General features: G+C 64.0%; 63 protein-coding genes, 1 tRNA gene and 1 pseudogene. 26 read left to right on the top strand and 39 right to left on the bottom strand.

Annotated elements, in window-relative coordinates; translation table 11 throughout:
• Positions 1-12: 12 nt before the first annotated feature.
• The 3 genes from RBT42_RS07895 to RBT42_RS07885 all read left to right on the top strand — a co-directional run bounded on the left by RBT42_RS07895 (position 13) and on the right by RBT42_RS07885 (position 1537).
• A complete protein-coding gene (locus RBT42_RS07895) occupies positions 13-501 on the top strand; it encodes a rod shape-determining protein MreB (protein ID WP_320363841.1) in 489 nt (162 codons plus the stop codon).
• A 12-nt stretch (positions 502-513) separates the two neighbouring features.
• Positions 514-954, top strand: coding sequence for a GNAT family N-acetyltransferase (locus RBT42_RS07890; RefSeq protein ID WP_320363839.1), 441 nt, complete (start codon positions 514-516; stop codon positions 952-954).
• 64 nt (positions 955-1018) lie between these two features.
• Complete coding sequence (locus tag RBT42_RS07885) at positions 1019-1537, top strand: N-acetyltransferase (protein ID WP_320363837.1); 519 nt, start codon at positions 1019-1021, stop codon at positions 1535-1537.
• 11 nt (positions 1538-1548) lie between these two features.
• Here RBT42_RS07885 and RBT42_RS07880 read toward each other — a convergent pair whose 3' ends face one another.
• Positions 1549-2223: a DsbA family oxidoreductase gene (locus tag RBT42_RS07880; protein ID WP_320363834.1), complete on the bottom strand. Its 675-nt coding sequence runs from the start codon at positions 2221-2223 to the stop codon at positions 1549-1551.
• Between RBT42_RS07880 and RBT42_RS16495 the strand changes: the two are divergent.
• The 4 genes and pseudogenes from RBT42_RS16495 to RBT42_RS07865 all read left to right on the top strand — a co-directional run.
• A pseudogene (locus tag RBT42_RS16495) lies at positions 2129-2467 on the top strand (hypothetical protein); the annotation flags it as partial. The gene RBT42_RS07880 and the pseudogene RBT42_RS16495 sit on opposite strands and share 95 nt — an antisense overlap.
• Positions 2468-2566: 99 nt before the next feature.
• Positions 2567-2935: a DUF805 domain-containing protein gene (locus RBT42_RS07875; RefSeq protein ID WP_320363832.1), complete on the top strand. Its 369-nt coding sequence runs from the start codon at positions 2567-2569 to the stop codon at positions 2933-2935.
• Between the two features lie 21 nt (positions 2936-2956).
• Entirely contained in the window at positions 2957-3352 is a 396-nt protein-coding gene (locus tag RBT42_RS07870) for a hypothetical protein (protein WP_320363830.1), read from the top strand.
• A gap of 48 nt (positions 3353-3400) precedes the next feature.
• Positions 3401-3733 carry a YegP family protein gene (locus RBT42_RS07865; protein ID WP_320363828.1) on the top strand — a complete coding sequence of 111 codons (333 nt, stop codon included), beginning with the start codon at positions 3401-3403 and terminating at the stop codon, positions 3731-3733.
• Here the strand turns inward: RBT42_RS07865 and RBT42_RS07860 are convergent.
• Positions 3717-5480, bottom strand: coding sequence for a GGDEF domain-containing protein (locus RBT42_RS07860; protein ID WP_320363826.1), 1764 nt, complete (start codon positions 5478-5480; stop codon positions 3717-3719). The two genes, RBT42_RS07865 and RBT42_RS07860, sit on opposite strands and share 17 nt — an antisense overlap.
• Positions 5477-6523: an extracellular solute-binding protein gene (locus RBT42_RS07855; RefSeq protein ID WP_320363824.1), complete on the bottom strand. Its 1047-nt coding sequence runs from the start codon at positions 6521-6523 to the stop codon at positions 5477-5479. Before RBT42_RS07855 ends, RBT42_RS07860 begins: the two co-directional genes overlap by 4 nt.
• Positions 6524-6744: 221 nt before the next feature.
• Here RBT42_RS07855 and RBT42_RS07850 point away from each other — a divergent pair, with 221 nt between their 5' ends.
• The 4 genes from RBT42_RS07850 (at position 6745) to RBT42_RS07835 (ending at position 11214) form a co-directional block, all read left to right on the top strand.
• Positions 6745-8076 (top strand): ferric reductase-like transmembrane domain-containing protein, encoded by a 1332-nt coding sequence (locus tag RBT42_RS07850; RefSeq protein WP_320363822.1) that lies wholly within the window; start codon positions 6745-6747, stop codon positions 8074-8076.
• 15 nt (positions 8077-8091) lie between these two features.
• Complete coding sequence (locus RBT42_RS07845) at positions 8092-8451, top strand: CidA/LrgA family protein (RefSeq protein WP_320363820.1); 360 nt, start codon at positions 8092-8094, stop codon at positions 8449-8451.
• Positions 8444-9175: an LrgB family protein gene (locus tag RBT42_RS07840; protein ID WP_320363818.1), complete on the top strand. Its 732-nt coding sequence runs from the start codon at positions 8444-8446 to the stop codon at positions 9173-9175. Before RBT42_RS07845 ends, RBT42_RS07840 begins: the two co-directional genes overlap by 8 nt.
• Positions 9176-9276: 101 nt before the next feature.
• A complete protein-coding gene (locus tag RBT42_RS07835) occupies positions 9277-11214 on the top strand; it encodes an ATP-binding protein (protein WP_320363816.1) in 1938 nt (645 codons plus the stop codon).
• A gap of 1 nt (position 11215) precedes the next feature.
• Here the strand turns inward: RBT42_RS07835 and RBT42_RS07830 are convergent, their stop codons facing one another.
• Complete coding sequence (locus RBT42_RS07830) at positions 11216-12775, bottom strand: methyl-accepting chemotaxis protein (RefSeq protein WP_320363815.1); 1560 nt, start codon at positions 12773-12775, stop codon at positions 11216-11218.
• A 193-nt stretch (positions 12776-12968) separates the two neighbouring features.
• Here RBT42_RS07830 and RBT42_RS07825 point away from each other — a divergent pair, with 193 nt between their 5' ends.
• The 5 genes from RBT42_RS07825 to RBT42_RS07805 all read left to right on the top strand — a co-directional run bounded on the left by RBT42_RS07825 (position 12969) and on the right by RBT42_RS07805 (position 19919).
• Entirely contained in the window at positions 12969-15581 is a 2613-nt protein-coding gene (locus tag RBT42_RS07825) for a circularly permuted type 2 ATP-grasp protein (protein WP_320363813.1), read from the top strand.
• Positions 15578-16567 carry a transglutaminase family protein gene (locus tag RBT42_RS07820; RefSeq protein ID WP_320363811.1) on the top strand — a complete coding sequence of 330 codons (990 nt, stop codon included), beginning with the start codon at positions 15578-15580 and terminating at the stop codon, positions 16565-16567. The genes RBT42_RS07825 and RBT42_RS07820 overlap by 4 nt, the downstream gene beginning before the upstream one ends.
• Before the next feature lie 98 nt (positions 16568-16665).
• Positions 16666-18099, top strand: coding sequence for a circularly permuted type 2 ATP-grasp protein (locus tag RBT42_RS07815; protein WP_320363809.1), 1434 nt, complete (start codon positions 16666-16668; stop codon positions 18097-18099).
• A gap of 128 nt (positions 18100-18227) precedes the next feature.
• A complete protein-coding gene (locus RBT42_RS07810) occupies positions 18228-19184 on the top strand; it encodes an alpha-E domain-containing protein (protein WP_320363978.1) in 957 nt (318 codons plus the stop codon).
• A gap of 90 nt (positions 19185-19274) precedes the next feature.
• Entirely contained in the window at positions 19275-19919 is a 645-nt protein-coding gene (locus tag RBT42_RS07805) for a hypothetical protein (protein ID WP_320363807.1), read from the top strand.
• Between the two features lie 43 nt (positions 19920-19962).
• On the opposite strand, the gene RBT42_RS07800 is transcribed toward RBT42_RS07805, so the two are convergent.
• The 4 genes from RBT42_RS07800 to RBT42_RS07785 all read right to left on the bottom strand — a co-directional run bounded on the left by RBT42_RS07800 (position 19963) and on the right by RBT42_RS07785 (position 24418).
• Entirely contained in the window at positions 19963-20235 is a 273-nt protein-coding gene (locus tag RBT42_RS07800; RefSeq protein WP_320363806.1) for an oxidative damage protection protein, read from the bottom strand.
• A 29-nt stretch (positions 20236-20264) separates the two neighbouring features.
• The gene (gene argA, locus RBT42_RS07795; RefSeq protein ID WP_320363804.1) at positions 20265-21647 is read right to left on the bottom strand and encodes an amino-acid N-acetyltransferase; all 1383 of its coding nucleotides are present in this window, start codon (positions 21645-21647) and stop codon (positions 20265-20267) included.
• Between the two features lie 44 nt (positions 21648-21691).
• The gene (locus RBT42_RS07790) at positions 21692-22801 is read right to left on the bottom strand and encodes a GGDEF domain-containing protein (RefSeq protein ID WP_320363802.1); all 1110 of its coding nucleotides are present in this window, start codon (positions 22799-22801) and stop codon (positions 21692-21694) included.
• A gap of 129 nt (positions 22802-22930) precedes the next feature.
• Positions 22931-24418, bottom strand: a complete 1488-nt coding sequence (locus RBT42_RS07785) for an amidase (RefSeq protein ID WP_320363799.1) — start codon at positions 24416-24418, stop codon at positions 22931-22933.
• Positions 24419-24427: 9 nt separating this feature from the next.
• On the opposite strand from RBT42_RS07785, the gene hrpA reads away from it, so the two are divergent.
• The gene (hrpA, locus tag RBT42_RS07780; RefSeq protein ID WP_320363797.1) at positions 24428-28459 is read left to right on the top strand and encodes an ATP-dependent RNA helicase HrpA; all 4032 of its coding nucleotides are present in this window, start codon (positions 24428-24430) and stop codon (positions 28457-28459) included.
• Here the strand turns inward: hrpA and RBT42_RS07775 are convergent, their stop codons facing one another.
• From RBT42_RS07775 to RBT42_RS07760, 4 genes are read right to left on the bottom strand one after another with little or no spacing between them, the layout of a single operon-like run.
• Positions 28460-29152: a membrane integrity-associated transporter subunit PqiC gene (locus RBT42_RS07775; RefSeq protein ID WP_320363976.1), complete on the bottom strand. Its 693-nt coding sequence runs from the start codon at positions 29150-29152 to the stop codon at positions 28460-28462.
• Positions 29153-29154: 2 nt separating this feature from the next.
• On the bottom strand, positions 29155-30129 hold the full coding sequence (locus RBT42_RS07770; RefSeq protein ID WP_320363795.1) for an MlaD family protein: 975 nt from the start codon (positions 30127-30129) through the stop codon (positions 29155-29157).
• Positions 30126-30878 carry an ABC transporter ATP-binding protein gene (locus RBT42_RS07765; protein ID WP_320363793.1) on the bottom strand — a complete coding sequence of 251 codons (753 nt, stop codon included), beginning with the start codon at positions 30876-30878 and terminating at the stop codon, positions 30126-30128. The genes RBT42_RS07770 and RBT42_RS07765 overlap by 4 nt, the downstream gene beginning before the upstream one ends.
• Position 30879: 1 nt before the next feature.
• Positions 30880-31635: an ABC transporter permease gene (locus tag RBT42_RS07760; protein WP_320363791.1), complete on the bottom strand. Its 756-nt coding sequence runs from the start codon at positions 31633-31635 to the stop codon at positions 30880-30882.
• Between the two features lie 105 nt (positions 31636-31740).
• Between RBT42_RS07760 and RBT42_RS07755 the strand changes: the two genes are divergently transcribed.
• A tRNA-Pro gene (locus tag RBT42_RS07755) sits at positions 31741-31817 on the top strand.
• Between the two features lie 115 nt (positions 31818-31932).
• Here the strand turns inward: RBT42_RS07755 and RBT42_RS07750 are convergent.
• The 18 genes from RBT42_RS07750 to RBT42_RS07665 all read right to left on the bottom strand — a co-directional run bounded on the left by RBT42_RS07750 (position 31933) and on the right by RBT42_RS07665 (position 40614).
• Positions 31933-33018 carry an integrase gene (locus RBT42_RS07750; RefSeq protein ID WP_320363789.1) on the bottom strand — a complete coding sequence of 362 codons (1086 nt, stop codon included), beginning with the start codon at positions 33016-33018 and terminating at the stop codon, positions 31933-31935.
• Between the two features lie 4 nt (positions 33019-33022).
• Positions 33023-33250, bottom strand: a complete 228-nt coding sequence (locus RBT42_RS07745) for a DUF4224 domain-containing protein (RefSeq protein WP_320363787.1) — start codon at positions 33248-33250, stop codon at positions 33023-33025.
• Positions 33250-33525, bottom strand: a complete 276-nt coding sequence (locus tag RBT42_RS07740) for a hypothetical protein (protein ID WP_320363785.1) — start codon at positions 33523-33525, stop codon at positions 33250-33252. Before RBT42_RS07740 ends, RBT42_RS07745 begins: the two co-directional genes overlap by 1 nt.
• Entirely contained in the window at positions 33525-33869 is a 345-nt protein-coding gene (locus RBT42_RS07735; protein ID WP_320363783.1) for a hypothetical protein, read from the bottom strand. The genes RBT42_RS07740 and RBT42_RS07735 overlap by 1 nt, the downstream gene beginning before the upstream one ends.
• A gap of 3 nt (positions 33870-33872) precedes the next feature.
• Positions 33873-34148, bottom strand: coding sequence for a hypothetical protein (locus RBT42_RS07730; RefSeq protein ID WP_320363781.1), 276 nt, complete (start codon positions 34146-34148; stop codon positions 33873-33875).
• Positions 34145-34780, bottom strand: coding sequence for an HNH endonuclease signature motif containing protein (locus RBT42_RS07725; RefSeq protein WP_320363779.1), 636 nt, complete (start codon positions 34778-34780; stop codon positions 34145-34147). Before RBT42_RS07725 ends, RBT42_RS07730 begins: the two co-directional genes overlap by 4 nt.
• Positions 34777-36141, bottom strand: a complete 1365-nt coding sequence (locus RBT42_RS07720; protein ID WP_320363778.1) for an RNA-directed DNA polymerase — start codon at positions 36139-36141, stop codon at positions 34777-34779. The genes RBT42_RS07725 and RBT42_RS07720 overlap by 4 nt, the downstream gene beginning before the upstream one ends.
• Positions 36116-36490, bottom strand: a complete 375-nt coding sequence (locus RBT42_RS07715; protein WP_320363776.1) for a four helix bundle protein — start codon at positions 36488-36490, stop codon at positions 36116-36118. Before RBT42_RS07715 ends, RBT42_RS07720 begins: the two co-directional genes overlap by 26 nt.
• Before the next feature lie 18 nt (positions 36491-36508).
• Positions 36509-36967: a DUF1566 domain-containing protein gene (locus tag RBT42_RS07710; RefSeq protein WP_320363774.1), complete on the bottom strand. Its 459-nt coding sequence runs from the start codon at positions 36965-36967 to the stop codon at positions 36509-36511.
• 27 nt (positions 36968-36994) lie between these two features.
• The gene (locus tag RBT42_RS07705) at positions 36995-37357 is read right to left on the bottom strand and encodes a DUF1566 domain-containing protein (protein ID WP_320363772.1); all 363 of its coding nucleotides are present in this window, start codon (positions 37355-37357) and stop codon (positions 36995-36997) included.
• 347 nt (positions 37358-37704) lie between these two features.
• Complete coding sequence (locus RBT42_RS07700; RefSeq protein WP_320363770.1) at positions 37705-37920, bottom strand: hypothetical protein; 216 nt, start codon at positions 37918-37920, stop codon at positions 37705-37707.
• A gap of 12 nt (positions 37921-37932) precedes the next feature.
• Positions 37933-38394 carry a hypothetical protein gene (locus tag RBT42_RS07695; RefSeq protein ID WP_320363768.1) on the bottom strand — a complete coding sequence of 154 codons (462 nt, stop codon included), beginning with the start codon at positions 38392-38394 and terminating at the stop codon, positions 37933-37935.
• Complete coding sequence (locus RBT42_RS07690) at positions 38391-38624, bottom strand: hypothetical protein (protein WP_320363766.1); 234 nt, start codon at positions 38622-38624, stop codon at positions 38391-38393. The genes RBT42_RS07695 and RBT42_RS07690 overlap by 4 nt, the downstream gene beginning before the upstream one ends.
• On the bottom strand, positions 38621-38938 hold the full coding sequence (locus RBT42_RS07685; protein WP_320363764.1) for a hypothetical protein: 318 nt from the start codon (positions 38936-38938) through the stop codon (positions 38621-38623). Before RBT42_RS07685 ends, RBT42_RS07690 begins: the two co-directional genes overlap by 4 nt.
• The gene (locus tag RBT42_RS07680; protein WP_320363762.1) at positions 38935-39432 is read right to left on the bottom strand and encodes a hypothetical protein; all 498 of its coding nucleotides are present in this window, start codon (positions 39430-39432) and stop codon (positions 38935-38937) included. The genes RBT42_RS07685 and RBT42_RS07680 overlap by 4 nt, the downstream gene beginning before the upstream one ends.
• Positions 39432-40085 (bottom strand): hypothetical protein, encoded by a 654-nt coding sequence (locus RBT42_RS07675; protein ID WP_320363760.1) that lies wholly within the window; start codon positions 40083-40085, stop codon positions 39432-39434. The genes RBT42_RS07680 and RBT42_RS07675 overlap by 1 nt, the downstream gene beginning before the upstream one ends.
• A gap of 5 nt (positions 40086-40090) precedes the next feature.
• Positions 40091-40426 carry a hypothetical protein gene (locus RBT42_RS07670; protein ID WP_320363758.1) on the bottom strand — a complete coding sequence of 112 codons (336 nt, stop codon included), beginning with the start codon at positions 40424-40426 and terminating at the stop codon, positions 40091-40093.
• Positions 40423-40614 carry a hypothetical protein gene (locus RBT42_RS07665; protein ID WP_320363756.1) on the bottom strand — a complete coding sequence of 64 codons (192 nt, stop codon included), beginning with the start codon at positions 40612-40614 and terminating at the stop codon, positions 40423-40425. Before RBT42_RS07665 ends, RBT42_RS07670 begins: the two co-directional genes overlap by 4 nt.
• Positions 40615-40943: 329 nt before the next feature.
• On the opposite strand from RBT42_RS07665, the gene RBT42_RS07660 reads away from it, so the two are divergent.
• Positions 40944-41435, top strand: a complete 492-nt coding sequence (locus tag RBT42_RS07660; protein ID WP_320363754.1) for a hypothetical protein — start codon at positions 40944-40946, stop codon at positions 41433-41435.
• A 14-nt stretch (positions 41436-41449) separates the two neighbouring features.
• Here RBT42_RS07660 and RBT42_RS07655 read toward each other — a convergent pair whose 3' ends face one another.
• The 7 genes from RBT42_RS07655 to RBT42_RS07625 all read right to left on the bottom strand — a co-directional run bounded on the left by RBT42_RS07655 (position 41450) and on the right by RBT42_RS07625 (position 45816).
• Entirely contained in the window at positions 41450-41764 is a 315-nt protein-coding gene (locus RBT42_RS07655) for a hypothetical protein (protein ID WP_320363752.1), read from the bottom strand.
• 10 nt (positions 41765-41774) lie between these two features.
• On the bottom strand, positions 41775-42167 hold the full coding sequence (locus RBT42_RS07650; RefSeq protein ID WP_320363751.1) for a DUF1566 domain-containing protein: 393 nt from the start codon (positions 42165-42167) through the stop codon (positions 41775-41777).
• A gap of 267 nt (positions 42168-42434) precedes the next feature.
• On the bottom strand, positions 42435-43268 hold the full coding sequence (locus RBT42_RS07645; RefSeq protein WP_320363749.1) for a hypothetical protein: 834 nt from the start codon (positions 43266-43268) through the stop codon (positions 42435-42437).
• A gap of 32 nt (positions 43269-43300) precedes the next feature.
• Entirely contained in the window at positions 43301-43507 is a 207-nt protein-coding gene (locus RBT42_RS07640; RefSeq protein WP_320363747.1) for a hypothetical protein, read from the bottom strand.
• A gap of 99 nt (positions 43508-43606) precedes the next feature.
• Positions 43607-44485 carry a hypothetical protein gene (locus RBT42_RS07635; RefSeq protein WP_320363745.1) on the bottom strand — a complete coding sequence of 293 codons (879 nt, stop codon included), beginning with the start codon at positions 44483-44485 and terminating at the stop codon, positions 43607-43609.
• A gap of 3 nt (positions 44486-44488) precedes the next feature.
• Positions 44489-45358, bottom strand: coding sequence for a hypothetical protein (locus RBT42_RS07630; RefSeq protein ID WP_320363743.1), 870 nt, complete (start codon positions 45356-45358; stop codon positions 44489-44491).
• Positions 45355-45816, bottom strand: coding sequence for a helix-turn-helix transcriptional regulator (locus RBT42_RS07625; protein ID WP_320363741.1), 462 nt, complete (start codon positions 45814-45816; stop codon positions 45355-45357). Before RBT42_RS07625 ends, RBT42_RS07630 begins: the two co-directional genes overlap by 4 nt.
• Positions 45817-45924: 108 nt before the next feature.
• On the opposite strand from RBT42_RS07625, the gene RBT42_RS07620 reads away from it, so the two are divergent.
• Positions 45925-46158, top strand: a complete 234-nt coding sequence (locus RBT42_RS07620; RefSeq protein WP_320363739.1) for a helix-turn-helix domain-containing protein — start codon at positions 45925-45927, stop codon at positions 46156-46158.
• 149 nt (positions 46159-46307) lie between these two features.
• On the opposite strand, the gene RBT42_RS07615 is transcribed toward RBT42_RS07620, so the two are convergent.
• Together RBT42_RS07615 and RBT42_RS07610 are read right to left on the bottom strand one after the other, a co-directional pair.
• A complete protein-coding gene (locus RBT42_RS07615) occupies positions 46308-46532 on the bottom strand; it encodes a hypothetical protein (RefSeq protein ID WP_320363737.1) in 225 nt (74 codons plus the stop codon).
• Positions 46533-46601: 69 nt separating this feature from the next.
• On the bottom strand, positions 46602-46841 hold the full coding sequence (locus RBT42_RS07610) for a hypothetical protein (protein WP_320363734.1): 240 nt from the start codon (positions 46839-46841) through the stop codon (positions 46602-46604).
• Positions 46842-47068: 227 nt separating this feature from the next.
• Between RBT42_RS07610 and RBT42_RS07605 the strand changes: the two genes are divergently transcribed.
• The 6 genes from RBT42_RS07605 to RBT42_RS07580 all read left to right on the top strand — a co-directional run.
• Positions 47069-47365: a helix-turn-helix transcriptional regulator gene (locus RBT42_RS07605; protein WP_320363732.1), complete on the top strand. Its 297-nt coding sequence runs from the start codon at positions 47069-47071 to the stop codon at positions 47363-47365.
• Positions 47358-47663, top strand: coding sequence for a hypothetical protein (locus RBT42_RS07600; protein ID WP_320363731.1), 306 nt, complete (start codon positions 47358-47360; stop codon positions 47661-47663). The genes RBT42_RS07605 and RBT42_RS07600 overlap by 8 nt, the downstream gene beginning before the upstream one ends.
• 32 nt (positions 47664-47695) lie before the next feature.
• Positions 47696-50260 carry a DUF5906 domain-containing protein gene (locus RBT42_RS07595; RefSeq protein WP_320363729.1) on the top strand — a complete coding sequence of 855 codons (2565 nt, stop codon included), beginning with the start codon at positions 47696-47698 and terminating at the stop codon, positions 50258-50260.
• A gap of 256 nt (positions 50261-50516) precedes the next feature.
• A complete protein-coding gene (locus RBT42_RS07590) occupies positions 50517-50768 on the top strand; it encodes a hypothetical protein (protein ID WP_320363728.1) in 252 nt (83 codons plus the stop codon).
• Complete coding sequence (locus RBT42_RS07585; protein WP_320363725.1) at positions 50765-51568, top strand: hypothetical protein; 804 nt, start codon at positions 50765-50767, stop codon at positions 51566-51568. The genes RBT42_RS07590 and RBT42_RS07585 overlap by 4 nt, the downstream gene beginning before the upstream one ends.
• A 115-nt stretch (positions 51569-51683) precedes the next feature.
• The coding region (locus RBT42_RS07580) for a hypothetical protein (protein WP_320363723.1) at positions 51684-52100 on the top strand (417 nt) is incomplete at its 3' end.

Raw genomic sequence — 52100 nt, 5'->3', positions numbered from 1 at the left:
GGTAACGGACCCATGCTCTCCTTCTTCCAGCCGCGCATTTACATCCAGATCTCGCCGCATCTTCTGACCTTGAAGAATCTGAAATCCGGGCTGGAGATCTCAGAGGTGGCGGAACTCGCCGTGTCCTTGCCGCCGAAACCCAAGGCCATCTTGGGTGTAGGGGCTGAGGCGCGCGTGGCGGCGGCGTCCGAGCCAGCGCAACTCATCCAGCCCTTCGCGCACCCACGGTCGCTGGTGTCAGACTTCGCCAGCGCTGAAGCGCTGATTCGGGTCCAACTTCAGCGCGCACTTGGCAAGGGTTGGTTGCGTGCGGCGCCCAGCGTGGTCATCCACCCATTGGGAGATCCAGACGGGGGGTTCACGCAGGTGGAACTCAGAGCCTTTCGTGAGATGGCGCTTGGCGCTGGCGCATCGACTGTCCGTGTCTGGACAGGGCGGCCCTTGGCGAATCATGAACTGCTCTCTGATCAAGTGGCCCTGAGTGGTGGAAAATGGGAGTGAGGCCGCATCGTCATGACAGTTCCTTCGAACCCCGACATTTTTCTGGCTCGCTCTGATGCCGAACTGGATGGGTGCTTTGACGCTTATGCGGTGTTGCGTCCTCATCTCGCGCGAGATCAGTTCGTCCCGCAAGTGCGCCGTCAGGAGGCGCAAGGGTTTCAGATCGTGGCCTTGCGTGATGAGGGGCGCGTGAAAAGCGCGGCGGGTTTTCGTTTGGCAGAGTTCATGGCCTGGGGCCGGGTGCTCTACATCGATGACCTCACGACCTTGCCCGAGGCGCGCGGCCGGGGTTTTGCCGGGCTGCTGCTCGATTGGGTGACCGAGTACGCACGTCGACAGGGGTGTCAGGCCGTTCACCTGGATACGGGCTACGCGCGCCATGCTGCGCACCGTGTTTACCTCAGCAAGGGGTTTGAGCTCAGCTCTCACCACATGGCCAAGCCCATCGTCTGAAGTGAAGCGGCGGTGACCGTGTGTGCCCTCAACGTCTGTGGCTCTCAATATGGCGTCTAGTGCAATGAATCAAGGCCAGTCCCTCACCATTCGCGATGAGACCGATGCCGATGTGAGTGCCATCACGGCGGTCACCATCGCGGCTTTCCAGCCTCTGGAGATCAGCAACCACACCGAGCAGTTTGTGGTGGCAGCACTCCGTGCGGCGGGCGCGCTGTCTGTGTCCTTGGTGGCCGAGGTGGCAGGGCAGGTGGTCGGACACATTGCCTTCTCTCCCATCACCTTGTCAGACGGCTCGCCTCACTGGTATGGCCTGGGCCCGGTATCCGTCTTGCCGGCGTACCAGCGGCAAGGCATTGGCAAAGCCCTCATTCATGAAGGCCTCGCTCGTCTGAAAGCGATGCACGCCCAGGGATGTTGCCTGGTGGGGCACCCGGGCTACTACACCAGGTTCGGGTTTCAGAATGTGCCCGGCCTGGTGCTGGAAGGCGTGCCCCCGGAGGTGTTCTTCACGTTCCCGCTCAGCGCGCATGTGCCCCAAGGGCGCGTGAGCTTCCATCCCGCCTTTCTGGCGACGGCCTAGGCCTTCGGGCGTCAGGCTGTGGGCGCCTCGCTCTGAGCCGCTGCCGCAATCTCCCGCAGCGCCCGCTCATACACCTCCACGGGCTGTCCGCCCGAGATGAGGTGCCGGTTGTTCACGATCACGGCCGGGACTGAGTGGATGCCGTGACTGGTGTAGAACGACTCCTGCTCCCGCACCTCGTCGGCAAACTCGTCGCTTTGCAAGATGGCCTGGGCGTGGTCCACGTCCAGCCCCGCCGCGGTCACCGCTGCGAGCAGCACGTCCGGCTGGTCCATGGCCTGGCGGTCACGGTGGCAGGCTTGCAGCAGCGCCAGTTTCAGGGCCACTTGCCGCTCGGGGTACTCGATGCCCGCCCAGTGCAGCAGGCGGTGCGCGTTGAAGGTGTTGTAGATGCGGCCGCGTCCGTCGGGGGTGAACTCAAAGCCGGCTTCGGTGCCGCGCTGGCGAATGGTCTCCCGGATCTGCGCCTGTTGCTCGGCGGTGCTGCCGTACTTTTCGCTCAGGTGCTCGCCAATGTCCTGACCACCCGGCCCCATGCGCGGGTTCAGCTCAAACGGCTGGCAGTGCACCTGGGCCTGGATCTCATCCTGCATGCGCTCCAGCGCCTGCAACAGAGAAGACAGGCCGATGGCGCACCACGGGCAGGAGATGTCGGAAACGAAGTCGATTTTGAGGGGGGAAGACATGGTGAGGGCGTGTCAACGTGGATGGTTCATCCTACCCAAGCTGCGAAATCCTGCCGCGTGCTGCGGCCATGACCTCAGGGTTCACCCGGTTTGCGGGCCACCTGTGTCCCACGGGAGACATCTGCCGCACACACTTGCGTTATGGTTCTCATACACATCACCAAACAAGCCGAGGTCGAGGATGTTCTGCACGCAATGTGGCGCTCAAAACCACCCGGAAGACAAGTTTTGCGCCGCGTGCGGTTCACCCACAGCTTCTGCTCGTCCCGATCGCCCGCACGTCGGTCGTCTGGCGCAGCAGGTGCAGGTCGGCCAACAGTTTGATCACAACAGGAGCTCGGGCATGGACTGGTATCTCTCGGTGTTGAAGAAGTACGCGGTGTTCAGCGGTCGTGCCCAACGGGCCGAGTACTGGTACTTCATCCTCTTCAATGTGTTGGCGATGATCGCCTTGGTCATCGTCGACAGCATCACCGGCAGCTTCAGTGATGACTTGGGCATGGGGCTGCTGAGCGGGCTGTACTATTTGGGCGTGCTGGTGCCCAGCGTGGCCGTGTCGGTGCGCCGCCTGCATGACACCAGTCGCAGTGGCTGGTGGCTGCTGATCGGCCTGATCCCGCTCGTGGGTGGTTTGATCCTGCTGTTCTTCACGGTGCAGGACAGCAAGCCGGGCAGCAACGAATATGGGCTCAATCCCAAAGGACTGAGCTGATCGCGTTCTGGAGGTGTTCCCATGGCCATTGGCTGGCTGACCGTTCTCTCACACGTTCCCTGGACCGAGGTCATCAACAACGCGCCCAAGGTCGCCGAGGGCGCCAAGAAGCTGTGGAAGTCAGTGTCGGGCAAGGCGCCTGAGACGCCTGCCGGCAGTGGTGCCTCTCAGCCTCCTGCCTCGGCCGAGGCCCTGTCGCCGGTCGCCATGGAGGCTCGCATTCGCGAGCTCGAAGGCGTGGTGGCGGAGTTGCACACCCAGATGCTGGCCTCGTCGGAGTTGATGAAGCAACTGGCCGAGCAGAACACCCAACTGGTGCAGCGCATTGAGACCAATCGCGTGCGCACCCTGTGGCTGGCCGCAATCAGCGTGGCCGGCCTGGTGGCCGCTGTGGTGGCCTTGTCGAACCTGGCCTAGTCTGGCAGAGTGTTTCGCGTCAATGGTTTCAACTTCAGGAGATCCGAGATGGCAGCCACGTTCGAGTTGAGCAAAAGCAGTGATGGACAGTTTCGATTCACGCTCAAGGGCGACAACGGAGAAACGGTTCTGAGCAGCGAGCTGTATCACAGCAAGGCGTCGGCCGAGAATGGCATCGCGTCGGTGAAGGCCAATGCCGGCAACGATGCCCGTTACGAGCGCCTGGTGGCCGCCAATGGCAAGCCCTACTTCAACCTCAAAGCGGCCAACGGACAAGTCATTGGCAGCAGTCGCCTGTACGAGGTGGAGACCTCGCGTGAAGCGGTGATAGCCTCCACACAACTGCAGGCCGCCACGGCCGAGGTCAAGGATCTGACCTGAGCGTGTGGGGCGCCAGCGTCGAGGCAAAGCACAGCTGGTTGCGGCCGCTTTGCTTGGCGCAGTACATGGCCTGATCGGCCGCGGCGATCAAGGCTGTCATGTCCGAGGCATCGGCGGGGAAGCAGCTGATGCCGATGCTGCCCCCGCAGGCCAGTAGGTGTCCAGCGTAGGTCACGGGCTGTTGCAGCGCCTCGACCATGCGTTGGGCAATCTGGGTGATCTCGTCATGGTCGTCGGCGCCATCGAGCAAGATGATGAACTCGTCGCCGCCCAGGCGCGCCACGGTGTCCACCTCGCGCACCAGGGCGCTCATGCGTGCACCCATCATTTTGAGCACGTCATCACCTGCGGCATGGCCCAAGGTGTCGTTGATGTCCTTGAAGTTGTCCAGGTCGATGAAGAGCAGGGCGAGCTGACCCTGACTGCGGCGCGCACGGGCGAGGGCCTGGCTCAGCCGGTCCATGAACAGGCGGCGGTTGGGCAGACCCGTTAGGGCATCGTGGCTGGCGAGTCGGTCCAGCTCTTGTTGCTTGAGGTCCAGCGAGGCGAACTGGCCTCGGATCTGGGACTGCATCTCTTCCATGGCACGGGCCAGGGTGCCGAACTCGTCGCGACGCGTCACGGGCAGAGGCAGTGGCGCATCGTTCGCGTCCTGGCCGAATTCGCGCAGGGCGTGCAGCAACTGGTGCAGGGGCTTGGACAGCCGGTGTGCCAGCAGGGCCGCCAGCACGATGGCCAAGGCGCTGAAAGCCAGCACGATGCGCAAGCTGGTGCGGCCCAGTTGGTCGGCATCGGCCAGCACGGAACGTAGCGGCTGGCCCAGGCCGATCACGAAGCCCTCATCGTTGTGCAGCCCGACCAGGGGCTGGCGAACGAAGGCGGCGACCAGGGCGCTTTCTGGCGTCGTGGTGGACTGGGTCGTGACCAGTTGCTGGGTGGCGTCCTCGGCCTGCTCTCCGATCAGCTGGCGGGTGTCGGGGAAGGCGTCTTGCACCAGGGCGCGCTGGCCGCGGTCAAAAGCGAAGGCCTGTTTGGGGTCAGGGTGGATGAGGAAGTCGCCCTGGCTGTTGCTCAGGTACAGGCTCAGGGTGTCGGGAAGGTCGGCCGCGAGCTGCTTGAACAGGCGCTCTAGGTCGATGTTGACCACGACCAGCCCCAGCGCCTGTTGCTGGGCGTCGTACACGGGCGTGGCCACTTGCAGCGAGGGCGTGTGATGGCCCGCGTGCGCGCCCATCTCGTGGTTGATGCTGGCACGGGAGACGTACACCGCGCCCTGCGGCAGTCGCAATGTTTCCACCACGTAGGGGTAGTGTCCCTTTTCCTGCAGATCTTCTTCGAAAATGCGGGCCAGGCCTTCTTCGCTGCGGTCCACTCGCACGCGTTCGGCGCCATGGTCGGTGGCCGCGATGAGGCGCATCTGAAAGTATTCAGGATGGGTGCGCAAGATGGTGTCAAACAGCGCGGCCATGGTGCTGCCGCGGCTGTTGGGCGCCTGGCTCTCCCAGGTCTGCAGCAAGCCCAAGGTACCAGGGTGCTGGGCCACCATCAGCACGTCGCGGCTGGCGTTGTCCAGTCCCACGCTGAGCTGGCGTGCCAGCACGCGGGTGGCGGTCAGCAGGCGCTGTTCGGCGGCCGATTGCAGCAGCGCCCGGCTTTCGGTGAAGGCGTAGTAGCCGGTCAGGCCGGAGGCCAGCACCCCAATCAGGGCCATGGCAATGCCCGTGCGCCAGACGATGCCGAGCTTCATGGCGTCATCACCTTGTTCAGCTTGGCGCCCGAATGGATGCGGGCCCACAGTTGCTCGCGTCGCGCGGCGTTCTCCACGGGTTGCAGCCAGATGAGGTTGCCACTGTTGGCGTTGGGTGCGATGGGGCTCACGGTGTTGGCCAGGCCCTGACGGTTGACGAGCAGGCGGCTGGCGGTGTCGCCTAGCAGGTGGTCGATCCAGGCGTGGGCCAGGGGCACGTGGCGGGCGTTGCGGGGAATGGCCCAGCAGTCCAGCCAGGCGAGGGCGCCTTCACGTGGGATGACGTAGCCCACCTGGATCCCGGCGGCATGCAGCAGATGCAGCTGCTGCATGCCGTAGTTGGCAAACATGAGCGCGGCCTTGTGGCGCAGAAACAGGCGCACCGACTCATCGGGCTGGGTGTAGAAGCCCAGCGCGTTGCGCCGCAACTCGATCAGCTTGGCCGCCGCGGCCTCGGTGTCTTCGGGCGGGATTCGGAAAGGGGCGGGCAGCCCCATCGCCTGCGCCGCCAGCGAGAAGTTGTGTGTGCCACCGTTGTATGCAATGACCTTGCCGCGCCATTGCGGGTCCCACAGCGCCTGGATGGACTCCGGGGCGGTTGTGAGCTGCTGCTTGTCATAGATCAGCCCCATGGCCGAGTAGGTGAAGGGGATGGCGTAGACCTGCTCGCCCTTGGCGGTCTGGCGTACCAGGCCGGGAATGGCCGACACCTGTCGAAACCGCGGTTGCTGACGTTCGGTCGCAGGGATGCGTGTGGTGTCGATGGGTTGAACGCGGTTGCTGGCCAGGTAGCGTTGCAACTCGGCGGTGTTGACCGCAAAGACGTCAAAGCCAGGGCCGCTGGGGTCGCTGATCTTTTGCCACAGCATCTCGTCGGTGTCGACGATGGTGAGCTCGACCCGGACGTGGGTACGGGCCTCGAACTCCTTGACCACCTCGGGCTCGGCGTAGCCCGGCCAGGCCAGCACCCGCAGCACCGGCGTGTTGGCGTCGGCGTGCGCCTTGTGGGGCAGAGACGTCAGCAGGGCGAGGCACAGCGCCATCCCGAGGCACATCAGCGAACGGCGCAATTGGACAAACCTCCGTGAGGGTGAGGTGGGGGCGGACTGGCGTTCACATGTCCGATTTTGTAAATATAGCGGGAAGCCGCGGCATCTGTATGCGAAAAGCAAAATCGGACATGGCCTGTGTGCGCCAGACGCACAGTCCGTGAGGGGGACGACAGGCGTAGACTTGACGGGGTCATTTGCCCGTCGATACGTCCATGAAACATGTCCAGCTCACCCTGATCGGTTTGATCCTTGTCTTGACAGGTTTGTGGGCCTCGGCCGACACCATCTGGTTTGACGCCTTTGCCATCTTCAACTTCCGCACTTCGATGCTCAACTACACGGGCATCCTGGCGATCGGGGCGATGAGCGTGGGCATGTTGTTGGCCTTGCGGCCGCGTGGGCGCATCGAATCTTTCCTGGGCGGGCTCGACAAGTCTTACCGCCTGCACAAGTGGCTGGGCATCACCGCACTGATCACGGCCATTGCCCACTGGTTGTGGGTGGAGGGTGTGAAGTGGGCCGTGGGCTGGGGCTGGCTCGAGCGTCCTGCCCGCAAGGGGGCACGTCCGGTATACGAGGGGCTGCAGGGCTGGTTGGCGGGGCAGCGCGGGCTGGCCGAGGATGTCGGGGAGTGGGCGTTTTATGCGGCCCTGGTGCTGATCGGGCTGGCCTTGATCAAGCGCTTCCCCTATCGCTACTTCTTCAAGACGCACCGCTGGCTGGCGGTCGTCTATCTGGTGCTGGTGTACCACTCGGTGGTGCTGATGAAGTTCAGTTACTGGACGCAAGGCATCGGGCCGGTGGTGGTGGTCCTGCTGTCCGGCGGCACGGTGGCCGCCCTCATCAGCTTGACACGCCGTGTGGGCCAGACCCGCCGCGCCGTGGCGGTGGTCGATGAAGTGGAGTACCACGAAGACAACCGGGTGCTGCGGGTGGCAGTGAGCCTGCAGAGCCGCTGGCCCGGTCACCAGGCCGGGCAGTTTGCGTTCGTCACGCTGGACCCTCGTGAAGGTCCGCATCCGTTCACGATGTCGTCGTCCTGGAAGGGTGACGGCAAGATGTTCTTCCTCATCAAGGCGCTGGGCGACTACACGAATACCTTGCCGGCCACAGTGAAGGTGGGGGACTTGGTTCAGGTTGAGGGGCCTTATGGGCGTTTCTCGTTCCAGGGACGCCACCCACGTCAGATCTGGGTGGCAGGTGGCATTGGCATCACGCCCTTCATCGCCCGCATGCAGTCCCTGTGCGAGCAGCCCGATGGCAAGGCCATTGACCTGTTCTACAGCACGAGCGCCCCCGATGCGGAGTTCATCCGCCGCGTGCGCCGGCGCGCCGAGCAGGCGGGGGTGACACTGCATGTGGTGATCGCTGCTGAGCATGGGCGCCTGACGGCGCAGCGCATCCGCGAGCTGGTGCCGGCCTGGGCCGAGGCCAGCGTCTGGTTCTGCGGGCCGACCGGTTTTGGTCAGACGCTGCGTGAGGACTGGGTGGCACAAGGTCGTTCGCCGGACGACTTCCACCAGGAACTGTTCGAGATGCGTTGAGCGAGGTGTTGAGAGATGATTCAGGGCATGGCCTTGCTGGTGGCCGGGCAGTTGATGGGCGAGGCGGTGGTGGCGGTGACAGGCTTGCCTGTGCCGGGCTCGGTGGTGGGCATGGTGCTGGTGCTGCTGACCTTGTTGGCAAAGAAGGGGCACCTGCCTGAGTTGCGTCGTGCGGGCTCGACGATGTTGCTGCTGGTGCCGCTGCTGCTGGTGCCGGTCAGCGTCGGCATCATGGAGCAGGCAGATCTGCTGCAGGCCAACTGGTGGCCGCTGACCGTGGCCCTCCTGGTGAGCATCGTGGCGGGCATGGTGGCGACGGGCTTGACCATCCGCTGGTTGCGGCGTTTCGACGGAAAGCAGGGTGGTGATGTCTGACTTGTCGTTGCTCTGGCATCAGGCCGCGTCGGCGGTGTTGGCGCATCAACTGTTTCCGCTGTTCCTGACGCTGTCGGCCTATGCGGTGGCCACGTGGCTGTACCGTCAGGCGGGGCAGTCACCGTTCGTGCATCCGTTGGTGCTGTCGGTGGCCATGGTCATCGTGGCGTTGAAGGGACTGGGCATCTCGTATGCCCACTATTTCGAGTCCACGAAGTTCCTGCACTGGCTGCTGGGGCTGTCCATCGTGTCCCTGGCCATTCCGCTCTACACGGAGTTGCAGCATGTGGGCGCGCGCTGGCGCAGCACCTTGGCGGCCATTGCGGTGGGTGGGGTGGTCAGTGTCGTGACGGCCATGCTCGTGGCCCACTGGCTGGGCGGCAGCCGTGAATTGGTGCTGGCCTTGAGCACCAAATCGGTCACCACCGCGCTGGCCACCGTGCTGGCGCATGAGGTGGGCGCCAACGTGGCCCTGGCCGCCACCATCGTGCTGGTCACTGGCTTGCTGGGCGCGGTGGTGGGGCCGTGGCTGCTCCGTCGCCTGTTGCCGGGTGACGATGCGGCACTGGGCACCGCACTGGGCACCTGTGCCCACGCCATCGGCACCTCGCGGGCTTTGCAGATCGGCGAAACCTGCGGGGCGTTCTCGGCCCTGGCCATGGGCCTCAATGGACTGTTGACAGCCTTGCTGCTGCCTCTGCTGCTGGCGTGGTGGGGTGGTTGAGGGGGTTGACGCCTACATGCGGGGTTGACACGCACTGTTACGCCCCGTGGCAGGGTTCGTGATGTTTAATCAGGTGCCTGTGTCCACATCTGCCTTCATCCGTGTCCTTGCCCCCGTCACCGTATCAGACTGCTTTCGATCTCTCGCCAGCAGCGCAGGTGATCATGGATCATCGGGGCTGCATCGATGATGCCAATCAGCTCGCCTGCACGTCGCTGGGGTATCCGAGGGTGAGCTTGCTGGGGCAGCGTCTGGCTGATCTGGTCCACGCCGATGAGCAGCCGGTTCTGTTCGACGTCATCGAAAACAGTGCGCGCACGCTGGCGCCTTTCGAGATGGACTGCCGGGTGCAGTCGCCGGTTCACGGACTGCGCTGGTTTGCGGTGCAGGCTCGGGCGCATCAGCTTGACGATGGGCGGCTGCGCTGGTTCTGTGTGTTCAACGACATCACCGACCGCAAACGGCACGCCGCCTGGCTGAACGAGCGCAATGGACTTCTAACGGCCTTGTCGCACAACCTGCCGGGCATGATTTATGTGTTCCGCGCCGGCCCCGATGTGGCAGGCCACCTCGACTTTGTCAGCGAGGGCGTGCGCGAGATGTTCGGGGCCACGCCCGAGCAGGCCCTGGCCTCACCCTGGGTGCTGTACAACCGCGTGATGCCCGAAGACCTGGCCCAGTTCTTCCAGGAACGCGATGCGGCCATCTCCGGTTCGGTGCGCCTGCACAGCGAGTTCCGGGTGCGCAATGCGCGTGACGAGTGGCGCTGGTGCGCAGCCGACTCGATCTCGGGTTTCGACGCCGATGGCCAGGAGGTGCGTTGCGGCTACATCGCCGACATCACCGAGCACAAGCTGTATCAGGAAGCCTGCGTGGCGGCCGAAACCGCCCAGCGTGCCAGCCAGGCCAAGTCCGAATTTCTCTCGCGCATGAGCCATGAGCTGCGCACACCCCTGAACGCCGTGATCGGTTTTGCGCAGTTGCTGCGCATGGATGCCCAGTCACCCCTGCAGGAGGACCAGTTGCGCAAGGTGCGCCTGATCGAGCGGGCTGGCGGACATCTGCTGGCGGTGATCAGCGATGTGCTGGACCTGTCTCGCATCGAGGCGGGAGACTTGCCCATGTCGCTGGAGCCCCTGCAACTCGAGACCGTGCTGCACGACGCCGTGAGCATGGTCAGCGAATCGGCCGAGCAGGCGCAGCTGGCACTCTCCGTGCCACCGCAGCCCCTGGATGTGGCGGTGCATGCCGACCGGGTGCGCTTGCGTCAGGTGCTGGTCAACCTTTTGAGCAATGCCATCAAGTACAACCACGCCGGTGGCTTCGTGCGCGTTCATGCCTGGCACGAGGGGGGCTGGGTGCATTGTTCGGTGTCCGACTCTGGCGCCGGTATGACGCCCGAGCAGCAGGCGCAGCTCTTTGAACCCTTCAATCGCCTGGGCGCGGAGCAAACCGGCATCGATGGCACCGGCATTGGCCTGGTCATTGTCCAGCGGCTGGTGGCGCTGATGAACGGGCGGCTGATCGTTCAGAGCCAACGCGGCGTGGGCAGTGTGTTCACCGTCAGTCTGCCGGTGGCCGACGCCGCGGAGCCCTCCAGCTTTGCCGCCTGGGAAGAGGGGCACGTGCCGGCCAGCGAGGCCACGATCGTCTATGCCGAAGACAACGAAGTCAATGTGCAGCTCGTGAGCCAGATTCTGGCCTTGCGTCCGTCCTGGCGGCTGAAGGTCGCCTGCAATGGCCAGGAGGCCTTGGCAATGATCCAGGCCGATCCGCCCGATCTGCTCTTGCTGGACATGCACCTGGGGGACATGACGGGCTTCGAGCTCGATGACGCGCTGCAGGCCAGCCCGCGCACACGCAACCTGCTCCGTGTGGCCCTGTCTGCCGACGCCATGCCCGACCGCGTGCACGCGGCCCGGGCCCGGGGGTTCAGCGCCTACCTGACCAAGCCGCTGGACGTGGTGGCCTTGTTGCGCTGTCTCGACGAGTTGCTGGGTGGGCAGGCGGCGGACACCACGCCCAACCCTCGGGCCTGAGTCAGACCTTGAACACGGCGACGACCTCGGCCAGGGCCTGCGCCTGGTGCTTGAGGCTTTCCGAGGCGGCGGCAGATTCTTCCACCAAGGCGGCGTTCTGCTGTGTCACCTGATCGAGTTGCGAGACGGCATCACTCACCTGGCCAATGCCGGACGACTGCTGATGGGTGGCCGCGGCGATCTCGGCGATCAGGTCCGTCACGCGCTGCACCTGCGTGACGATGTCGTGCATCTGCTGGCCGGCCTCGTTGACCAGCGTGGCGCCGGATTCCACCTTTTCCACGCTCTCGTTGATCAGTGTCTTGATCTCCTTGGCGGCGTTGGCGCTGCGCTGGGCCAGGGTGCGCACTTCACCGGCGACCACCGCAAAGCCGCGGCCTTGCTCACCGGCGCGGGCGGCTTCCACGGCCGCGTTCAGCGCCAGGATGTTGGTCTGGAAGGCAATGCCGTCGATGACCGAGATGATGTCGGAGATCTTGCGGCTGGAATCCGAGATGTCGCCCATCGTGACGACCACCTTCTGCACGACCTCACCGCCCTGGCTGGCAGCTCGCGAGGCCCCCGACGCAATTTGCACGGCCTGACGCGCGGTGTCCGCGTTCTGCGTCACGGTCGAGTTGATCTGCTCCATGGAAGCGGCTGTTTGCTGCAGGTTCGAGGCCTGCTCTTCCGTGCGTTGCGACAGGTCGGCGTTGCCCGTGGCGATCTGCGCCGAGCCGGTGGCGATGCTGTCGCTGCTCAGGCGCACTTGGCTGACCAGTTGCGAGAGCTGCTCGTTCATGACCTTGAGGGCGGACATCAGCTGGCCGGTCTCATCGCGGCTCTTGACGTCGATGCGCGAGCGCAGGTCGCCCGAGGCCACGGCTTCGGCAACGTGCACCGCTTCGCTGATCGGGCCAGTGATGGAGCGGGTGGTGAAGAGGGCGATCAGCAATGAGCTCACCACGACCACCAAGGTGGCCACGCTGATCATCACGATCACCTGGGTGTTGGTCTGTTTGCTGGACTCGGACAGGCGGGCCGAGAGGGTCTCGTTGTAAGCCCACCACTGGGCGACGGCCTGTGCGAGTTCGTCAAAGTTCGCGCGCCCTTCTTTGGCGACCAGGTTGTGGTAAGTCTCCAGCACGGAGGGGTCAGCGTCCACCTTGGAAGCGAGCTCTGCGGACCTGAGACTCAGATCGATGTAGGCGGTCGCTTTGGCCTTGACGTCGCTGAGGTGCTTGCCGTCTTCTGCGTCGGCCACCATCTTGTCGTACGCTTCCATCGTCTTCTTGGCCTGGGCTTGGGCGGCCTGGGCTTCTTGGAGGGCGGCGAGTCGTTCCGACTCGGACGTGGTGGACAAGGCCCGCAACTGGAGTCGGCGACTCAGATCCAGTTGGTCTTTGACCTGGTAGATGATGGTCAGCGAGGGCACGACGTTCTCGCTGAACGCCAGGGTGTTGTCGTTGAGCTTGCCAGCTTGCGATGCCCCGAACAGCTGAACGCCAATGAACATGGCAACCAGAAAGCCGAAACCCAGCGCTAAGCGCTGGCCGATCTTGAGTTGAGAGATGAATGTCATGGTGCAACAGTGAGTCTGTTGATGTAGATCAATGCGAACGGGGTTGCAGTCTGAACCTGGGGTAACCCTGATTTGGGCCGCCCTGTGACGAAGGCGGGCATTTCATGCAATAAGCCCTACACTTGGCCGATTAATTGCTTGCATGGTTGAGAATCGGGGACACGCCGATGTTGCTTTCGGGCCTCACCTCACCATGTCATTCACTTCCCCTGTTCGCGATACGTCGGCATCCGCGGCCTCTGGCTGGGTGGACGAGTGGCTGCGCCGGGCGCGCCCGGCCGACCCCGGACACCATGACGAGTTGCGTCAGCCCGATGGACAGCTCCGGCCGGTCTGGCGGGCCCTGGCCGAGCAACTGGGCACGCCTCTGGACGAACTGCGGCGTTGCCAGAACTGGCTGGCGCGCCAGATCCGCGAAGACGGCATCACCTACAACGTCTACAACGCAGCAGGGGGCAGCAGCCGACCGTGGTCGCTGGAGCCCTTGCCGCACCTGATCTCGCCCGAGGAGTGGCCTTGGCTGGAGCGTGGCATCGCCCAGCGCGCCGATCTGCTCAACCGTATCCTGGTGGACACGTATGGCGAGCAGACCCTGTTGCGCGAGGCCCTGTTGCCCTCCGCCTTGGTGCTGGGCCACCCCGGTTACCTGCGCGGCCTGCAAGGCACCCAGCCGCTGGGGGGCGTCTACCTGCACGTGGTGGCGTTCGACCTGGCGCGCGGTCCGGATGGGGCCTGGTGGGTGGTGGGCCAGCGTACCCAGGCTCCGTCGGGGCTGGGCTACGTCATGCAAAACCGCCTGATCGTGTCTCGCCTCTTCCCGGAGGCCTACCGGGCGCTCAATGTGCAGCACCTGGCCAGCACCTACCGACAGTTGCTGGACACCATCAGCACGCTGGCGCAGCCCTGCGCCCAGGGCGACACGCCCAGCCTGGCCCTGCTCACCCCCGGCCCTTACAACGAGACCTATTTCGAGCACGCCTACTTGGCGCGTTACCTGGGCCTGCCCCTGGTGGAGGGCTGCGACCTCATCGTGCGCGACGATCGCCTGTTCCTCAAGACCGTGCAGGGCTTGACGCCCATCCACGGCCTGCTGCGCCGCCTGGACGACGACTTCTGTGACCCGCTGGAGTTGCGCACCGACTCAACCCTGGGCATCCCGGGCCTGACCCAGGTGGTGCGGGCGGGCAATGTGGTGCTGGCCAACGCGCTGGGCACCGGCTTCCTGGAGTCGCCCGCTGTGCATGGCTTCCTGCCGGCCTTGTCCTCGCACCTGCTCGGGGAAGACCTGATCTTGCCGTCCTTGCCGAGCTGGTGGTGTGGCGAGGCTTCGGCGTGGGAGGCCGTGCGGCCGCAGCTGGCCCGTCAGGTCATCCGTCCCACTTACCCCTTGTTGAACACCCCGGGTGGGGTGTCGGCCCGTCGCAAAGGACTGAAGGAGACGGTGCTCGGTGCCAGCCTCACGCCCCAGGAGGTCCGTGCCTGGGAAGAGGCGGTGGACGAAGACCCGGCTGCGTACACCGTGCAGACCTTCATGCCTTATGGCCAGACACCCGTCTGGTCGGACGGGGGCTTGAGCTTGCGCAGTGCGTCGGTGCGCGTCTATGCCTTGTCGGACGGGCGGGGCGGCTGGCGCGTGCTGCCGGGCGGCATGACCCGCATCGCGACCCGCGACGACGGACCGGTTTCCCTGCAACTGGGTGGCAGCTCACTGGACACCTGGGTGATCAGCCAGGAGCCCATCGATGCGTTTGCGATGTTGCCCCAGTCGATCAAGCTGGAAGAGCTGGTGCAACGCCAACGACCGGTGGCCAGCCGCACGGGCGAGAACCTGTTCTGGATGGGGCGTTACACCGAGCGGTGCGAGCAGCAGTTGCGGCTGGCCGAGCGCCTCATCAGCCTGCGGGCGGAAGACGACGAGCCCGACCACAGGCTGCTCAAGACCTTGTCGGCATTGGGCGTACAGTTCAGCATGGTGCCGGCCGACACCCCGGCGCTCGACCAGTCCAGCCGTGTGTTCGAGCGCGTGGCCCTGGACGCCTTGGGCGACGCCCAGGCGGGGCAGGGCGCTTGCAGCCTGGCCTTCAATCTGTCCGAGATCACCCGTACCGCGCAGGCCTTGCGCGAGCGCCTGTCGCCCGCGCATGCCCGCTTGCTGCGCGCCATGGCCACCGATTTTCAACACGCCTTGCGCCACAGCAGCCCGCTGGATCCCGCGAACTTGGCCGCACGCGTCAACACCGTGCAGGACGCCTTGGCCCATCTGAGCGTGCAACTGGGCGCCGTCACCGGTGCGCAGTCGGACAGCATGACGCGCGATCCTGGGTGGCGCCTGCTCACGGTGGGGCGCCTGATCGAGCGCCTTCATGGTCACGCGCACATCCTCAAGGCGTTCTGGACCCACCAGGCCCTGCAGCACCCGCAGGGCTTCGACCAGATCCTGGAGATGTTTGACAGCACCATCACCTTCCGCGCCCGCTTCCAGCGCCGCCTGGAGGTGCCCGCCTTGGTGGCGCTGCTGGTCATGGACGATGCCAACCAGCGCTCGCTGGCCTGCGTCGTGCGCCGACTGCGCACCGAGCTGGGCAAGTTGCCTGCGCGCGCCGGCTCCCCGGCCGACCTGCTGGCGCTCTTGCCGCATGAGGGCGTGGGCGCCACCCTGGCGGCCTTGTGCGATCCGGTGAGCGGCCACGCCGCGGTACTGGGCGTGCTCGATCGCTTGCTGGAGGCGAGCTGGCGCCTGTCCGACGAGGTTGGTCGCCTGTACTTTGCCCACGCCGAACCCACCGATTCCATGGTGAGCGCATGACGCCCCTCACGCCTCATCCGCACCCCGACCCTCACGCCGATTGGGCCTGCCTGCGGGTCGAGCACGAAACCCTCTACACCTACAGCCTGCCGGTGGCGCAGGCGCTGCACGTGGCCTGCCTGCGTCCGCTGTCCGACGCCGGGCAAACGCTGCGGCAGTTCGACATGGCCGTGCACCCTCATCCGGCCCAGCACCACACGCGTACCGACAGCCACGGCAACAGCCGCGCGCACTTCGCACTGCATGCGGCGCATGGCGAGTTGCGCGTCAAGGCGGTGAGCGAGGTGGTGGTGCGCGAGCGCTTCGCCGGCCTGCAGCCCACCCAGGGTCCGACCTGCGCCAAGGTGCGCGAGCGCCTGCGCTACCGCTCTCACGCGCCCTTCGAGCCTGCCAGCGAGTACCTGCATGCGTCGCCCTATGTGCCCATGCTGCCCGAGTTACGCGCCTACGCGGCAGAATCCCTGCAAGACGAGCGCCCTTTGGCCGAAGCGGCCATCGACCTGATGCAGCGCATCCACCGCGACTTCACCTACGCCCCGGCGTCCACCGACCTCTCCACCCCGGTGCTGACCGTGTTCGCGCAACGGCGTGGCGTGTGTCAGGATTTTGCCCACCTCATGCTGGCGTGCCTGCGCGCCTGTGGCCTGGCCGGTCGCTACGTCAGTGGCTACCTCCTGACCGTGCCGCTGCCGGGGCAAGCGCCTTTGGTGGGGGCCGACGCTTCCCATGCCTGGCTCAGCGTCTGGGTGCCGGGGCTGGGCCTGGAGACGGCCGACGACTGGCTGGATCTGGACCCCACCAACGCCTGCGTGCCGGGCCTGCACCACGTGCGTGTGGCCCACGGTCGCGACTTTGGGGACGTCACACCCCTGCGCGGTGTCATCCGCGGCGGGGGCGAACACACCCTTTTGGTGCGTGTCACCACCCGCTTGCTGGCCGAAGGAAGCGGCCTGTCTGACCTGGCCCCAAGATGGGGCGCGCCCTGAAACCGTGCCCATGCCCCTGAGCGTGACAAGGCGTTGGCACAGTCCATGCATTGACTCCTGCACACGGTCAACGTGTGAGCCCGATGAGAGACCAAGCGATGCGATTCTTTGACGAAATGCACAGTGCCGAAACGGCGGTGCGCGATCACTACAAGGTGTACGAGCGCTGGTTGGCACGTCAGGCGGGAGATTTGATGCGCGCCCGTCGCGACGAAGCCGAGATGATCTTCCGCCGCGTGGGCATCACCTTCGCGGTGTATGGCGACAAGGACGAGGATGGTTCGGGCACCGAACGCCTCATTCCTTTCGACCTGATCCCGCGCATCATCCCGGCGTTCGAATGGCGCGAGATGGAGAAGGGCCTCAAGCAGCGGGTCACCGCCTTGAACCGCTTCCTGGACGACATCTACCACGACCAGGAGATCCTCAAGGCGGGCGTCATCCCGGCCGAGCCGGTGCTGAACAACGCCCAGTTCCGCAAGGAAATGATGGGCCTGAATGTGCCGGGCGGCATCTACGCCATCATCGCGGGGATCGACATCGTGCGCGCCTGCAACCCGGATGGCTCGGGCACCTACTACGTGCTCGAAGACAACCTGCGCGTGCCCAGCGGTGTGAGCTACATGCTCGAAAACCGCAAGATGACGATGCGGCTCTTCCCCGAACTGTTCGCCGAGCACCGTGTGGCCCCCGTGGCGCACTATCCTGACCTGCTGCTCGATACCCTGCGCACCGTGGCGCCCGCGTCCGTCAACGAGCCCACCGCTGTGGTACTGACCCCGGGCATGCACAACTCGGCCTACTTCGAGCACGCCTTCCTGGCGCAGCAGATGGGCATCGAGCTGGTGGAGGGACAAGACCTCTTCGTCAAGGACGACTTCGTCTACATGCGGACCACCCGCGGTCCACAGCGCGTGGACGTGATCTACCGCCGGGTGGACGACGACTTCATGGACCCCGAGGTCTTCCGCAAGGATTCGACCCTGGGCGTGGCCGGCCTGCTGCGCGCCTACCGTGCGGGCAATGTCACGCTGGCCAACGCCTTCGGCACCGGCATCGCCGACGACAAGTCCATCTACCCCTACGTGCCCAAGATGATCGAGTTCTACCTGGGCGAAAAGCCGATCCTGCAGAACGTGCCCACGCACATCTGCCGCGAGCCGGACGCCCTGAAGTACACGCTCGACAACTTGGCTGATCTGGTCGTCAAGGAAGTGCATGGCGCGGGTGGCTACGGGATGCTCGTCGGCCCGGCCGCCACGAAGGCCGAGATCGAGGACTTCCGCAAGGTGCTGCTGGCGAGCCCCAGTAACTACATCGCCCAGCCCACGCTCTCGCTGTCCACCTGCCCCACCTATGTCGAGTCCGGCATCGCGCCGCGCCACATCGACCTGCGGCCCTTCGTGCTGTCAGGCAAGGAGGTGCAGATGGTGCCTGGAGGCCTGACCCGTGTGGCCTTGAAAGAAGGCTCGCTGGTGGTCAACAGCTCACAGGGCGGCGGCACCAAGGACACCTGGGTGCTGGAAGCGTAAGACACCGACACAAGAAGGGACGCATCATGCTCAACGAACGCATTGAAGACCATCTGCCCGCCCATCTGATCGAGACTGCCACGGGGGCTTTGCGTGCCAGCAATGCCTCACACCTGGAGATCAAGCCCATGCTGTCGCGCACCGCCGACCACCTGTTCTGGATGGCCCGTTACATGGAGCGTGCGGAAAACACCGCCCGCCTGCTTGATGTGAATTACCAGACCTCATTGTTGCCGCAGTCCAGTGACGCGGCCATGCAGGGCTGGAAGGCCTTGCTGAGCATCAGCGAGTTGATGGCCGACTACCAAAAGCGTTTCGAGACCGTCAATGCCCGCGACGTGATGGCCTTCATGGTGACGGACGCCCACAATCCGTCGAGCATCCTCAGCTGCCTGCGAGCGGCTCGCGAGAACGCACGTGCGGTGCGCGGCGCCTTGACCACCGAGGTGTGGGAGACCATGAACCAGACTTGGCTGGAGTACAACCGCCTGGTCAAGGAAGGGGCGCTGGCGAAGGACCCGGGTGAGCTGTTCGAGTGGGTGAAGTTCCGTTCGCACCTGTCACGCGGCGTGACCCTGGGCACCATGCTGCAGGACGAGGCCTTCCACTTCCAGCGCATAGGTACCTTCCTCGAGCGCGCTGACAACACCGCGCGCCTGCTGGACGTGAAGTTCCACGCACGCAACACCGAGTTTTTTGGATCGGGCGTGGGCAACGAGGGCAAGGAGGTCGACTTCTATCACTGGTCGGCCGTGCTGCGGAGCGTCTCGGCCTTCGAGGTGTACCGCAAGGTCTACCGCAACGTCATCCGCCCAGAAAAGGTGGCGGAGCTGCTCATCTTGCGCGCCGAAATGCCGCGCTCTCTGGTGTACTGCATGGACGAGGTGGTGAGCAATCTGCGCGCGGTGGCCAATGACCAGAGCCATGAAACCATCCGCCGCGCCGGCCGCCTGCGTGCCGACCTGCAGTTCAGCCGCATCGACGAGATACTGGCCACCGGCCTGCATGCCTACCTGACCCAGTTCCTCGACCGGGTGAGCGACCTGGGCTATGGCATTAGCCGGGATTTCCTGATGCCCGCGTAAAGCATGACGATAATTGGCGGAAAATGAGATCAGATTTCTTCTATTTGTCATAATCGACCGCTTTTGGCCTGCTGAGAGCCTGAGCGTGAGATGAGTGTGCAATTGAAGTGGGGCCTGCGCTTTCTGCTGGCAGCGTTGTTTGTTTTGGGCTTGGCGCCCGTCTTCCTGGAGCGCGACACCGTGTTCCAACTCGGTGAAGAGACCGGGTTGATCGAGCGGGGCTCGGTGTGGGTGTGGCTGGCCGCTGCGGCCTGGACGCTGGGCCGCACCCTGCGTGCACGACGCTGGCTACCCTTGGCCTTCGTGCTCGTGATGGTGTTGATGGGCGTGCGTGAGGCGGGCCTGCCGCCGGAGCTCGTGCCCAGTGGCAAGGCCTTGCTCAGTTGGCGTCACTACGTCGATGCCAGCATCGACCCCCTGCGGCGCCTGATCACCGGTGGGCTGGTGCTAGCCTTCCTGGTGTCCTTGATTGCCAGCGTGGTGGCCACCTTGCGGTATCTGTGGCGGGCACAAGGCTGGCGGCGGCCAGACGGTCAGTTCCTCGTGTTGGCGTTTGCCTTGCTTGTGGTGGCACAGTTTGCCGAGCGGTGGGCTGGCCACCAAAGCACGTCTGACACCGACATGGTGACCTTGTGGGCACTGATGCTGGAAGAGGGGCTGGAGCTTCTGGGGGGTGTTTTCACCCTGGCTGCCAGCACCTTGCGCGCGTGGTGGTTGTTCCGCCCCACCAAGTAAAAAGCCGACCCTCGGGTCGGCTTTTTCATGACGTCACTTGGCTTCAGGCCGAGGGCGGTACATAGCCTTGCACCTGCTCAGCTCCGGCGCCAAAGAAGAACTGTTCCATCTGGCGGGCCAGGTACTGGCGTGCGCGCGCATCGGCCAGGTTCAGGCGGTTTTCATTGACCAGCATGGTCTGGTGCTTGAGCCACATCTGCCAGGCTTCCTTGCTGATCTCGTTGTAGATGCGCTTGCCCAGCTCGCCCGGATAGGGAGCGAAATCCAGACCTTCGGCTTCCTTGTTGAGGTGCTTGCATTGGATGGTGCGTGCCATGGTGTCGTCTTGTCAGTTCTGAGAAAAAATCACTTCAGGTGCTTGACCAGCACCTTGGAGCGCCGGTCCCACTTGTAGCTGCGTTTGCGCGCTTCAGGCAACCAGATCGGGTCAACCTGCGCGAAGCCGCGCTTGATGAACCAGTGCATGGTACGCGTTGTCAATACAAACAGGGTGGATAGGCCCATTGCCCGCGCCCGCTGCTCGATGCGTTTGAGGATGCGTTCACCGTCGCCCTGGCCTTGCACATTGGGCGAGATGGTGAGGGCGGCCATCTCGGCCGTGCTGGCTTCGGGGAAGGGGTAGAGCGCTGCGCAACCGAAGATCACGCCGTCGTGCTCGATCACGGTGTACTGGGCCACATCCCGCTCGATCTCGGTGCGGCTGCGCTTGACCAGGGTGCCGTCCTGCTCGAAGGGCTCGATCAGCTGCAAGATGCCGCCCACGTCATCTGGGGTGGCCTCGCGCAGGCTCTCGAGCTTCTCGTCCACGATCATGGTGCCCACCCCGTCGTGGGTGAACACCTCCATCAGCAAGGCGCCGTCAACCCGGTAAGGGATGATGTGCACCCGTTCCACCCCGCCTTCGGTCGCCTTCACACCGTGCTGCAGGTAAAACGCTGTGTCGGTGGGTTGGGTGGGGTTGGGCAGCGCAGCCAGCAGGCGCTTGGCGTCGGCCAGAGCGAGTTCGGTGTCAACCTCTTCATCGGGGTCGTGCTGCCGGGCTTCCAGCTCTGCGGCGCGGTCCGGATCGGCGACGATGCTTTGCAAGATGCCGCGCACCTCGGTCACAAAGATGAGCTTGTCGGCCTGCAGGGCAATGGCCGCGCTGGTGGCCACGTCTTCCATGCTCAGATTGAAGGCCTCGCCCGTGTGCGAGAAGCCGAAGGGCGACAGCATCACCAGCGCGCCTGTGTCCAGGGCGCGCCGCACGGCGATCGCATCGATCTTGCGCACCAGGCCGGTGTGCATGAAGTCCACCCCATCGACGATGCCCACAGGGCGGGCGGTGATGAAGTTGCCGGAAATCAGGCTGATGGACGCGCCCGCCATCGGGGTGTTGGGCAAGCCCAGCGAAAACGCGGCTTCGATCTCGTAGCGCAACTGTCCGGCCGCTTCCTGGGCGCAGTCCAGCGCGATCGGATCGGTGATGCGCATGCCGTGGCTGAATTGCGATTCCTGCCCCTTGGCGCGCAATTGCTCTTCCAACTGGGGGCGAAAGCCATGCGCGAGCACGATTTTGATCCCCATGGCGTGCATTAACGCCAGATCCTGGACGAAGCTCTCGAGCTTGCCGGCGGCGATCAACTCGCCCGACAGGCCCACGACGAAGGTCTTGCCGCGGTGGGCGTGTATGTGCGGTGCCACCGACCGAAACCAGGGCACGAAAGTGTGGGGAAAGACCAGGTCCATGTGGGGCGCGCGATGAGAGGTGTGAGAAGCGTCAACGCGCCATATTATGGGCTTTGCATGAAGCGGTCACGCCCGGCTTCCTTGGCCTGATACAAAGCCTGGTCGGCACGCTCGATGGCGCTGGCCATGCTTTCGCTCGGGCGCAGGGTGGCCAAGCCGGCCGAGAAGGTGATCTGCACCGATGGGTGACTGTCGAGGAAGGGCTGGGTCTGGACTTGCTCTCGCAGGCGATGCAAGGCGATCAGGGCCTGCTCTGCCGAGGTGTCCGGGCACAGGACCAGGAACTCTTCGCCACCCCAGCGGGAGACCACGTCCGCGTCGCGCAGACAGGTGTCTGCCAGTTGCGCAAACCGCTTCAGGACCTCGTCACCCACCTGGTGGCCGAAGCTGTCGTTGACCCGCTTGAAGTGGTCCAGGTCCATCATGACCAGGGTGGTTGGGTGTGCCTGGCGCTGCAGGCGGTGCCATTCCTTGTCCAGCACCTCGTGCATGCGGTGGCGGTTGATCAGGCCGGTGAGGTGGTCATGGGCGGCCATGTGCTCGACCTTGGAGAGCGCGCTGGCGAGGGCTTCGCTCTTGAGCCTCATCTCGTGCCGCGTGTGGCTCACACGTTGTGCCACCCCGCAGACGGCCACGAGGATGGCGGTGACGTAAGCGCAGCGCAGGATGTCGCCGAACACCTCCGGCTCGCCTGGGTTGACGTACCAGTTGACGGCGGTGGTGCCGATCAACAGCAGGAACATGCCAAGGGTCAGCTGACGGATGCGCGGCGGCGACAGGGCAAACTGGGTGGGCAGCAAGATGGCGGGCATGAGGGTCAGCACGACGCCGCGAAAGTGCATGTGCACGGTCAGGTAGCCCATCGCCACGGCGAAGGCGCAGTAGACGCCTTGTGCCATGACCAGATTGGGGTCGGACCAGCGCTGGCTCAGCCCCGAGCGCAGCAGACCGTAAAATGTCACGCCACCCACCAACAGGCAGCCGAGCATGTAAGGTGTCAGAGCCGGAGAGGCGTAGCCCAGGTGCTGGGCGGCGAGGATCAGCCCGGCGTTGAACAGATAGAGTGCGCTCACCAACAGGGTCAGCCCAATGGCCGAATGGCGCTCGGGATTCGAACCCAGCAACAGGCGCAGCAGTGGTGGGGGCAAAACCATGAAACTCCAACAGTGACAGACCCGTCACGCTTGATCTTAGCGGCTGCGTCGCCTGCTTCCGAAAATCCGAGGCTTGTTCCCTGGGGGAACCGTGTATACGCCACGGACCCTCAGGTTTGAGTCAGGGCTTCAGGCTGACGCAGGGCGGGGCGCTTGACGCCACGGGCGGGCGGCCTCCAGTTGCGCGGCCAGTTGCAGCAACTGTGCCTCGCCGTTGAGCGGCGCCACAAACTGCACGCCCAGCGGCAGACCTTCGGGCGTGCGATACAGCGGCACCGACATGGCCGGTCGGCCAGTGAGGTTGGCCAGCTGGGTGTAGGGCGTCCAGCCCAGGTTGCTCAGCACCGTTTGTTTGAACTGGGGCGTGTCGCTGAGCCAGCCTGCCAGACCCAGACGCGCGGCCATGTCGCTCACCATGGCCAGGGCAGGGGGCGTGGCCAGGCTGCCAATGGGCGGGGGCGGTGCGGCCAGCGTGGGTGACAGCCACAGGTCATGGCGGGCGTGGAAGGCAGAGAGGGCCAGGTTGTGCTCGTGCCAGCGCGCCTCGCACTGCAGCAACTGCAGGGCCGAGGTGCGGCGACCGATGGCCGCCATCAGCCGGGTGTCGGGCTCGAAGTCTTTCACGCTGGCGCCGTAGGTGCGCTGGATGTGGTCGATGATGAAGGCCTGCGCGCAGAACCAGGCCAGCAGGAAGTCTTCGGCCAGTTGTACGCCGTTGAAGGGCGTGTCGCAGGGCTCGACATGGTGGCCCAGGTCGGTGAGCAAGGCGGCCGCATCGGCCACGGCCGCGATGGCCTGCGGGTCCACCGGGGTGCCGATGGGTGAGTGGGTGCTGTAGCCAATTCGCAGCCGCCCCGGGGGGCGTTGCAGGCATGACAGGTAGGGAACTTCGGGCGCGGGCATGTGATAGGGCGCGTGCGCCTCCGGGCCTTGCAGCACATCCAGCATCGCGGCGGTGTCGCGCACGCTGTGGGACACCACGCCCTGCACGGCCGCGCCGTTGAGGGCTTCGCCCATCATCGGGCCCATGGAGATGCGACCTCGACCGGCCTTGAGTCCGAACAGCCCGCAGGCGGCCGCCGGAATGCGGATCGAGCCTCCGCCATCGTTGGCGCCGGCCACCGGCACGATGCCTGCCGCCACGGCTGCCGCCGAGCCGCCGGAGGATCCACCGGGGGTACGGGTCGGGTCCCAGGGATTGCGGGCCGGACCCCAGGCCAGGGGCTCGGTCACGTTCTTGGCGCCAAACTCGGGCGTGTTGGTCTTGCCGAAGATGACCAGGCCCGCCTCACGCCAGCGGCGCACCACGTCGGCGTCCTCCGGCGCGGGCACGGCTTTCAGCGCACGGCATCCGCCCGACGAGGGCAGGCCCTGGAGGTCCTGAAACAGGTCTTTGACCAGGAAGGGCACGCCGGCAAACGGGGCCGAGGGGTCAAATGGCGCCAGCGCCCGTGCGCGCGCCGAGTCGTCCAGCCGCATCACGATGGCGTTCAGTGACGCGGTGGTGTCGGCGCGTGCCAGGGCCGCGTCCAGCAACTCGCTGGGATGAACCTCCCCCCGGCGAACCAGATCGGCCAGCCCCAGGGCGTCGTAGCGTTGGTAGTCGTCGAAGTGCATGGCGGGATAATGCGCACTTTTCCCCTGCGGCTTTCTCCAGTCTTACCCGTGTCCCTCCCCGCCATCACCTTTCCTGAATCCTTGCCCGTCAGCGGCAAGCGCGACGAGATCGAAGCCGCCTTGCGCGAGCATCAGGTCATCATCGTCTGTGGGGAGACGGGCTCGGGCAAGACCACACAGCTGCCCAAGATCGCGCTGGCGATGGGCCGGGGTGGCTGGGGCCAGCCGCGCGACCCGAAGGCGCCCCGGCATCTGCGCCCCAAGATGATCGGCCACACGCAGCCGCGGCGGATTGCGGCCTCCAGCGTGGCCAAGCGCATTGCCGAGGAGCTGAGCACGCCGCTGGGTGAGGTGGTGGGCTACAAGGTGCGTTTCCAGGATCGCCTGGAGCAGGGCGCCAGCGTCAAGCTGATGACCGATGGCATCTTGCTGGCCGAGACCCAGGGCGACCCCGACCTGCGGGCCTACGACACGCTGATCATCGACGAGGCGCACGAACGCAGCCTCAACATCGACTTCCTGTTGGGCTACCTGCGCCAGTTGCTGCCGCGTCGGCCGGACCTGAAGATCATCGTGACCTCGGCCACGATCGACGCCGACCGCTTTGCCAAGCATTTCGAATCCGCCAAGGGGCCGGCGCCGGTCATCATGGTCTCGGGGCGGCTCTTCCCGGTCGAGCAACGCTACCGCCCCTTTGAAGAGAGCCGCGAGTACGGCCTGAACGAGGCCATCACCGATGCGGTGGACGAGCTCTGGCGCGAAGGCAGTGGCGACATCCTCGTCTTCCTGCCCGGCGAGCGCGAGATCCGCGAAGCGGCCGACCACCTGCGCAAACACCTGGCCCACGAGCGCGTGGTGGCCGAGGTGCTGCCGCTGTTCGCCCGTCTGAGCCAGCAGGAGCAGGACCGCGTCTTCCAGACAGGTGGCCCCAAGCGCATCGTGCTGGCCACCAACGTGGCCGAGACCTCGCTGACGGTGCCGGGCATCCGGTACGTGGTGGACGCTGGCCAGGCCCGCGTCAAGCGCTACAGCTTCCGCAACAAGGTCGAGCAGTTGCAGATCGAGCCGATCAGCCAGGCTGCTGCCAACCAGCGGGCAGGGCGCTGCGGCCGGGTGGCCAACGGCATCTGCATCCGCCTGTACGACGAGAAGGACTTCAACGCCCGACCACGCTTCACCGACCCCGAGATCCTGCGCTCTTCGCTGGCCGGGGTGATCCTGCGGATGAAGTCGCTGCACCTGGGGCTGGTGGACGACTTTCCCTTCATCGAGCCTCCGCTGCGCAAGGCCATCGCCGACGGCTATCAGTTGCTCAACGAACTGGGCGCGGTAGACGACAACAACGAGATCACCAAGCTGGGCATGGACCTGGCCCGCCTGCCGCTGGACCCGCGCGTGGGTCGCATGATCCTGGAAGCCAAGGACCGCGAGGCGCTGGCCGAGGTGCTGGTGATCGCGGCGAGTTTGAGCGTGCAGGACGTGCGCGACCGGCCCATCGAGCAGCAACAGCAGGCCGACACCAAGCACAAGCAGTTTGACGACGAGCGCTCCGAGTTCATGGGCACGCTCAAACTGTGGAAGTGGCTGGACGAGTCGCGGGGCGGTCATCTGCATCAAGGCAGTGGCCAACCCCACCAGCCCGAGAAGCACAAGCTCAGCCACCGCAAGTACGAAGCCCTGCTGCGCGAGAACTTCATCAACCCGCGTCGCGTGCGCGAGTGGAAGGACGTCTACAGCCAACTGCACACGGTGGTGGCCGAGCACAAGTGGCGGCTGAACACGGCCCCCGCGACGTACGAACAGGTGCACCTGTCCCTGCTGTCGGGCCTGCTGGGCAACATCGGCTGCAAGAGCGACGAGGAAGACTGGTACCTGGGTGCACGTGGCATCAAGTTCTATAAGCACCCGGGCGCCAACCTGAGCAAGAAGCCGGGGCGCTGGATCTTGGCAGCCGAGCTGGTCGAGACCACGCGCCTGTTCGGGCGGGGCATTGCCAACATCGAACAACCCTGGCTGGTGCAAATGGGTGGCCACCTGCTCAGAAAGCAGTTGCTCGACCCGCATTGGGAAAAGAAGGCCGGGGAGGTCGTGGCGCTGGAGCGCGCAACGCTGTACGGCCTGGTCGTCTACAACAACAAGCGCGTCAACTTCGGTCTGGTTGATGCGCACAAGGCCCGCGAGATCTTCATTCGCGAGGGTCTGGTCAACCATGAGTGGGACACGCGCCTGCCCTTCCTGGCCGCCAACCGCAAGCTGATCAGCCAGGTCGAGCAGCTCGAACACAAGTCGCGCCGGCAGGACGTGCTGGTGGACGACGAGCTGATCTACGCCTTCTACGACGCGCAGATTCCGCCCGAGGTGATGAGCGGTTACAGCTTCGAGCGCTGGTACAAGGTGGCCAGCCGTGAGAACCCGAAGCTGCTTTACTTGAGCCGTGAAGAGCTGATGCGCCACGAAGCGGCTGGCATCACCAGCGCGGCCTTCCCCAAGGTGATCCGCATGGGCGGCGTGGACTGCGCGGCCACCTACCTGCACGAACCCGGCGATGCGCGCGATGGCGTGACGGTGACCATCCCCATCTTTGCGCTCAACCAGGTGCAGGAAGAGCCGGGCGAATGGCTGGTGCCCGGCATGCTCAAAGACAAGGTGCTGGCGCTGCTCAAGAGCCTGCACCAGAAGCCGCGTGCGCGCCTGGTGCCGCTGCCTGATTACGCCGAGTCCTTCGTGCAGACCGTGCCCTTTGGCCAAGGCGGCCTGATGGACGTGCTGCTCAAGGCCGTGCGCGACAAGACCCAGCTGGATGTGAAGCGCAACGACTTCAAGCTGGACATGCTCTCGCCGCACCTGTTCATGAACTACCGCGTGGTGGACGAGCATGGGCGCCAACTGGGCATGGGCCGCAATCTGGCGGTGCTCAAGGCCGAGCTGGGCTCGCTGGCCCGTGGCGCCTTCCAGGCCTTGGCGGCCTTGAAGGCGCAGGCGGTGGCTCAGGGCGGGGCGAGCGGTGCTGCGGCAGGCGAAGGGGCCGCTGCCTCTCAGACTGGAGCGCGACCCCAGACGGCGGGCAAGGCTGACGGTCGCGGTGCAAACCCCAGTGGCGGGCCTCAGCGCGTGCCCGCAGGTGCCCAGGGTGGCGCAGCCAAGGGCGGCTCAGGTGGCGCGTCCGGTGGTGCGGCTGTCAAACCTCAGGCGCCCCAAACCTTCACCGACTGGACCTTTGGCGAGCTGCCCGAGCTGATGGAGATCCAACGTGGCGGCCACACGCTGGTGGGCTTCCCGGCGCTGATCGACAAGGGCGCGCACGTCGAGATCGACATCTTTGACGAACCCGACGTGGCTGCGGCCAAACACCGCGCCGGCCTGCGCCGCCTGGTGGCCTTGCAGATCAAGGAGCCGCTCAAGTACCTGGAAAAGAACATCCCGGATCTGCAGAAGATGGCCATGGCCTACATGAGCCTGGGCACAGCGGATGAACTGCGCGACCAGATCATCGCCGTGGCGCTGGACCGCGCCTACCTGGCCGACCCGCTGCCCATCGATGCCGCCAGCTTCAAGGCCCGCGTGGAAGAAGGGCGCACCCGCCTGAACCTGATCGCACAGGAAGTGGCGCGCCTGGTGGGCACCGTGCTGATCGAGTACGCAGCGGCCACGCGCAAACTCAAAGACGCCAAACCGCCCAAGGACGTGGCCGACGACATTGCCGGTCAGTTGCAGCGCCTCATGCCCAAGCGCTTCATCGTGCAGACGCCCTACACGCAGCTGCAGCACTTCCCGCGCTACCTCAAGGCCATCACCCTGCGCCTGGACAAGCTCAAGGGCGACCCGGCGCGCGATGCGCAGCGCCTGACCGAGTTGCGCCCGCTGGACCAGCGCTACACCCGCCGCCTGGCCGAACTCAAAGGCGTGCTGGACGCCCGCACCGACGAGTTCCGCTGGCTGCTGGAAGAGCTGCGCGTGAGCCTGTTCGCGCAGGAGCTGCGTACGCCCCAGCCGGTCAGCATCAAGCGGCTGGAAAAGGCCTGGGCGCAGATCACGGCGTGATCACAGGCGCAGTTGCTGCGCCAGCTCGCGCGCGATGGCGGCATTGACGCGTGCCATGGCCCCAGCCTGCCCCGCAGGGTTGTCTTCCTGCACAGGTTCTGTCCAACGCACTTGGCCTTGACGTGGGGTGCTGGTGCTGCCTGGGGTCGGGGTCAGCGCCCAGCTCGCCTGGGCATGCAGGCGTCCCTGGGGCCGATCGTGGTCCAGTACGACAAAGCTCACTTGCAGGTTGCCCGCACTCGGGGTGGCATTACACGCGTCTTCACACACCGCGCCTGCGCCCAGCAGACCATTCAACTGCGCAGCCAGGTGGCGCGTGAGGCCGATCTCGACACGCTCCGCCCATCGCACGCCCGGCCACTCCGCCAAGGTGGCGGCGCTGTCGCGGTAGCGCACGCGGTTGCTCTGCAGGTACTCCGGGATCTGTACGCGCAGCAGGCGCAGCTGTGGGGTGCCACGCGGCGCGATGGCGGCGGCGACAGGCGTCGAGGCACTGGCGGTGGCGGTGGCGGGGGGAGACGCCAGCGGCGTTGCCGGGCTCACTTCCCAAGGCAAGGACAACCAGCTGCGCTCAGGCGGGGTGCTGGCGCAGCCCGCCAGGGTCACGCCCAGCGCCACATACAGCGGCAGGCAACAGGCTCTGAACGCACGCCCGGGCTGTGCCCTACGCTGGACTGGTGAAACAGCTTGCATCGTCACGGCTGGCTTCCTCCAAAGATCAGGCTGTTGGGCTCACGCTCGACCTGGTCGGCAAACGAGCGCAGGCTGCGGGCCGCCTGGGACAGGTCGCTCACCGCCGCATTCACATCGGTGCGCAAAGGCGAGCCCGGCGCGGCCACCGCTGCCAGGTCCTGCATGGCCCGGCGTGCGCCCTCTGCCGCCAGGCGGGTTTCCTGTAGGGTCTGCTGCAAGGCCGGTTGCATCTGTGTGACGGTGCCGCGCGTCGTGTCGCTCAACTGCTGCAAGGACTGCAGGGTGAGCGTGGTTTGCGCTTCCACATTCTTCAAGGCCGAATCGGCGGTGGCCAGGGTCTGGCGGGCCTGTACGCTGGTGGCATTGAGCTGCTGGCTGCTCTTCTCGATCGCAGTCTGGCTGGCCTTGAGCGTGTCGCTGAGGGTGCGCACGGTCTGGCGCAGCTCGGCCACCATCTCGCCCAGCGGAAGCTCTTGCACCTGGGTGATCAGTTGATCCAGTTTGTCCTGCATGGTCGGAATTTCCGGGATGGGACCTTTGCCGCCAGCCAGCAAACGACCCGGCAGGTCCGGTCGGAAGTCCAGCTCGATCGCGGTCTGGCCCGTGACCACACTCTGCAGGATCAAACGAGCGCGGAGACCACGTTTGACCAGTTCTGCCAGATCCAGCTCCTGTGTTTGCCCACTGCCAGAGTCCATCTGCAGCGATTCGGTGCCCAGGGTCAGGGTGACGGGGATGCGCGCCACCAGGGTCTGCTGGTTGACCTCGACGCCAATACGCGTGACCTCGCCCATCTTCACACCGCGGAAGGTGACGGGTGCACCGATGTAGAGGCCCTTGACGCTGTCATCGAAGTACACCACCGCCTGGTGTCGGGTGTGGAACCAGCCGGACTTGTTGAGGGTGAGCACGCCGGCCACCACCAGCACCAGGGCCAGCAGCACGAAGGCGCCCACCAGAAAAGCATGGCGTTTCATAGGGTGTCGATCTCCTCTCGGCGCATGAAGGCCTGCACCGTCGGGTGCATCACCGTGTCGCGCATCAGCGTGGGTTTGCCATGGGCAATGGGGCGTTTGTGCTCGGCGTCCAGGAAGATGCCGTCATCGGCCAGGGCGTAGATGCTGGGCAGTTCGTGCGTGACGATGACGATGGCCGCTCCGGTGCGCTCGCGGATGTCCAGAATCAGGCGGTCGAGCTTGACCGAGCTGATCGGGTCCAGCCCGGCCGAGGGTTCGTCCAGGAAGAGCAGGTGAGGGCGGGCCACGATGGCGCGGGCCAGGCCCACGCGCTTTTTCATGCCGCCACTCAGGTCGGCGGGCAGGCGGTCGCGTGTGGCCGCCATGCCCACCCATTCCAGCGCCTCCAGCGCGCGCGCTGCATGCTGGTCCTTGGGCAGCGTGCCTTGCACCTCCAGCGGCAGCATCACGTTCTCCAGCACCGTCATCGACGACCACAGCGCGGCGCTTTGGAACAGCACGCCAATGTCGGCGCGCAGCTGGTTGCGGCTGGCTTCGTTGCTGGCCCAGTAGTCCTGCTCACGGTACAGCACCTGCCCGGCAACGGGAGGCAACAGGCCGATCAGGCACTTGAGCAGCGTGCTCTTGCCGCAGCCACTGCCGCCCATCACGGCGAAGATGGTGCCGGCTTCGATGTCGAAGTCGATCCCTTCCTGGATCAGGTGATCGCCATATTGCAGCCGCAGGTCACGCACGCCGAGCAAGCTCATGTCAGATCCCCAGCGCGTCGGCGCACACGGCAAACACGGCATCCAGCGCGATCACGCCCACGATGCCTGCCACCACAGCATGCGTGGTGGCCGAGCCGACCCCCGCGGCATTGCGCGGGGCGTACAGGCCATGGAAGCACGCGGCCAGCGACACCAGCAGGCCAAAGGCCATGCTCTTGAAAAAGCCCAAACCCAGGTGCGTGTAGGTGAGGGCGGCCACACTGCGGTCAAAATAGGCGATGGGCGCCAGGTCGAGCAGCGACGAGCTGACGGCAAAGCCCCCGACCAGCCCGCCCACACAGGCGAACAGGTACAGCAAGGGCATCATGAACAGCAGCGTCAGCACGCGCGGCAGCACCAGGTAGTCCACAGCGTTGAGGCCCAGCACGGCCAGCGCGTCAATTTCTTCATTGGCCTGCATGGTGGCCAGCTCGGCCGCAAACGCGGCGCCGGTGCGCCCACACATCACCACGGCGGTGATGACCGCAGCCATTTCGCGGGAGATGGCGATGGCCACCAGATCGGCAACGAAGATGCCTGCGCCGAACTTCAACAACTGCACCGCGCCCACAAAGGCGATGATGGCGCCCACCAGCACATTGACCACCAGCACGATGAGCAGCGCCCGCGCACTGGCATCGGCGAGGATGCGCGCGAAGTCCTGCGGGCGGAACTGCCAGCCGCGCCGCGTGCCACGCCACACCGCCAGCAGCGTGTCACCCAGCAGCGTGATGGCCTGTTGAACAGGGGTGAGCATGGCCTCTTTATAGCGCGTCAACAAGGCATTGCTACCCTCCGTTGCTTTTTTCTGCACACCACGCTCGGGGGAAGGGGCCATCACAGGCTATACTAGCAGTCTAGTCGGGGCGTAGCGCAGCCTGGTAGCGCATCTGCTTTGGGAGCAGAGGGTCGTGAGTTCGAATCCCACCGCCCCGACCATTTAACACCTAAGATAAGCCGTTGATTTCTTTGATGAAGTCATCGGCTTTTCTCTTTTCTGGCTTTGCTGCATAAGCGTGCAATCTTCTAACAGATTGGGGCGCTTCTTACCGAATCACTTCACAGCCTTGACCCTGCGGGCCTTTTTGCGCCTGATGTAGCTGGCGGTCTGGCTCTGCGTGGTGTGATCCAGCAGGTGGTTTGCAGCCTGCAATCCCTCGTCGTCGTCCTTGTCCGTTGCGGCCTTGGCGCGCAGGTCTCGGATCATGGTCGGCGGAACCTTGCCCGTGCGCAGGGCGCGCTTCATGGCCTTCTGCCAGGCGTTCGAATAGGCCTCGTAGTTCATCGGCGTTCCGTCCACCTTGGTGATCAGCCTGGGGGTCTCCACGCGGCGGGGGCGCTTCTTCTTGCGCTGTTCGTCCTTGATCGCCAGCAGGCGGGCCACCACGGCGCGCAGGCGTGGCGTCCACTCCACGATCACTGGGCGACTGCTGCCGTCCGTCTTGTCGCGGCGCAGCATGATGCCGTCGGCGCACACATGTGGCTCGTCTGGCTGGGCCGGGTCGGCCTGCTCCAGGATGCGCACCACCACGGAGACGTCGGCGCCCGTCAGATAGAGCAGCTCGGTGATGCAGCAGAAGACCAGGCCGGAGGGGTTCACGCGCCCGTCGTCGCCGTACAGCCCCGCGATCTTGATGCGGCGCAGGTGGGAGTCGGTGATGTAGCGCTTGCGTGGCTTGTAGCCCTTGGTGGGGATCGCATCGACCGGGTTGGAACCAGCGGGGCGCATGCCCCAGATCTCGCAGTAGCGGAAGATGGAGCGCAGCTGCGACCGGTAGGCGTCGTAGGTCCTGGCCATGGCGTCGAACTGCTTGAGGAACTCGTAGCAGTCGGGCGTCTCAACTTCGCGCGGGGCGAAGTCTTGGAACGCGGCGGCAATGTCGTTGGCCCGGCGCTGCTCATCGATCTGCGTCTTGTCGGCATGCTTCGCCATCACCTCGGTGCACCACTTGGTGACCGCGGCCGGCATGGTCTCCGGGTTGGCGATGGACACCATTTGCTCGGCCAGGGCACGATAGAACGCGGGCAGGCCCTCGCTCACCTTGGTCAGCTTGTGCCAGATGCGCGCTTTGCCTTGCGCCTCCACGAAGTAGTAGCGGGAACCCTTGATCTGGGTTCCCTTGACTGGGCCTTTGGGCATGTGATCACGCGTGAGCAGGGGTTCGGATGATGGGGCGGACCTTCGGCTTGGCCTTCTCGGTCGCGCCCTGGCACACAGCCTCATAGTGGGCGCGCTCAAGCACCAGACCATGCCGGCCGATGTAGGCGCGATGGAAGCCACGGCGGTGCAGCTCGGCCAGCTGCTTGCTGGGCTGCTCGTAGCCGGTGAGGTCGCGCAGCTCTTCCTTGGACAGTGTCAGGCTGGTGGCCATCAATCACCTCCCTTGTGCTGGATTCCGCATCCACCTGTTCCGCGAGAGCATGTCACTTGGTTGCCACGAATAGGCAGGCACTCACCACCTTTCTGCGCCTTCGCCACTTTGAAATCGACATAGCTGTCCATGTCTCGGCACATCCACGCGGTTTCGATCAACATTCCGCAAGCCAGCACCATGACGGCTGGATTCACTTTCCCGGCAGCGCGGGCCATCTTCTGAGCCAGTTCTGCGGCAGCTTCGTTTTGTTCTTTGGTGATTGCCTTTTCCATCACTCACCGCCTTTCTGCGCCTGGGCGGATGTGAGCGCGCTGTGCCGAGCGATGTAGGCATCAAGGTTGTCCATCGCCTGCATGTCAGAGTCGCCCCATCCGTGGTCCATGATGAAGTTGCCGAGCGCGTCGGCGGCATCGCGCAGAACTTGCAGCGGCACAGTCACATATCCAGCCGGCAAGGTCGGCAAGATTGGCGCCGGCTGGTTCAGAAGATCCCGCTCCAGCAGCTTGATGACGCCTTCGCGTATGTCCAGCACGTCAGCCGCCTCGGTCAGCAGCTCCTTGTCGGCATCCAGCCGTGTGTATCGCGCCGCCTGGCGCAGTCGGGTTTGGATGTCCACAGCTCAGCCCTCCAGCACGTGCCGGGTGATGCTCTTGATGCCGTTCATGGCCTCGCCGGGCAGCGCCGGGCGGGTGCCGCCCTTGTCGGGCTGGATGAAGGCGCTGTGGCCTTCGCCTTCCAGCGCGCGGATGTAGTCCACCTCCACCTTGGCGGTGTCGATGATGGTTTTGCTGATCTCGTTGATCGATCGGGCAGTGTCCAGGGCTACCGTGCCATCCTTCACGCCAGCCAGTGTGGCAAACAACGTGGCGCGCAGGTCTTCAATGGTTTGGCTCATTGGTGCAGCTCCTTTTCCTTCTTGTTCAACTGGCGGCTGATCGCGGCGCGCAGCTGAATGAGTTGTGCGATCTCTTTGCCGTAACGGTGCACGGTGTTGCGCAGCATGTTCTCGCGGCGGGTGATGCACTCCAGGCGATCGATGGTGATCTGATCCAGCTGGTCGGTGAACTGGCCTGGCTTGAACACGATGATGTGGCCGGCTGGGATGGGGCCCACTTCGCGCTCCCACACCAGGCTGTGCACTGACTTCCAGCGGCGGGCCGGGTAGAGGCTGCGGTCGTCGGTCACTTTCTGCTCCAGGATGCCGCCCTTGGCGACGCGGATGGAGCCAATGGGCCTGTAGTTGGCCGACAGCTCAGCGGCGCGGCCCTTCTTAAACTGGGTGGCGCGGCATGCTTCCTGGGTGCCAGTTGATCCTGGAACGCCCTTATTCCACGGCTTGAGACCAGCCTGGAAGCGCCCGCCGTGCTCTGCCAGGAACTCGGCCGACTTCTGCAGGCCCAGCTTGCGGGCCTTCTGCGCCACGCTGCGAGGGTTGCGGGCCAGCACCTTGCCGATTATGTCGTTCGGCGTGTTGGCGTAGTGCTCGCGCAGGTAAGCCAGTTCGGATGGGGTGTAGAAGTAGGTCATAGCGTTCTCCGATAGGTCTTGGTCAAGTCAGCCTTGACGGTGTGCCCACGATCCCGCAGAAGGTTCGCCAGCTGCGCCCGGTCGTGATGGCTGTGTGTGGCCTGCCGCAGAAGGCCGAAGTAGCTGTTCGCGCTCTCAAACAGCTCATCTGCATCGGCATGTTTGATCCGGTCCAGTGCCACGCTCAGCGTCTTCCTGCGTGTCGTCCGGCGCCATGGCTTGATCACCTGCCCAACGAAGTCGACGCCGCGGCTCAGTGGCTGCAGGATGGTCTTGCGCGGGTTGAGCTGGGCGGCCAGCTTCTCTTGCAGGAAGGCGTCAATCCGCTGGCGCGCCTGGCTGAGCCACTCCGTGGACTCGTGCAACAGCACGAAGTCATCCACATAGCGGATGTAGTGCCGGGCACGCAGGCCGTGCTTCACGAACTGGTCCAGCTCGTTGAGGTAGACGTTGGCAAAGAACTGGCTCGACAGGTTGCCGATGGGCAGGCCAAGGTGCGCAGGGTGCTCTGTCAGGCGCTTGTGGCGTGGGACCAGGGCCAGTAGGCTGGCCTCGCCACGCAGCTCGAAGTTCTGACGCGGGTCGTGAAACAGGATGGTGTGCATTAGCGCGCGCCACCACGGCTCTGTGACGTGCCTGTCGAGCAGGCCCGCCAAGATGCGCTTGTCGATGCTGACGAAGAAGTTGGCCAGATCGCACTTGAGGTAGTTGGCGGGCCGCTGCCAGTTCTGGGTGATGCTACGCACCTTGTCCTCGAGGCGCTGGCCGGCGTACAGGGTGCCGCGTCTAGGGATGCAGGCGCAGCTGTCGGCAATGAACCTGGCATAGAAGCGCGGTGCAATGCGGTTGTTCAGCAGGTGGTGCACCACACGGTCGCGGAACTCTGCCGCCCAGACCTCACGTGGCTTCGGGTGGGTGATGACGAAGCAGATTGATCGGCCGGGCTGATAGGCGCCGGCCACCAGTTCGTCATAGAGGTCGCGCAGGTTGCGCTCCAGGCTGGCCTCGAAGGCCAGAGCACTGGCGCTGTTGCGTTTGGTGCGGCGGCAGTCAAAGTACGCCTGCACCAGGTCAGAGAAAGTCAGGTCAGCAGGTGCGCTCCAATCTGCGGACGGCTCGAGCGCGAAGCTCGTTGTTCTGGTTGTTGTTGTTCTGGTTGCCGTTGTTGAAGTTCTGATACCAGGCCCAGGAGGACCCATCGTGCTTCTCACGTCGCCCTGCCGAGTGCTCAGCGGGGAAACTGCGCCGGACCTTTCTGGCGCGCTGCCAGGGGTCTCCGTGATGAGCATGTCGGTGGCCTTATGAGCCAGCGGCACGACCAGATTGAAAGATCGCTCAGACATGACGGCCTTGACCTCCATGTTGCGGGCGAATAGCGCTGCGGCGCCACCCATTGGCCTGCTTGCCGATGCTGGTGGTGAGCTCTACGGCCTTGGCGTAGGCGGGCTTGGAAATCAGCCGCTTGTCCATGGCGAGGCGCACCATTAGTTCGATCACCTGCAGGCGCTCGAGCAGGTCGAGCAGGTGGGGGTCCTTGTCCTGTGCGACGTTAGCCCGGAAGACCAGCACGGTGATTTCAATGCACTCGGAGGTGATCTTTTCACCGATCGAGCGCTTGAAGTCGCGTTGCATGTTCTTGACCAGGTCAGTCACGACGTCGAGCAGGTCATAGGCGACCTTGTAGATGGGCAGGTGGGTGTGGGTGGCCATGCTGATTAAATGACTGAATTACTCAATGACCAATCTGCGGACGGCTCGAGCGCGAAGCTCGTAGTCCTGGCTGCTGAGGGTCTGGTTGCCGTTGCTGAAGGTCTGATACCAGGCCCAGGAGGAATTGGTCTCGTGCGCCTGGTTGGACCAGTGCCAATTTGGCTTGAACTGGCTTTTGAGGTTGGCGAATAGCAGCGCCTGCTCCTGGCGTGTGGGCAGATCACCACCCTGCTTGGCCGCCCACTCCTTGGCCTGTTCCCAGGTCACATCCTCGGCTTCACCTGGCAGCAGAACCAGGTGGTGTGCGGGCTCGCCGTCTTCGCTCAGAACGATGCCGGCGTAACGCTCGCCAGCCTTGAGGTCGATCATGGCCTCTGGAATGCCATAGGTGAACGAGGTGGCGCTCTGCAGGGCCTCGATCATCTTGGTGAGTTCGGCCTGCTTGGCGATGACGGCATCAATGGTCACGGTGGACATGTGAAAACCTTTCAAATGGGTAAATGATCAAATGGGCAATCTGCGGACGGCTCGAGCGCGAAGCTCGTGGCGCTGGCTGAGGTCGTACTGGCGGCCGATGACGAAGGTCTGACACCAGGCCCAGGAGGAATCGTTGTGGTGCGTCTCGTTGCTCCAGTACCAGTCCTTCTGGAACTGGTCGCGGTGGTTCGCCCAAAGCATGGCCTGCTCGATTCGGTTGGGCAGGTCTCCGCCGATGCTCTTGGCCCATTCCAGCTGCTCCTGGTGTGTTGCGTCGTCGTTGTCGCCCGGAAGCAGCACCAGGTGATAGGCCTCACCGGTGGCGTCGCCAATGAGGCCGATGTAGATCTCGCCCTCGTTGAGGGGCGGCTTTGCGATTTGAGAGGGCACGGTTGCTCCTGTCGTTGTGAAGATGTTGATGGGTCGAGCGGCGGCGCTCGTCAAAGGTTGCTCAGTGCTACCAGGGCACTGCCAAATGCATATCCGCCTGCTATGGCGGCAGCCACGAGAGCGCATGCGCTCAGATGGCCTCGGGCCTTTGGTGTGGTCCTTGGATTTGGCGTGGGCATCGCACGCATGCCCATGTCCCAGAACGTCGAGTGGATGACGTGATCCACCTCGTCCTGGTCGTGCAGGCTGGGCATAGGGTGGGTGCGATGCCTCGATCTGATCGGGCGGTATGGTGTCGGTCCAGCCGTAGTAGCTGGTTTCCTTGGCATCTGTGGAAGGTGCGCGGCTCATGCTTCCTCCGTGGTGGGCGTGGCAGCTTTGGGCTTGCTGTGGTCCATTGAGCAGATCCACAGCTTCGTGCCGGGAATCTGCTTGCCGCCCTTCGATGGCATCCAGGTCTTGCACTTCACGCAGTAGCGGTCGGTGACGCCGCCCTGGGGCTTAAATCCAATGGGTGAGGTGTTCGAGCCATTGGTCTTGGTGGTCCGTCTCAGGTTGTCCATCTCGGGCTCCGTTTAAATGGCGACCACACGGCCGCTGACCTTCTGCTGCCCCTTGCGGATGGCCTGCAGGCGCTTCACGGTCAGTCGGTGGCAGCGGATCATGGTGCGGGCAGACAGAACGCTGACCGCCTCGCTGAAATCCTGGAACAGCGCGTCCATGGCCTGCACGCCTGGGACGTCAAAGCGCAGGGGCTGGCCCGCCTTGTAGCGGTCAGATGCCTTCACCATCGCCTCGAACACATCACCGAGCAGCGCATGGCTGTCAAGCATCTCGCCCATGTCGCACAGCGTGTGAACCATGTTGACCATGTCAGACAGGCGCCGCCAGTCCTCCACGTTGGGGTTCGGGTCCAGCTTCAGTGCTGCCATGCTGTCAGCCATCTTGCCAACCGTATTCAAGCGGTCCTTGATGGACAAAGGCTGCACCGGATCGGCGCGCAGCTCGTCCCACAGGGTGTAGTGGCCTGTCGTCATGTCTTGATCCACCCTTGGTCATGCGTGCAGTACGCCAGCGCCTTCGGCTGGGCCTCGTCGGTGCTGATGCGCCACTTCGACTTCGTATCCAGGCGGGCCAGCTGGTAGGTGCTCTCCTGCACTACGCCGGTCGCGTGCGCGTCGTCTGCCAGGAAGCGCAGAATCACCTTCCATGCGCCGGTGTTGTTCAATTCCAGGCGCAGGGCCTGATTGGGCTGGGCGTGGCTCACAGTGCGTGCTCCTGGTGGTGGGTGGGCTCATCCATCGGCAGGCGCTGCTGGCCGATCGCCTCCAATTGCTCGATGACGCTGGCTTGGATAGCCGATGGCACAAAGCCGCGGGGCATGGTTGACCAGGCGATGACCTTGCCCAGGAACTCGCCGCCTGTGGTGGCATCCACCCAGTCGGTGCCGTCAAAGAAGCCGAACCACACCGGCTCGTCATCGCCCTGCAGCGTGACCATCACGGTCTCGTCCACGTCTGGCAGGTGATCGGCAGACACCCAGGTGACCTGCTCGGTTTGGCGAATGTTGGAGAGGGTCATGCCAGGTGCCCTGTCGTGGTTGGTTGATCAATCCGCTCGCGGCGCCCATCAGGCCAAATGCGCCAGGGTCCAGAAATGCGCGGGTGCTGGGCGAAGTCCATGGCGCCATCGCGAGGGGTGAAAGGCAGGCGGTTCACCGGGCTGGGCACAATGGCCGCGCGGCTCACGTTGCGCACCAGCAGATTCACATCCGTCACCGGCTGCGCCAGGTGTGCAGATGTCGTTTGGGTCGATGCCGGCCCTGAATGCTCTTCGTCCCAGCGGGCCAGCCCTGCAAGGGTGAGCGACCAGGTGCGCGTCTCGTGGTCATGCTCGGCAAACCCGGCGGCGCTCAGTCCGTTCAAGGCGGACTTGATGCCGCCATTGGTAGCACGCTCAGATGCAACCTGAGCCACGGACACCAGCTGCTCAAAAGACAGATCCTGACCACCAGACAGGGCCTCCGCCACCGCGTAACGGTGCGTGCCGGGGGTGAATGCGCGGCGGCGGGCCATCAGACCGCCTCCTCAGCGAAGGCAGAGCCCAGGCGGTGGTGCGACAGCTCGGCGCGCTCAAACTGCAACTCCTGGAAGCGTCGGATGAACCGATCGCGCCATGTCTGCCATGTGGCCTCCACCCGATGGGCGCCCATCAAGTCGTCCCACCATCCTCTCATGCACGGGTTAGACGCCACGTCCAGACACGGCCAGGGCGTGGAAGGCGTGCCGCAAGGCTTCTGGTGAGGCAGAAGCGCGGCACGCTCAACAGCCAGGGCCATCAGATCGGCCAGCTTCAGCTCGTAGGCGTTGACCGTCATGGCCACGTGATAGCCATAGCGCAGCGACATCAAGTTGGCGTGGCGCATCTCAATGCGGCACATGGGCGACCCAAGCAAGCCCTTCATCGGGCTGGTCACATCGCCGACGAAGGCCTCGTGCGCGTCGTGCATCAGCGCGGCCATCTGGCCGTGCGCATCTAGGCCCAGCTTCGTCTTGGCGATATCGCACACCAGAAGGCTATGCTCGGCCACGCTGTACGGGCGGGCGGCATGGCCGTTGAAGCGATTGATCTGTGCCAACGAGTGCGCAATGCGCTCGATCTCATAATCCGCGTGAGTGGGAAACTCCAGCGAAGCCTCATGGCCGTCGCAAGTGACAATCCAGTTCATGGTTTTCAAACGGCGGCGGCCGCTTCAGGTTCGTAGAAAGAAGGGTTCACCTCGTGCCCGATGTGGGTCACGGCGTGCAGGCGCACCACCGGTAGGCCTGCGTGCTTGTCAAAGCTCAGGCCCATGCCGTGCAGCTCCACCCGGGCGCCTTTGCGCAGCAGTCGAGCGGAATTGCTGGCGGCATAGCTCCCAGCCGGTGTGGTGCCATAGGCGCGCTCGGCCAACACGGGAAGGGATCCCGCCTGGTCGGGCGCCACCAGCACCACCACAACGGTGGTCCCATCGGTGTAGCGGCGCGTCTCCGCGTGCGTGAGCAGCTGGCCATCAATGCGCGTTTTCATGGGCGCTGCTCCAGTTGCTGCAGGTCCAGCAAAGTGCGGTTGATGTGCACGCGGTGCGCGGCGATGGCCAGCGGAGCGCGGTCAATCACGCCCTGCATGTAGGCCGCTTCGCGCTCCAGGCGGCGAAGGCGGGCCAACAACGTGACGCGGCGCAGGCCGGTGATGAAGGCGCGGGCGAAGCTCAGCATGGCGTGGCCTCACGGTGCACCAGCATGCTGACCATGCGGGCATCGGGATAAAGACGCTCGACAAGGTCATCCATGTCCTTGCGGCTGCGACAAACGCCATCCAGCCGAGTGCGTTCGCCGTTAGAGGTAATGACCGTGGCCCGCACCCTGATGCGCTCAACTGGGGCATAGGGTGGGCGGTCACATTCCGATAGCATCAAGGCTCCCACACCATCAACACCAACGAAAGGACCGCCCATGGAAAACGCAGAGCGTGAAGGCAGGTCGCAGACACCTCCTTTGCGATATCCGCCACCGCCTCCCCCACCAGTCAAGCTGACAGGAATGCCATGAATCACATCGCCGCCGACCAAACCTACCCGCGCACCAAGCAAGAGGCCATGCTCGACATCAAGCACGCCGTGCTGGTGCACCGACTCAACGAGCGGTTTTTCAACCGCCTCGACGCTGTACTGGGCGGCATTGGCATGGCGGGCGGCAGTGCTGCGGTGGTGGGATTGCTCGGTGGAAGTACGAATATCGCTGCCGTGGCCGGGGCGATCCTGGCAACTCTTTCCATCATTGAGCGCACCGTGGTCGCCGCACGCAAGGCAGAGATTCACCGGCAAGGTGCTGAGACCTTCGCTGCACTCGAGGTGCGCGCTCAGTCGTTGCAACTTGAGGAAATTGACGCTGAGCTGGCCAGCACGAAAGTCCGATTCCCTGACGGCCTTGAAGGTATGGGCTGGGTTGCCTACAACCGCAACCTTCGTAGCGCTGGCCTCCTCAGCAGTGTGGTGCCCATGAATCGTTGGCAGCGATTGCTGGATGCTTGCGTGTGAGGTGACGACGGCGCTCACGCTGTCACCTCGTCCTGGACGTAAGCGGCGTCGATCGCCTTCTCGGCGTCATCAGCGGCCATCAGCAGGGCTTGGGCGATCAGGCGGGCTTCGACGGGAGAAATGGACTCCTGAAACGCAAAGGGGCCGTTGCTCGCGCACACAGTTACACGGCCGACAGAGCGGGGGCGCGTATTCCAGGTGGTCACGCCCCACTCTGTCCCAGTCAACGCCATGGTGGCGTGTGCGGCTGTGTGTCCGTAACGCTCCTCGGTCAGGTAGTCGGTCCGGTCTTCCTTGACTGTGCGCGCAGCTTTTGCTTCGTGTTGCATGCTGCACCCCTCAAATGACCAAAGACTGAATGGGCAATCTGCGGACGGCTCGAGCGCGAAGCTCGTTGCTCTGGCTGGTGAGGTTCTGGTTGCCGTAGTTGAAGCTCTGACACCAGGCCCAGGAGGAATCAAGCCGCTCGCTGGTCCAGTGCGCGGCGGGCTCGAAGCTGTCCTTGAGGTTGGCGAAGAGGAGGGCGCCTTCTGGGCGCGTGGGCAGCTCGGCGTCGAGCTTCTTGGCCCAGTTCACCGCTTTGCGCCAGGTCAAGCGCTCGGCGGGCTTGTCGTCCAGCAGGATCAGCGCATAGGGCACGCCGTCCTTGCCGGTGGTGATGCCTGCGTAGGTGCCGCCGGCGAGCTGGCTGCCAATGGTGGGCAGGGCCTGGGAGTCTGCTTTCTGATCCATCTGTCACCTCTGTGGTGTGTCGATGGTTAATTATCCAAAACGGATAATGCAATGTCAACCCAAAACGGATAAATGTTTTCCCCTCTGAGTGGGATGGTTGCACTCACGTCGGATGTAGACAATCTATGGATGGACCCTCTAACCCTGTTTTCGCGTCTTGGTGTCTTCCTGATTGCGCTGTTCGCCGTGCGCGATCTGCTGTGGTGGCTCGGTCTCACGTAAAAAAACCCGCTCAAGGCGGGTCTTTGCTGCGTCAGCAAGGGTGCATCACATCTGGCGTTGCATAAGACGTCTGGCCTTGTCAATCCAATGCTCTTGCTTGGCCCTGATTCTGGCGGTGGTCATGGGCCAGTCCATTTCCTGGAACTGTTGTCCAGCTGCGGTGATGACGTCGTCCGTCACGGCCTGCAGCGGGTCAATGCCATAGTTTGCAAAGCAAAACTCGGCTGCCTTGGCGCCATACTCAGCCAGCTCGGCCACCCGATGGCATTGGCTGCGCATGGTCTTCTCAGGTGCACCGTTGTTGACCAGGTAAAGCAGGTAAGCCCTGACCAGATCAACTGCCCACGCAGCTTGGTCAGGGCCGTTGCCTTCACGCTTGGTGGCATACGCCTTCAGATTAGACATCCGGCTTTGCAGGCAGTGGATTGGGTCAAGTACTCTCAGGTTGAACTGCTGGCCCAAGTCTGAGGTGATCACCACGTCAGGTGCAAACTTCTTGATCTCGTCGTTGTCCAGGCCAGTTACCGTAGCCAAGAAGTCCATCAACATGATCCTGCTGTCCCGCTCCAGATAAAGAACGGCGGTGTTGGCGGTTGGATCGTCTGGGGCTGGTATGCACAGTTGTGTGCGCTCTACGCCCAACAGCTCGGCAAGCCATTCAGCATCGTCGCGGTGGCCCAACCAGTCGGCATCAAGGGTCAGTGCGTGGTAGTAGTTGCCTTGCTTTTCTGGGGCGACTGGGGCCGGCACATTCAGCAGGGTTCCCCATACCTCCAGTGCCTGGCCACCCACCAAGACAAGCCTGTCCGGCTGTCTGGACGACTTGTCCAGCACATAGTAAAAATCGGTTGGACGGTAGGGGTCTAGGCCACGTCTCATGGCGCGCTCCCCCAGGGATGCGCCTTCAGACATCAAATATTGCGCCAGCGGATGATTGCATTGCCCCGTGCTTGTTGGGGCATGAATCCAAATGCCTGGCACACATCGGGCACAGCATTCTTGCGCTGGCTGCTGGCTTGAACAGCCCTGCGCTTCACATCATCCAGGCGCGCCACCACTTCGACACGCAGCTCAGCGGGCTGGCGCGACGATGCAGCTTGTGCGCGGGAAGGCTTCATGTGATCCACCTGTGTGTTGAGGGCAGTGACAGACAAAGTGTCTGCTCATATTTGATCATTGTGCATCAACTGCACTGCCCCTGCAACAAAGTGGAGTGATCAGATTGCACCGACGTCTGAAAGAATGCGCTGAGCCATCAACCGTTCTGACTCAAACACGGCAAGCGAGGCGTTCTTTTGCTCTACCAGCCATTTGATGGAGGCAATATCTGACTCGATCTGGCTGATTTCCTTTGCGTCAAAGCCGTCACGCAGAGAAGGGCAGAGCAGATACATCACATTGCGGTCGCGGGGGAAGAGCTGGGTGGCCATCATCATGGCGGTGGCGCCCTTGTCCAGGTATGCGTTGCGGTGGTACTGGGTCTTGTACCAGGCAGAGGCAATGGTTCCGTGCAGCGGGGTGCCGGTCTCACGCGCCTCAATCTGGACATCCACGCGCACGGGCCGTCCTCCCTGGATAGTTTCAACCGGCTTGGAGCGCCAGAAATCAGGGGCGCCCTTGATGTTCATGTGCCGCGTCAGCAGCGTCCTGACTGTTTTGCGCACGTTGCGCGTGGCATGCACGTGGTCGTCGGTGTCCAGCCGCTCGGGCGTAGCTTCTTTGGTGCCCAATGGGACAAGCCTGGTAAAAAGATCGTCAACGATGGATTTTGCTGATGGGCCGCGCACAAACAGGGGAAGGCTGAGGCTAACGTTCCAGTTAACCGGCAGCGGGACGCCTTGCTCAATGGCATGCTCGGCCTGGTCGATCAGGAAAGCGGCATCCTCTGCCAGGTCATCGTTGTAGAGGCAGCGCAACGCAGCGACGTTGGAGAGCAGGCGCGTGGTGATCTCGCCGGACTCTCTGTCTGTGAAGGTGACGCCAACATTGAGCTGCTCGCCGGTTGCTGGGTCCAGGCTGAGGCGCACGAGCTGCCACATACCGGAAACCCCGGTGTGGCTGGCTCTGGGCGTCAGCAGCGTCTGGAGTGGCAGCATGGGTCAGGCAAGGTTCAGGACCCGAAATCGGGCGGACAACAAGGTTCTGGCATTTTGCACTCTGTTCACCAGGAAATGCAGCCATGCCGCACTTTGCCCGGGGGCAATGGCACCGCACCAAAATGAAATTTCATGTAACACCCTGCCCAAGCTGCGGGCCTGTGCGGCGGCGTCATCCACGCAGCGCGAATAGGCTTCGCTGATTGCTTCGGGTGCCGTGACGTTGCGGACGTGAATGGTGTGACGGTGAAGGCAATTGCTCAGCATCATGTTCACCAACTGTGGCAACTCGTCCTTGTGCCACCAGGGTCCGGTATCGGATCTGCGTAGCAGCTGGCCGTGATCAATGAGTGCGAATTGATCCTTCGCCTTGCGGATGAGGTTAAAAAGGTGCCGATCTGGGTTTGCCAACCATTCGTCCAGGGCGATGGTGGCGTGGCAGTGTTCCCAGCGGGCCTGCTCTTCCACCAGTGCCTCGTTGGGGATGATGCCGCGGGCCTGTGCAACGGTGATTTGTTCAGTGCAGAAGAAGTAGAGCGCCTGGTCCGGTTGGCTGATGCGCTGACTGATGGCGGCGTGCGGCGGCAAGTCGGATGCGAGGATGCTCGCGATGAATGCCCTGTTTGCAACGGGGAGTCCGCAAGCCTTGGCGATCAACCACCCCGATATCTCGTTCAGGCAATCAATCTGACCCGCCGGCAGATGTAGGTCCATGAGCTTGGCGTAGGCGTCAATCGGGCGCCCGTCCAGCATGAACCGCGCGTGGATGACGGGGCAGAAGTTTTGCTCCTCGTCATTCACCCAGCGGTATGGATTTAAGAACTGATCAGGCTGCGCCAGTTGCACCTGAAATTGATCAGGCAGGTGATTCATTTGGCGCGGCTGGTGGGAGAGGGCGCGAAATCGCTTGTGCTAACCGCTGGCTTGACCTCAAGCAGGTTTTGGATGCCGGGCGCCGGTTGGGTGGATGAGATCGTGGTGCTCTGAGGGCGTACAAGTCGCAGGGTGGCCTCGATGGATGTCCACAGTGCGTCTGGGAGTGGGCCGCTGCGCTCGGCCATGATCAAAGCGCGAAGCACATCTCGTGCCTTGCCTTGCAGGCCGTCAAGCATGTCCTCAGGCTCGAGGCCGTGAGTCAGCCAGGCTGGTAGCACTTTGAGAGCATGAGCCATCCGATTCACATCATCTACTGACGGCTGCCTCGTTCCGTCGAGCCACTTCTGCACTCCGGGTGTTGACATGTCCAGCCGCTCGGCGAGGGCATCCAGCGTGATCCGCTTTGCCTTTCTTGCCATCGTAGCCCTGTCTCGCCAATTGTTGTTTGAGTGCATGGCTTAAGTCTCACACCAGGCTATCCAGATTGGAATAAACAAAAAGGACAAAGCCAAAGGTTGCCAGCCGTACTTATCCGTCTTAGAATTATCCAAAACGGATAACGTATGCAACTCAAAGACTACCTTCTCGCCGAGGGCCTGACGCAGGCCGAATTTGGTCAACGCCTCACGCCGGCTGTGAGCCAAGGCAAGGTCAACCACTGGTTGCACGGCACACGCCGTGTCTCCCTGGCTGAGGCGTTGCAGATCGAGGAAGTCACGCAGGGCAAGGTCACGGTCAAAGACTTGTCCGGCATGTATGTCGTCCGCACCAAGCAATTGGAGGTGGCCCATGGCTGAGCGCTGCGTGACTGCTGGTGATGGCATCACTTCCGAAGCGGTGAACGTGATCCTCTCTTGTGAGGATGCCGACCGCATTGTTGATGCGCTCCACACTCTGGCCAGCAGCGTCGACCAGTTGCGTGACCAGTTGGTCAAGGATGCCGAGATCAGGCGGTCGCGGTCAGCTGTGATCCTTGAGAGGCCTCCGAAATGAGGTCTGCAAACATCTCCAACTCCGCCAGCGCTCGTTTTGTATACGCCGGGAAGTTGGTGTTCTTCCATTGCTTGGGCTCGGCGCCATCCAGGTCGGTTGGGCATGCCGAGTCCAACAACTCCTCTACGCGGATGCGTACTTGGTTGGCTAAGAGCAACTGCTCGGTCGAGTATTTCATGGGTGTCCCTGTCGTTTGGGGCTGGTTGTTGAGAATTCCATCTTCTCACGGCTGTGGACACCCGCCATCTCAGTTCGCCTGCGCTGCTGGCTTGGGCTGCAGCTGCGTTGCCAGCATGCCCATGCCCTCGGCCAAGTCGGTCAGCATCAACCGCGCCTCGGGCTCCAGCTGGTCGTTGGCCGAGCTGGCCTTGAGCATTTGCGACAGCACATGCAAGTCGGCCTTGGTGGCCGCAGCCAGGCTCAAGGTCAGTGTGCGCAAGGCCTGTTGCAGCACGTTCAGCGTGTGCGGGTCGATTCTGTTTTCCATGGGTGCTCTTTCGTTGGTGAAGGGGTTGGTGAGACGGCAACTTTGCCACGTCATGGGCGCCCGCCTTTTTCGGCCTCCTGCCGCAAATCCCACACGTCGCCTCGTCAACAACGAGCACCAGGGACTTCCGGTTTTCTTCCTCGCCGCGCCTGATTGCGTCCAGCGTCGTGGCGGCAGGGGGCTTTTTCTCTCTCGCATTCACAGCAGCCTCGAAGGGGGTGTTTGACATGGGCCAATCATCTAGCGATCCGCTTGCAACTGCACGCAACGCGCAGGCCGCTTTGTTGCAGCGTCTGCGCGAAATCAGCCAGACCGAGGCTGCACGCCAGCTGGGCGTGGACAAGTCAACCATCAACCGGCTGGTGAACGCGCACGCCGAGGCCCTGCTGGGCCTCCTGGCCGTGGCCGGCCTGCAGGTGGTCGACAGCCGTGCCCGCTTCATTGACGACGAAGACCTGCAAGCACTCCGCCGGCTGGCCAGCCATGGTCTCAACCACGTGGCCACCGGGGGAGCCGATGCATAAGGACTTCTCCCACCCTCCGTCCACCCTGCACGACGCCTTCGTGTCAGCCATGGAGAAGCATGGACTCAGCGTGGCCGCCATGGCTGCGCATGAGGTCAAGCTGCTGCGTGGCGTGGTGGCACACAGCTATCTGTGCGCTGTCGGCCGCATGACGGCCGCGGTGCCGGCTACCGAGAAGCTGAGCTGCAACGAAAACGCAGTGGCGTTGCAGGTGCTGCATGAATCGTTGCAGGTCCTGCAAGAGTTTGCCCAGTTCACCGAGGACGAGACGCCACAAGAGCGCCGCCTCAACGCTTGACGCATCCAACAATAAGAGGAAGTTGCAGCACCGTGCGTGAAGACATTCAAGACTTGATTAGCCGACTGGGCGAGATCCCGGCAGCCATGCGCGACCGCCAGCAATGGCTGGTGTGGCGCTTTGTGAAGAAGCCAGGACAGGACAAAGCGAGCAAGGTGCCGTACTACGTGAACGGCAATCTGCGGGGGTGGCCCAACGGCCAGCCGCCCAAGGGCGCTGATGGCAAGCGCGTGCCCACTGAGACGCAGCCCCAAGTCGACCAGGGCCATGATCTGGACCGAGCCGCACTGGTGACGCTGGGGCAGGCCACCGCCGCATTGCGTTCTGGGCGCTGGGCTGGCCTGGGCTTTGCGTTCCTCCCGGGTGATGGCCTGATCGGCATCGACGTGGACCGGGCCATTGACCAGGAAACAGGTGAAATGGCCGCGCACTGCCGCGACATCATCGCCAACTGCGGCAGCTACACCGAGCTGAGCCCCAGCGGTACCGGCGTGCACGTGATCTGCACCGGCACCACCGAGACGTTCAAGGACAATGACGTGGGCGTGGAGGTGTTCTGCGGGCGCCAGTTCTTCACGGTCACGGCCAAGCCCATTGGAGAGTGCCGGCACGCCAACTTCATCGGAACGGATGTGCTGGCCTGGTTGCACAAGCTGGTCAAGGGTGACAAGGCTGAGCAGCGCGTGCAGCAACGTGCAGCCACAGCCACCCAGGTGGCGCAGGCCTACGATGCCAACAAGCAGGCGGTGCGCTACTGCATGGCTGCGTTGGAGCGGGCTGTGCAGCACATGCGCAACACCACCGAAGGGGGGCGCAACAACGTCCTGAACGAGGAAGCCTTTGGGCTTGCCAGGCTGGTGGCAACGGGCGGAATCAGCGAAACCGTGATCCGCGCCGCCCTGGGTGATGCGGCCCGCGCAGTGGGCTTGGCCGATGCCGAGATCAACGCCACGATGGACAGCGCCATCCGCTCGGGCCTGGCCAAGCCTGTTGCCATCCCTCAGCGCGAGCCGCGCCGGGCACTCTCTCCCGCCCCCTCTCACGTTTCGGCAGGGCCAAGCGACGACAGCAGCGCGGCAGCCAATGATCTGGAGGAGCCCGCATGGATGGCCGATGTAGCGCCTCCAGCCGTGGCTGATGTTGCATCGGGCGCCATTGCCAAGGCCCGCGCTCGCGCCAAAGGGGGGAAGGGGGCTGGCGATGCAGCCGGCGAGCAGGACGAGAGCTTCTGGGCCAGGGTCGATGCGCTGACTGAGCGCTTCTTCCTGGTCGAGGCCTCTGACCAGGCGCTGGATAACCGCGACATGAGCTTCTGGCGTGTATCTGACATGCGCCTGCGCTTCGGTCAGCCCGTGGTCAAGGCGTGGCTGGCTCGGGTATCTGAAGAGCGCGCTCGCTCAGTTCATCTCAAGGACGTGCTGTTCGAGCCGGGCCTGGATGTCGAGAGCCATCAGATCAATCTGTTCACCGGCCTGGAGCTACAGCCCATTCCCTGCACCGCCGCTGACGTGGAGCCCATGCTGGCCCTGCTGCGCCACCTGTGCAGCGAGACCACGCTGGACATGGACGGCAGCGCAGACGATGCCGACGCGGTGATGCACTGGGTCTTGCAGTGGCAGGCCCTGCCATTGCAGAAGCTCGGCACCAAGATGCAGACCGCATGCATCTTCCACGGCGAACAGGGCACCGGCAAAAACCTGTACTGGGACACATGGCGTGACCTGTTCGGGGTGTACGGCATCACCGTGGGGCAAACCGAGCTGGAGGACAAGTTCAACGGCTGGGTATCGCGCAAGATGGCGATCATCGGTGACGAGGTGGTCTCGCGCCAGGAGATGTACCACAACAAGAACCGCATCAAGATGCTGGTGACCACCGAGGACCGCTTCCCCATTCGCGGGATGATGAAAGAGACCCGGTGGGAGTCCAACCACGCCAACGTGGTGTTCCTGTCCAACGAGAGCCAACCGCTTCCGCTGGAAGAGCGTGACCGCCGCTACATGGTGATCTTCACCCCGCTGGAGGCCCCGGCCGAGCTGTACCAAGCCGTGCGCGACTTCAAGGCTAACGGTGGCCTGGGCAAGTGGTTGTACTACCTGCAGACCTATCCGCTCGATGGGTTCGACGCGCATACCAAGCCCCTGATGACGCGGGCCAAGCAGAACCTGATCGAGCTGACTTGGAAGGCGCCGCAGCGCTTCATGGCTGAGTGGATCGGTGGCTTCCTTGACTTGCCGGTGCGCGTGTGTGCCGCCGAGCAGCTGTACCGCGCCTTCCGCCGCTGGTGTGACCGCAACGGTGAGCGCTGGCCTGAGAGCCAGTCCAACTTCACCAACGCGGTGAGTCGGTGGGTGAACCAGCGGGTGCGCCGCAAGCCGGACGGATCGTTTGAGCCGCCGGCCATGACTTACAAGGTGATCAAGCTCAAGGACTCGGTGACCGATTCGCGCAAGGCAGTGCGCTGCTGGGTGCCGCTGGGGTGCGGTGCGCCCGACGGCACAAGCGAGGGAGCCTGGGCAAGCGACAGCGTGCAGACCTTCGAGCGCGACATCAACCGATTCTGCCGCACGCCGGGTGCGCTGGATGGGGAGGAATGAGCATGTGGTTGCGCTCTGGTTACGTCAAGGTTACGCGCCGGTTACGCGCTAAGTCCTTGAAGTTACGTGGGTTACGCGGTTACGCGGAATTTCTCACATGCGTGTGTGCGCGTGCGAGAAGTGAACAAATTTCTCCCATACGAGAAAACTACCGTAACCACCGTAACCCACGTAACTTCAAGGACTTAGCGCGTAACCACGGCGTAACCAACGCATAACCACCCCGTAACGCACCTTTATAGAAGAAGAGGATGTGATGAGTGAGTTGAGAAGCCAGATGCCAACAGTGGCCACCATCGTCCAGGAGCGCCGCCAAGCATGGGGTGATGCCCATGTGAACCGCTGTATCAAGGAGGGCTTGAAAGGCCAGCCAAACCGCTTCTATGCCATCGAGGCGGGCCACATCGTCGGCACACCCTTCGACGCCACCACGGACCTCCACCACGCCGCCAAGCTGGCCGCCATCGTGGGCGGTGCCTTCGTGGCCATGCAGGAGCCAACAGCATGAAGATCAACATCGATGTCAACACAGCTGAGTTCAAGCGCGCCATGGGCGTGGCCGAGAGCCAGGTGAAGTACGCGGCCAGCCGCGCCATCAACGCCGTGGCTGAGAAGGGTCAGAAGGCAGTGCAGGCCGAGATGCGCAAGGTGTTCGACCGGCCCACCGAGTGGGTGATCAACAGCCTGCGCCTCAAGCGATCGAGCAAGGCCCAGACCAAGCTGGAAGCCGAGGTGGCGTTCAAGGACCGCAACTCGGCCGAAAGCTCTCGCACCATGGTCGAACCGCATGTGGTGGGTGGATCGCGCCGCTTCAAGGCGATGGAGGCCCGCCTGCGCGGCATCGGCATGCTGCCAGCTGGCTGGTTCGTTGTGCCGGGTGCTGCCGCCAAACTGGATGCCAACGGCAACATGAGCCGAGGGCAGATCAGCCAGGTGCTGAACGTGCTGGGCAGCTACACCGAGGCGGGCTTCAACAAGGCCAACATCAACACGGTGCGGCGCCTGGCAAAGGGCGGCCTCAAGAGCAGCCAGTACGGTCAGTTCGGCTTCACCTACTGGGTCAACCCGGTGGGGGGAAAGCGCAGCGGGCGCCTGTTGCCGGGTGTGTACCAGCGCGTGCAGACCGGCTTCGGCAGCTCGCTCAAGCCGGTCATGGTCTTCGTCAAGTCCACCAGCTACAAGAAGCGCCTGGACTTCTACGGCATCGTGCAGCGCACTGCCGATGCCAGCCTGTCAACTGAGTTCACCAGCGCCTTCAACGAGGCCATGCGCACGGCTCGGTTCAGCCAGCAAGGGAGCCTGCTGTGATCGGGGGGGGCAACTGGCGGGCCCCCCGGTCTGGGTCCTCCTGGGCCCCTGCGGGTGCGGGTAATTCGAACCGCGATGTCGGACTGTTTCGTGGATCTCCTAGAGGGGTTGTATTGTGCTGATCGACACTGATGCAAAAGCCACGCAGGCCCTGATCGGACAGCTGGTCGGCGTCTCTCAGCAGGCCATCAGCGCGTTGGTCAATGCTGGAAAGCTGCCGGCTGACGCAACGATTGGGGAGATGCTCATCGCCTACTGTGAGCGCATCCGCGAGCAAGCGGCCGGGCGGAAAGGCGAGACCGGTGATCTCGACCTGGTGCAGGAGCGTGCCGCCCTGGCCCGCAGCCAGCGCGAGAGCCAGGAGCTGAAGAACGCCGTGGCACGTGGCGAGTACGCGCCCATCGGCCTGCTGGCCGACGTGCTGGGCAAGGCCAGCGGCGCCGTGGTCGATCGCTTCGACCAGCTGCCAGGCAGGATCGCCAAGGCCTGCCCCGATCTGCCTGACGCTGCCCGCGTCGCCGTGCTGGAGGTG

The sequence above is a fragment of the Aquabacterium sp. genome (assembly GCF_034003525.1).
Classification (GTDB): Bacteria; Pseudomonadota; Gammaproteobacteria; order Burkholderiales; family Burkholderiaceae_C; genus Aquabacterium.
This window is presented reverse-complemented; position numbering and strand designations above follow the sequence as displayed.

What these genes read in the sequence shown, in the direction of transcription:
- RBT42_RS07745 (WP_320363787.1), bottom strand. Translation starts at nt 33,250, where the DNA reads ATGGCCACCAGCCTGACACTGTCCAAGGAAGAGCTGCGCGACCTCACC.
- RBT42_RS07720 (WP_320363778.1), bottom strand. Translation starts at nt 36,141, where the DNA reads ATGGAGGTCAAGGCCGTCATGTCTGAGCGATCTTTCAATCTGGTCGTG.
- RBT42_RS07765 (WP_320363793.1), bottom strand. Translation starts at nt 30,878, where the DNA reads ATGAGCTTGCTCGGCGTGCGTGACCTGCGGCTGCAATATGGCGATCAC.
- RBT42_RS07770 (WP_320363795.1), bottom strand. Translation starts at nt 30,129, where the DNA reads ATGAAACGCCATGCTTTTCTGGTGGGCGCCTTCGTGCTGCTGGCCCTG.
- RBT42_RS07655 (WP_320363752.1), bottom strand. Translation starts at nt 41,764, where the DNA reads ATGCAACACGAAGCAAAAGCTGCGCGCACAGTCAAGGAAGACCGGACC.
- RBT42_RS07860 (WP_320363826.1), bottom strand. Translation starts at nt 5,480, where the DNA reads ATGAAGCTCGGCATCGTCTGGCGCACGGGCATTGCCATGGCCCTGATT.
- RBT42_RS07815 (WP_320363809.1), top strand. Translation starts at nt 16,666, where the DNA reads ATGCGATTCTTTGACGAAATGCACAGTGCCGAAACGGCGGTGCGCGAT.
- RBT42_RS07620 (WP_320363739.1), top strand. Translation starts at nt 45,925, where the DNA reads ATGCAACTCAAAGACTACCTTCTCGCCGAGGGCCTGACGCAGGCCGAA.
- RBT42_RS07750 (WP_320363789.1), bottom strand. Translation starts at nt 33,018, where the DNA reads ATGCCCAAAGGCCCAGTCAAGGGAACCCAGATCAAGGGTTCCCGCTAC.
- RBT42_RS07685 (WP_320363764.1), bottom strand. Translation starts at nt 38,938, where the DNA reads ATGACCCTCTCCAACATTCGCCAAACCGAGCAGGTCACCTGGGTGTCT.
- RBT42_RS07730 (WP_320363781.1), bottom strand. Translation starts at nt 34,148, where the DNA reads ATGAGCCAAACCATTGAAGACCTGCGCGCCACGTTGTTTGCCACACTG.
- RBT42_RS07810 (WP_320363978.1), top strand. Translation starts at nt 18,228, where the DNA reads ATGCTGTCGCGCACCGCCGACCACCTGTTCTGGATGGCCCGTTACATG.
- RBT42_RS07800 (WP_320363806.1), bottom strand. Translation starts at nt 20,235, where the DNA reads ATGGCACGCACCATCCAATGCAAGCACCTCAACAAGGAAGCCGAAGGT.
- RBT42_RS07885 (WP_320363837.1), top strand. Translation starts at nt 1,019, where the DNA reads ATGAATCAAGGCCAGTCCCTCACCATTCGCGATGAGACCGATGCCGAT.
- RBT42_RS07895 (WP_320363841.1), top strand. Translation starts at nt 13, where the DNA reads ATGCTCTCCTTCTTCCAGCCGCGCATTTACATCCAGATCTCGCCGCAT.
- RBT42_RS07880 (WP_320363834.1), bottom strand. Translation starts at nt 2,223, where the DNA reads ATGTCTTCCCCCCTCAAAATCGACTTCGTTTCCGACATCTCCTGCCCG.
- RBT42_RS07870 (WP_320363830.1), top strand. Translation starts at nt 2,957, where the DNA reads ATGGCCATTGGCTGGCTGACCGTTCTCTCACACGTTCCCTGGACCGAG.
- RBT42_RS07590 (WP_320363728.1), top strand. Translation starts at nt 50,517, where the DNA reads ATGAGTGAGTTGAGAAGCCAGATGCCAACAGTGGCCACCATCGTCCAG.
- RBT42_RS07625 (WP_320363741.1), bottom strand. Translation starts at nt 45,816, where the DNA reads ATGCACTCAAACAACAATTGGCGAGACAGGGCTACGATGGCAAGAAAG.
- RBT42_RS07875 (WP_320363832.1), top strand. Translation starts at nt 2,567, where the DNA reads ATGGACTGGTATCTCTCGGTGTTGAAGAAGTACGCGGTGTTCAGCGGT.
- RBT42_RS07610 (WP_320363734.1), bottom strand. Translation starts at nt 46,841, where the DNA reads ATGGAAAACAGAATCGACCCGCACACGCTGAACGTGCTGCAACAGGCC.
- RBT42_RS07680 (WP_320363762.1), bottom strand. Translation starts at nt 39,432, where the DNA reads ATGGCCCGCCGCCGCGCATTCACCCCCGGCACGCACCGTTACGCGGTG.
- RBT42_RS07650 (WP_320363751.1), bottom strand. Translation starts at nt 42,167, where the DNA reads ATGGATCAGAAAGCAGACTCCCAGGCCCTGCCCACCATTGGCAGCCAG.
- RBT42_RS07760 (WP_320363791.1), bottom strand. Translation starts at nt 31,635, where the DNA reads ATGCTCACCCCTGTTCAACAGGCCATCACGCTGCTGGGTGACACGCTG.
- RBT42_RS07605 (WP_320363732.1), top strand. Translation starts at nt 47,069, where the DNA reads ATGGGCCAATCATCTAGCGATCCGCTTGCAACTGCACGCAACGCGCAG.
- RBT42_RS07830 (WP_320363815.1), bottom strand. Translation starts at nt 12,775, where the DNA reads ATGACATTCATCTCTCAACTCAAGATCGGCCAGCGCTTAGCGCTGGGT.
- RBT42_RS07775 (WP_320363976.1), bottom strand. Translation starts at nt 29,152, where the DNA reads ATGCAAGCTGTTTCACCAGTCCAGCGTAGGGCACAGCCCGGGCGTGCG.
- RBT42_RS07790 (WP_320363802.1), bottom strand. Translation starts at nt 22,801, where the DNA reads ATGGTTTTGCCCCCACCACTGCTGCGCCTGTTGCTGGGTTCGAATCCC.
- argA (WP_320363804.1), bottom strand. Translation starts at nt 21,647, where the DNA reads ATGGACCTGGTCTTTCCCCACACTTTCGTGCCCTGGTTTCGGTCGGTG.
- RBT42_RS07715 (WP_320363776.1), bottom strand. Translation starts at nt 36,490, where the DNA reads ATGGCCACCCACACCCACCTGCCCATCTACAAGGTCGCCTATGACCTG.
- RBT42_RS07850 (WP_320363822.1), top strand. Translation starts at nt 6,745, where the DNA reads ATGAAACATGTCCAGCTCACCCTGATCGGTTTGATCCTTGTCTTGACA.
- RBT42_RS07840 (WP_320363818.1), top strand. Translation starts at nt 8,444, where the DNA reads ATGTCTGACTTGTCGTTGCTCTGGCATCAGGCCGCGTCGGCGGTGTTG.
- RBT42_RS07710 (WP_320363774.1), bottom strand. Translation starts at nt 36,967, where the DNA reads ATGTCCACCGTGACCATTGATGCCGTCATCGCCAAGCAGGCCGAACTC.
- RBT42_RS07695 (WP_320363768.1), bottom strand. Translation starts at nt 38,394, where the DNA reads ATGACGACAGGCCACTACACCCTGTGGGACGAGCTGCGCGCCGATCCG.
- RBT42_RS07725 (WP_320363779.1), bottom strand. Translation starts at nt 34,780, where the DNA reads ATGACCTACTTCTACACCCCATCCGAACTGGCTTACCTGCGCGAGCAC.
- RBT42_RS07640 (WP_320363747.1), bottom strand. Translation starts at nt 43,507, where the DNA reads ATGAAGCCTTCCCGCGCACAAGCTGCATCGTCGCGCCAGCCCGCTGAG.
- RBT42_RS07820 (WP_320363811.1), top strand. Translation starts at nt 15,578, where the DNA reads ATGACGCCCCTCACGCCTCATCCGCACCCCGACCCTCACGCCGATTGG.
- RBT42_RS07630 (WP_320363743.1), bottom strand. Translation starts at nt 45,358, where the DNA reads ATGAATCACCTGCCTGATCAATTTCAGGTGCAACTGGCGCAGCCTGAT.
- RBT42_RS07805 (WP_320363807.1), top strand. Translation starts at nt 19,275, where the DNA reads ATGAGTGTGCAATTGAAGTGGGGCCTGCGCTTTCTGCTGGCAGCGTTG.
- RBT42_RS07600 (WP_320363731.1), top strand. Translation starts at nt 47,358, where the DNA reads ATGCATAAGGACTTCTCCCACCCTCCGTCCACCCTGCACGACGCCTTC.
- RBT42_RS07785 (WP_320363799.1), bottom strand. Translation starts at nt 24,418, where the DNA reads ATGCACTTCGACGACTACCAACGCTACGACGCCCTGGGGCTGGCCGAT.
- RBT42_RS07670 (WP_320363758.1), bottom strand. Translation starts at nt 40,426, where the DNA reads ATGAAAACGCGCATTGATGGCCAGCTGCTCACGCACGCGGAGACGCGC.
- RBT42_RS07660 (WP_320363754.1), top strand. Translation starts at nt 40,944, where the DNA reads ATGAATCACATCGCCGCCGACCAAACCTACCCGCGCACCAAGCAAGAG.
- RBT42_RS07615 (WP_320363737.1), bottom strand. Translation starts at nt 46,532, where the DNA reads ATGAAATACTCGACCGAGCAGTTGCTCTTAGCCAACCAAGTACGCATC.
- RBT42_RS07865 (WP_320363828.1), top strand. Translation starts at nt 3,401, where the DNA reads ATGGCAGCCACGTTCGAGTTGAGCAAAAGCAGTGATGGACAGTTTCGA.
- RBT42_RS07700 (WP_320363770.1), bottom strand. Translation starts at nt 37,920, where the DNA reads ATGGACAACCTGAGACGGACCACCAAGACCAATGGCTCGAACACCTCA.
- RBT42_RS07855 (WP_320363824.1), bottom strand. Translation starts at nt 6,523, where the DNA reads ATGGCGCTGTGCCTCGCCCTGCTGACGTCTCTGCCCCACAAGGCGCAC.
- RBT42_RS07890 (WP_320363839.1), top strand. Translation starts at nt 514, where the DNA reads ATGACAGTTCCTTCGAACCCCGACATTTTTCTGGCTCGCTCTGATGCC.
- hrpA (WP_320363797.1), top strand. Translation starts at nt 24,428, where the DNA reads ATGCGCACTTTTCCCCTGCGGCTTTCTCCAGTCTTACCCGTGTCCCTC.
- RBT42_RS07665 (WP_320363756.1), bottom strand. Translation starts at nt 40,614, where the DNA reads ATGCTGAGCTTCGCCCGCGCCTTCATCACCGGCCTGCGCCGCGTCACG.
- RBT42_RS07635 (WP_320363745.1), bottom strand. Translation starts at nt 44,485, where the DNA reads ATGCTGCCACTCCAGACGCTGCTGACGCCCAGAGCCAGCCACACCGGG.
- RBT42_RS07740 (WP_320363785.1), bottom strand. Translation starts at nt 33,525, where the DNA reads ATGGAAAAGGCAATCACCAAAGAACAAAACGAAGCTGCCGCAGAACTG.
- RBT42_RS07825 (WP_320363813.1), top strand. Translation starts at nt 12,969, where the DNA reads ATGTCATTCACTTCCCCTGTTCGCGATACGTCGGCATCCGCGGCCTCT.
- RBT42_RS07845 (WP_320363820.1), top strand. Translation starts at nt 8,092, where the DNA reads ATGATTCAGGGCATGGCCTTGCTGGTGGCCGGGCAGTTGATGGGCGAG.
- RBT42_RS07675 (WP_320363760.1), bottom strand. Translation starts at nt 40,085, where the DNA reads ATGAACTGGATTGTCACTTGCGACGGCCATGAGGCTTCGCTGGAGTTT.
- RBT42_RS07645 (WP_320363749.1), bottom strand. Translation starts at nt 43,268, where the DNA reads ATGAGACGTGGCCTAGACCCCTACCGTCCAACCGATTTTTACTATGTG.
- RBT42_RS07585 (WP_320363725.1), top strand. Translation starts at nt 50,765, where the DNA reads ATGAAGATCAACATCGATGTCAACACAGCTGAGTTCAAGCGCGCCATG.